This window comes from Streptomyces sp. NPDC001941 (assembly GCF_040296945.1).
Classification (GTDB): Bacteria; Actinomycetota; Actinomycetes; order Streptomycetales; family Streptomycetaceae; genus Streptomyces.
The window spans coordinates 1-57,671 of record NZ_JBEOYE010000024.1; the positions used below are offsets into that span (position 1 = coordinate 1).

Consider the following 57,671-nt stretch of genomic DNA (forward strand, 5'->3'; position numbering starts at 1 on the left):
TTCGTTTTTGAGTTAGCATTTTAAATTTATTGTTGGGTCTGCCCCCGGGGGGTGTGGGGTGGGGGGGGGGGGGGGGGGCCCCGGCCGGGGGCCCCCGGGGTGCGGGGCCCCCGCCCGCGCCGAGGGGGCGGCCACCACGGTGGCCGCCCCCTCGGGACCTCCGTACCGCCCGCTCCTGGCTACTCCTTGCCGAGCAGGTCCTCGACCTTCGCGCGGACGTCGTCCGTCGCCAGGCCGCGGATGGTCAGCGTGGTGCGGCGGCGCAGCACGTCGTCCGCCGTCTCGGCCCACTCGTGGTCGCGCGCGTACACGACCTGCGCCCAGATCTCCGGCGCGTCCGGGTGCACCCGCTCGGCCAGCTCCGGGTTCTCGTTCGCCAGCCGCGCGATGTCGAAGGAGAGCGAACCGTAGTGCGTGGCCAGGTGCCTGGCGGTGTCGGCCGCCATCCGCGGACCGGGCGCCGGGCCGTCCACGAGCAGCCGGTGGGCCACCGCGCGCGGGTTGGCGATGCCGGGCAGCGGCAGCTTCTTCGGCAGCGCGGACACCGACTCGTGGTCCTCGCCGAGCGGGTGGCCGGGCAGCTCCTGCAGCTTCTTCATGACCGTGCGGCCGATGTGGCGGAAGGTCGTCCACTTGCCGCCGGCCACCGACAGCATCCCGCCGCGGCCCTCGGTCACCACCGTCTCGCGCTTGGCCTTGGAGGTGTCGCCGGGCCCGCCGGGCAGCACCCGCAGGCCGGCGAAGGAGTACGTGATCAGGTCGCGGGACAGCTGCTGGTCGCGGATGGAGAACGCGGCCTCGTCCAGGATCTGGGTGACGTCCTTGTCGTTGACGGCCACGTCGCGCGGGTCGCCCTCGAACTCCTCGTCGGTGGTGCCGAGCAGGAGCATGTCCTCCCACGGCAGCGCGAAGGTGATGCGGTACTTGTCGATCGGCGTGGCCAGCGCGGCCTTCCAGGGGGCGGTGCGCTTGAGGACCAGGTGCGCGCCCTTGGACAGCCGGATCGACGGCGCCGCGCCGGGGTCCTCCAGCTTGCGCAGGTGGTCCACCCACGGGCCGGTCGCGTTGAGCACCAGGCGGGCGTCGACGCCGAACTCCTCGCCGGACAGCCGGTCGCGCAGCTCGGCGCCGGTGACCCGGCCGCGGGTGAAGCGCAGTCCGGTGACCTCGGCGTGGTTGAGCACGGTCGCGCCGGACTCGACCGCGGCGCGCACGGTCATCAGCGCCATGCGCGCGTCGTTCATCTGGTCGTCGCCGTACACGGCCACGGCCCTGAGGTTGTCGGTGCGCAGCTCCGGCACGTCCTGGGCGGCCTTGGCCGGGGACAGCAGGTGCCCGACGCCGTCGCCGAACGCGGAGAGCGCGCTGTACGCGAAGACGCCCGCGCCCAGCTTGGCGGCGCCGTGCGGGCCGCCCTTGTACACCGGCAGGTAGAAGGTGAGCGGGTTGGCGAGGTGCGGGGCCACCTGGCGGGAGACCGCGCGCCGCTCGAAGTGGTTCTCCGCGACCAGCTTCACCGCGCCGGTCTGCAGGTAGCGCAGACCGCCGTGGAGCAGCTTGGAGGAGGCGGAGGAGGTGGCGCCGGCGAAGTCGCCGGCGTCCACCAGGGCCACCCGCAGACCGGACTGCGCGGCGTGCCAGGCGGTGGAGATGCCCAGGATGCCGCCGCCTATGACCAGGAGGTCGTACGTCGCCTTGCCGAGTCGCTCCCGGGTTTCGGCGCGGCTCGGGTTCGAGCCGGAGGCCGGGTGCGTCCCGAGCGACGGGACGCTCTGCAGGGTGGTCATGTCGATTACTCCTCGTCCTCGATCCAGCCCATGGTCCGCTCCACGGCCTTGAGCCAGTTCTTGTACTCGCTCTCACGCTGGTCGGCGTCCATGCGAGGGGTCCATTCGGCGGCCCGGCGCCAGTTGGCGCGCAGCGCGTCGGTGTCCGGCCAGAAGCCGACGGCCAGGCCGGCGGCGTAGGCGGCGCCGAGGCAGGTCGTCTCGGCGACCATCGGGCGCACCACGGGGGCGTCCAGGAAGTCCGAGAGGGTCTGCATCAGCAGGTTGTTGGAGGTCATGCCGCCGTCGACCTTCAGGGCGGCCAGCTCGACGCCGGAGTCCTTGGTCATGGCGTCGGTGATCTCGCGGGTCTGCCAGGCGGTGGCCTCCAGCACGGCACGGGCGATGTGCGCGCGGGTCACGTACCGGGTGAGGCCGGCGATGACGCCCCGGGCGTCGGAGCGCCAGTAGGGGGCGAACAGGCCGGAGAAGGCGGGCACGAAGTAGGCGCCGCCGTTGTCCTCGACGGAGGAGGCCAGGGTCTCGATCTCCGCGGCGGTCTTGATCATGCCCATCTGGTCGCGCATCCACTGCACCAGCGAGCCGGTGACGGCGATCGAGCCCTCCAGGGCGTACACCGGCTTCTGGTCGCCGATGCGGTAGCCGACGGTGGTCAGCAGGCCGTTGTAGGAGTTGACGGGCTTGTCACCGGTGTTCATCAGCATGAAGGTGCCGGTGCCGTACGTGGACTTGGCCTCGCCCTCGGAGAAGCAGGTCTGGCCGAACAGGGCCGCCTGCTGGTCGCCGAGCGCGGAGGCGACCGGGACGCCGTCGAGGACGCCGCCCTTGGCCGCGCCGTACACCTCGGCGGAGGAGCGGATCTCGGGCAGCACGGCCGCCGGGATGCCCATCGAGTGCAGGATGCGCTCGTCCCAGGCCATCTCGTGCAGGTTCATCAGCATGGTGCGCGAGGCGTTGGTGACGTCGGTGACGTGGACGCCGCCGTCGGTGCCGCCGGTCAGGTTCCAGATGACCCAGGAGTCCATGGTGCCGAAGAGGACGTCCCCGGCCTCGGCGCGCTCGCGCAGGCCCTCGACGTTGTCCAGCAGCCAGCGGACCTTGGGGCCGGAGAAGTACGAGGCCAGCGGGAGGCCGGTCTCGCGGCGGAAGCGGTCCTGGCCGACGTTGCGGCCCAGCTCCCGGCAGAGCGCGTCGGTGCGGGTGTCCTGCCAGACGATGGCGTTGTGCACCGGCTCGCCGGTGTGGCGGTCCCACAGCAGGGTGGTCTCGCGCTGGTTGGTGATGCCGATCGCCTTGACGTCGGCGGCGGTGATGCCGGCCTTCTCGATCGCGCCGGCCACGACCTCCTGGACGTTGGTCCAGATCTCGGTGGCGTCGTGCTCGACCCAGCCCGGCTTGGGGAAGATCTGCTCGTGCTCCTTCTGGTCGACGGAGACGATGCGCCCGTCGCGGTCGAAGACGATGCAGCGGCTGGACGTGGTGCCCTGGTCGATCGCCGCGATGAAGGGGCCGGTGGTGTGTGCGTCGGTCACGGTGTGCTCCTGCTCGGGAAGTCTGCGGGGTGCGGCTCTGCGTGGTGCCGGGAGGTACGGCGCCGCGGCTCAGGCGAACGCGACGTTGTAGAGGCCGCCCGCGAGGGCGGCGCCGACGAGCGGGCCGATCACGGGGACGTACGCGTAGCCCCAGTCGGAGCCGCCCTTGTTGGGCAGGGGCAGCAGTGCGTGGACGATGCGGGGGCCGAGGTCGCGGGCCGGGTTGATGGCGTACCCGGTGGGGCCGCCCAGCGAGAGGCCGATGCCGACCACGACGAGGGAGGTGATCAGGACGCCTATCGTGCCCAGGCCCTTGCCGTCGCCGTTCAGGCCCTGCGTGAGGATCGCCAGGACCAGCACGAACGTGCCGATGACCTCGGTGGCCAGGTTCTGCACGGGGTTGCGGATCTCGGGGCCGGTGGAGAAGATCCCGAGCACCGGGCCGGCCGCCGACTCCTGGGCCTCGACCGACTTGGTGGCCTGGGAGCCCGGGCCGCCGACGATCTCGTGGTCGGTCAGGTGGGCGCGGAACTGGCCGTAGTAGGCGAGCCACACCAGCGTGGCGCCGATCAGCGCGCCGAACATCTGCGAGGCGATGTACAGCGGTACGTCGCCCCACTCACCGCTCTTGACGGCGAGGCCGACGGTGACCGCCGGGTTGAGGTGCGCGCCCGAGAGCGGGGCGGAGATGTAGGCGCCGGTGAGCACCGCGAAGCCCCACCCGAAGGTGATGGCCAGCCATCCGGCGCCGCGCGCCTTGGAGCTCTTGAGCGTGACCGCGGCGCAGACGCCACCGCCGAGCAGGATGAGTACGGCGGTACCGATGGTCTCGCCGATGAAGATGTCGGAGCTGGACACCCGCGACTCCTTTGTCCTTCGTCCAGGGGAAGGCGGACCCCGGGTTCCCTCCGGTGGTCCGCGCCCTCAGGTGAGGGCGTTCCGGCCCGTGGCGTTGTCACACTCTAGCGCGTATAGCCGGTAGGTGTTCGACAATGCCGACCGATGTACGAAAGTCTTGCCCCGGGTTACCAGTGAGTCAAGACTCCGTGTGGCTCAAACCCGATTCGTTAGAAACGCCGGGCGCCCAGATCCCTGGAGACCGCGCGGGCACAGTCCCGTACCGCCGCGACCAGCTCGGGGCGCAGCTCCGCGCCCTGGCAGACCCGCTCCACGGCCCCCGTGATGGCGACCGCGCCGACCGGCATCCGGTGCCGGTCGTGCACCGGCGCGGCCACCGAGGCCACGCCCTCCCAGGTCTCCTCGACGTCCGCGGCCCAGCCCCGCGCGCGGGCCAGGTCGAGCACCGCCTCGAAGTCCTCCGCGCCGGTCACCGTGCGCGGGGTGAACGCCTCGCGCTCCACCTCCAGCGCCTCGCTGTGCGCCACCGGGTCGAAGGCCGAGAGCACCTTGCCCAGGGCCGTGGAGTGCAGCGGCTGCATGGCCCCCACCTCCAGGACCTGGCGGCTGTCGTCCGGCCGGAAGACGTGGTGCACGATCAGTACGCCCTGCTGGTGCAGCACGCCCAGGTGGACGCTCTCGCCGCTGGAGCGGGCCAGGTCGTCGGTCCACACCAGGGCGCGGGCCCGCAGCTCGTGCACGTCCAGGTAGCTGTTGCCGAGCCGGAGCAGCTCCGCGCCCAGCTGGTAGCGGCCCGAGGCGCTGTCCTGCTCGACGAAGCCCTCCGCCTGGAGGGTGCGCAGGATGCCGTGCGCGGTGCCCTTGGCGAGGCCCAGCGAGGAGGCGATGTCGGACAGGCCGAGGCGGCGCTCGCCGCCGGCGAGCAACCGCAGCATCGCCGCCGCCCGTTCGAGCGACTGGATGTTCTTCGCCATCGGTCGGCCTCTCTCCGCTTCGTCGTCCGTCTGCACTGTCTTCATCTGTGGTTCGACAATGCTGAACACTATCGGTCCATGTCGACCTGTGTGTCATCAGCGCGGATCCGGCCCCGGCACTCCAACGGCCGAATCCGGCCGCACCGTACCGGCCGCGACGCGCGGTCCGCCGGTTGGGACACCGTGTCCACGCCGGGGCCCGCACCGTTACCCTGGCCCGGTGCGCCTTCCCCCGAAGGCGCAAAGCCGACAGCCGTCGCATCCCAGGGAGCACATCCATGGCCTCGTCGCCGACCCCTTCCGCTGACAGCAGGACCCGCGCCGACGCGCTGCGCGAAGCGCTCGCCACCCGGGTGGTGGTGGCCGACGGCGCGATGGGCACGATGCTCCAGGCGCAGGACCCCTCCCTCGACGACTTCGAGCAGCTCGAAGGCTGCAACGAGATCCTCAACGTCACCCGTCCCGACATCGTGCGCTCGGTGCACGAGGCGTACTTCGCCGTCGGCGTGGACTGCGTGGAGACCAACACCTTCGGGGCGAACCTGGCGGCGCTGGGGGAGTACGACATTCCCGAGCGGGTCTTCGAGCTGTCGGAGTCCGGTGCGCGGGTCGCTCGTGAGGTGGCGGACGAGTTCACCGCCTCGACGGGGCAGCAGCGGTGGGTGCTGGGCTCGATGGGTCCGGGCACCAAGCTGCCGACCCTGGGGCACGCCCCGTACCGGGCGCTGCGCGACGCCTACCAGCAGAACGCCGAGGGCCTGATCGCGGGCGGCGCCGACGCGCTGCTCGTCGAGACCACCCAGGACCTCCTCCAGACCAAGGCCTCCGTCCTCGGCGCCCGCCGCGCCCTGGAGACCACCGGCCTGCGGGTCCCCCTCATCGTCTCCGTCACCGTCGAGACGACCGGCACCATGCTGCTCGGCTCGGAGATCGGTGCGGCCCTGACGGCCCTGGAGCCGCTGGGCATCGACATGATCGGCCTCAACTGCGCCACCGGCCCCGCCGAGATGAGCGAGCACCTGCGCTACCTCGCCCGCCACTCGCGCGTCCCGCTGTCCTGCATGCCCAACGCCGGTCTGCCCGTGCTCGGCAAGGACGGCGCCCACTACCCGCTGTCGGCCGCCGAACTGGCCGACGCCCAGGAGACGTTCGTCCGCGAGTACGGCCTGTCGCTGGTCGGCGGCTGCTGCGGTACGACCCCGGAGCACCTGCGCCAGGTCGTGGAGCGGGTGCGCGGCGCACAGCCCACCCCCCGCACCCCGCAGCCCGAGCCGGGTGCGGCGTCGCTGTACCAGACGGTGCCGTTCCGGCAGGACACGGCGTACATGGCGATCGGTGAGCGGACGAACGCGAACGGGTCGAAGAAGTTCCGCGAGGCGATGCTGGAGGCCCGCTGGGACGACTGCGTGGAGATGGCGCGCGACCAGATCCGCGAGGGCGCGCACATGCTGGACCTGTGCGTGGACTACGTGGGCCGTGACGGCGTGGCCGACATGGCCGAGCTGGCCGGCCGGTTCGCCACCGCCTCCACCCTGCCGATCGTGCTGGACTCCACCGAGGTCGAGGTCCTGCAGGCCGGTCTGGAGAAGCTCGGCGGGCGCGCCGTCATCAACTCGGTCAACTACGAGGACGGCGACGGCCCCGAGTCCCGCTTCGCCAAGGTCACCCGCCTGGCCCAGGAGCACGGCGCCGCGCTGATCGCGCTGACCATCGACGAGGAGGGCCAGGCCCGCACCCCGGAGAAGAAGGTCGAGATCGCCGAGCGCCTGATCGACGACCTCACCGCCAACTGGGGCATCCACGAGTCCGACATCCTGATGGACACCCTGACCTTCACCATCTGCACCGGCCAGGAGGAGTCCCGCAAGGACGGCATCGCCACCATCGAGGCGATCCGCGAGCTCAAGCGCCGCCACCCGGACGTGCAGACCACGCTCGGCCTGTCGAACATCTCCTTCGGCCTCAACCCGGCCGCCCGCATCCTGCTCAACTCGGTCTTCCTGGACGAGTGCGTCAAGGCGGGCCTGGACTCGGCCATCGTGCACGCCTCCAAGATCCTGCCCATCGCGCGGTTCGAGGAGGAGCAGGTCACCACCGCCCTCGACCTGATCTACGACCGGCGCGCCGAGGGCTACGACCCGCTGCAGAAGCTCATGGCCCTGTTCGAGGGCGCCACCGCGAAGTCGCTGAAGGCGGGCAAGGCGGAGGAACTGGCCGCGCTGCCGCTCGAGGAGCGGCTGCGGCGCCGGATCATCGACGGCGAGCGCAACGGCCTGGAGGCCGACCTCGACGAGGCCCTCACCGAGCGCCCCGCCCTCGACATCGTCAACGACACCCTCCTGGAGGGCATGAAGGTCGTGGGCGAGCTGTTCGGCTCGGGCCAGATGCAGCTGCCGTTCGTGCTCCAGTCCGCCGAGGTGATGAAGAACGCCGTGGCGCACCTGGAGCCGCACATGGAGAAGTCGGACGCGGAGGGCAAGGGCACCATCGTGCTGGCCACGGTCCGCGGCGACGTGCACGACATCGGCAAGAACCTGGTGGACATCATCCTGTCCAACAACGGCTACAACGTGGTGAACCTGGGGATCAAGCAGCCCGTCTCGGCGATCCTGGAGGCCGCCGAGGAGCACAAGGCCGACGTGATCGGCATGTCCGGCCTGCTGGTGAAGTCCACGGTCATCATGAAGGAGAACCTGGAAGAGCTGAACCAGCGCAAGATGGCCGCGGACTACCCGGTCATCCTCGGTGGCGCGGCCCTGACCCGGGCCTACGTCGAGCAGGACCTGCACGAGATCTACGAGGGCGAGGTGCGCTACGCCCGCGACGCGTTCGAGGGGCTGCGCCTGATGGACGCCCTGATCGCGGTCAAGCGCGGTGTGCCCGGGGCGACCCTGCCCGAGCTCAAGCAGCGCCGGGTGCCCAAGCGCGACACCGCCGTCCTGGAGGTCGAGGAGCCCGAGGGCGCGGTGCGCTCGGACGTCGCCGTGGACAACCGGATCCCCGAGCCGCCGTTCTGGGGCACCCGCGTGGTCAAGGGCATCCCGCTCAAGGAGTACGCGTCCTGGCTGGACGAGGGCGCGCTCTTCAAGGGCCAGTGGGGGCTGAAGCAGGCCCGGGCCGGTGACGGGCCCAGCTACGAGGAGCTGGTGGAGACCGAGGGCAGGCCCCGGCTGCGCGGCTGGCTGGAGCAGCTGCACACCAGGAACCTGCTGGAGGCGGCCGTGGTGCACGGCTACTTCCCCTGCTACTCCAAGGGCGACGACCTGGTCCTGCTCAACGACGACGGCACCGAGCGCACCCGCTTCACCTTCCCGCGCCAGCGCCGCGGCCGCCGGCTCTGCCTCGCGGACTTCTTCCGCCCCGAGGAGTCCGGCGAGACCGACGTGGTGGGCCTGCAGGTCGTCACCGTCGGCTCCAAGATCGGCGAGGCCACGGCCCAGCTCTTCGAGGCCGACTCCTACCGCGACTACCTCGAACTGCACGGCCTCTCCGTGCAGTTGGCCGAGGCCCTGGCCGAGTACTGGCACGCCCGGGTCCGTTCCGAGCTCGGCTTCGGCGGCGAGGACCCGCAGGACGTCGAGGACATGTTCGCGCTGAAGTACCGCGGCGCCCGCTTCTCCCTCGGCTACGGCGCCTGCCCGGACCTGGAGGACCGGGCGAAGATCGCCGAGCTGCTGCGGCCCGAGCGGATCGGCGTGCACCTCTCCGAGGAGTTCCAGCTGCACCCGGAGCAGTCCACCGACGCCATCGTCATCCACCACCCCGACGCCAAGTACTTCAACGCGAGGTAACCGGACCGTCGCCCGGCCGCCGCCGTATCTCCAGGCGGCCACGAGGGGCGGGACGTACACTGGTCGGTCCAGTGCAGGCCGGTCGCCCTCCCGAACTGGGAGGACGGCCGGCCTTCTCGTCCCTCTTGAGCCTTGGAGGTGTGCCGGATGACCAGTACGGTCCCCGCGTCCCTTGTCCGTACCGCCGGGGGTTCGGCCCTGCAGGCCGTCTTCCTCGACATGGACGGCACCCTCGTCGACACCGAGGGGTTCTGGTGGGACGCCGAGGTCGAGGTCTTCGCCGACCTCGGCCACCGGCTCGACGAGTCCTGGCGCGACGTGGTGGTGGGCGGCCCGATGACCCGCAGCGCCGGGTTCCTCATCGAGTCCACCGGCGCCGACGTCACGCTCGACGAGCTGACCGTCCTGCTCAACGAGCGCTTCGAGCGGCGCATCGGCCGGGGCGTGCCCCTGATGCCGGGCGCCGAGCGGCTGCTGGCCGAACTGGCCCTGCACCGGGTGCCGACCGCCCTGGTCTCCGCCTCGCACCGGCGCATCATCGACCGGGTGCTGCACTCGCTGGGCCCGGACCGCTTCACCCTCACCGTGGCCGGTGACGAGGTGCCCCGCACCAAGCCGCACCCCGACCCGTACCTCTTCGCCGCCCGGGGCGTCGGCGCCGACCCGGCCCGCTGCGCGGTCGTGGAGGACACCGCGACCGGGGTGGCCGCGGCCGAGGCGGCCGGCTGCCGGGTGGTGGCCGTGCCGTCGGTGGCGCCCATCGCGCCCGCCGAGGGCCGGGTCGTCGTCTCCTCGCTGGAAGAGGTCGACCTGGGCTTCCTGAGGACGCTGGTGCCCACCGCCTGAGCCCGCCGGGGCCTCGGCCCCCACTACGGAACGTGACCGGGCGCGCCCCCGACGGGGCGCGCCCGGCCCGTTTCCGCAGCTCCGGGGCGACAGCTCCCATGCCGTACTTCACGCGTGACCTTGCTCACCCACAGTCGCGCCCACCCGGCCGGATCAACACGGCCGGAAAGCGTCATCCGGCCCTTTCGGCGCGTCCATGTGTCCTGATTGGTGATCACCTGCACGAAACGTTCCCGCGCATGGTCATCGATCCGCCCGCATGCCCGATCGCTGTCCGAACAGGGCCCAACTCCCGGCCGGTCAAGCCGACCTGGTGCGCCTACTAGGCTCTTCGCGAGAACTTCGCCGCACTCTCCGTGTGCCCCGGCGGCCCGCACGCCGCCGTGTTCACAGGTTTGATCGCATGACATCCCGGCCCGATCACCCGCCCCGACCGGGCGGCCGCGGCGGAGCGCATCGAACCACCGCTGTACCCAGTGCCGGATGAGGAGAAGGTCCCCAGGATGAACCGCAAGACATGGGTGCTGCCGGCTGCCGTCGGTCTGCTCGCCCCCGTGCTCGCCGCGTGCGGCACCACGGAAGGCACCGCGAGCGGAGGCAAGACCATTGTCGTGGGCACCACGGACCAGTTCGTCGCCACCGACGACGCCCCGGCGCCCTTCGACCCGGCGTTCGCGTACGACACCGGCACCTGGAACGTGCTCCGCCAGACCGTCCAGACCCTGATGCACACCCCGCGCGGCGAGGGCGTCCCGGTCCCCGAGGCCGCCGAGAGCTGCGCCTTCACCGACTCCGCCAGCCGCACCTACCGCTGCGAGCTGCGCGAGGGCCTGAAGTTCGCCAACGGCAAGGCCATCACCGCCGAGGACGTGAAGTACTCCGTCGAGCGCGTCCTGGACATCAAGTCCGACAACGGAACGGCCGCACTGCTCGCCAACGTCGCCGGGGTCGACACCAAGGGCGACCGGGAGGTCGTCTTCCACCTGAAGACCTCCGACGCCACGTTCCCGTACAAGCTCTCCACGCCCGTCGCCGGCATCCTCAGCCGCGACGACTACCCGGCGAAGAAGCTGCGCACCGGCTTCGACGTGAGCGGCTCCGGCCCGTACACCCTCAAGGCCGAGGTGAAGGACGGGCAGCTCACCAAGGCCGTCTTCACCAGGAACCCGAACTACCGCGGCGACATCAAGCTCCGCAACGACAAGGTCGAACTGCGCTCCTTCGCCGACGCCGGCGCCATGGGCGCGGCGCTCGAGGACGGCGGCATCGACATGATGGCCCGCACCATGTCCCCCGAGCAGGTCAAGGACATGAACGACAAGCCGGTCAAGGGCGTGCGCGTCACCGAGGTGCCCGGCCTGGAGATCCGCTACCTGGGCTTCAACACCAAGGCGCCCGAGGTCAAGGACAAGGCCGTCCGCCAGGCCATGGCCGCCGTCGTCGACCGCTCGAAGATCACCGGGAAGGTGTACGGCAACACCGCCGAGCCGCTCTACTCGCTGATCCCCTCCAGCATCGCCGCCCACTCCAACTCCTTCTTCAACAAGTACGGCGAGCCCGACCAGAAGAAGGCCCAGGGCATCCTGCGTGACGCGGGCGTGAAGACCCCCGTCAAGCTGACGCTCCACTACACGACCGACCACTACGGCTCCGGCACCGCCGAGGAGTTCGCCTCCCTGCGCGACCAGCTCAACGCGACCAAGCTGTTCGACGTGCAGGTCAAGGGCACCGAGTGGGCCGAGTTCCGGCCCGCCCAGAAGCGCGGCGACTACGCGGTCTACGGCCTCGGCTGGTTCCCCGACTACCCGGACCCGGACAACTACATCGCGCCGTTCCTGGACGTCGACAACTTCCTCAACACGCCGTACGTGAACGCCGAGGCGCGCGGCAAGCTCATCCCGCAGTCGCGCCGCCCCGCCGACCGCAACGCCGCCTCCCCGGCGTTCACCCAGCTCCAGAAGATCGTCGCCGACGACGTGCCGGTGCTGCCGCTGTGGCAGGGCAAGCAGTACGTCGCCGCCCGCGACGGGCTGACCGGGGTCGAGTTCTCCCTGAACTCCTCCTCCGACCTGCTGCTGTGGGAGCTGGCCCGCGGCAACGCCTGATCCGGCCGGCACCCGCGCCGCGGTCGGTCACCCCGCAGTTTCAGTACCCCGGCCGCGCCACCCGGCGCGGCCGGCTCACGCGATCACCGGATCCCTGAGAGCCAAAGGCAAGGTTCTGTGAAGGCACACAACAAGTGGCTGACGGCCCCGCTCGCCGCGGGCGTCGCGGCCGCACTGCTGAGCGGTTGCGGTACGGAGAAGGGCGGCTCGTCCGGCTCCGGCGACTCCGTCCGGGTCGGCATGTCCGACGAGGTCCTGGCGACCGACCCCGCCGCGGGCTACGACCCCGGCTCCTGGCTGCTGTTCAACAACGTCTTCCAGTCCCTGATGGCCTTCCCCAAGGGCGGCTCCAAGCCCCAGCCGGACGCCGCCGAGAACTGCGCCTTCGACAAGGGCGGCAGCAAGGTCTACCGCTGCACCCTGCGCGACGGCCTGAAGTTCAGCAACGGCTCCGAACTCACCAGCGAGGACGTGAAGTTCTCCTTCGAGCGCGCGCTGAAGATCGACGACGACGCCGGCCCGGCGCCGCTGCTCAGCACCATCGGGGCGATCGAGACCCCCGACGCGAAGACCGTCGTCTTCCGCCTCAAGGTCCCCGACGCCACCTTCCCGAGCAAGATAGCCTCCGGCGCCGGCTCGATCGTCGACCACCACTCGTACGACGACGGCAAGCTGCGCACCGACGGCAAGGCCGTCGGCTCGGGTCCGTACAAGCTCGACTCCTTCTCCGACGGCGAGGCCGCCTTCTCGGTCAACCCCGAGTACAAGGGCACGGCCAAGCCCAAGAACACCGGCGTCACGCTGAAGTTCTTCAAGGGCGACCGCGAGGCGCTCGCCGCCGCCCTGAAGAAGGGCGACGTCGACGTCGCCTACCGCGGCCTGGCCGCCGACGACATCGCCGCCCTGCAGGCCGACACCGGCACCGGCAGCGGCGTCAAGGTCGTCGAGGGCAGCAGCGCCGAGGTCCAGCACCTGGTCTTCAACGTCAAGGACCCCGTCGTCGGCAAGAAGGGCGTCCGCCAGGCCATCGCGTACCTCGTCGACCGCGACGCGCTGGTCCGGGACGTCCACCGGTCCACCGCGAGCCCGCTGTACTCGATCGTCCCGGCCGGCATCGCGGGCCACAACACCGCCTTCTTCGACGCCTACGGCGACCGCCCGCAGCCCGCCAAGGCCCGCAAGGCGCTCCAGGACGCGGGCGTCAAGGGCAAGGTCAAGCTCACGCTGTGGTCCACGCCGAGCCGCTACGGCCCCGCCACGGACCAGGAGTTCAAGGCGATCGCCAAGCAGCTCAACTCCAGCGGCCTGTTCGACGCCACGGTCAAGTCCGTCGAGATCGGCCAGTACGAGAAGGACGTCAAGGCCGGCAAGTACGGCGTGTACGTCAAGGGCTGGGTGCCCGACTACCCGGACCCGGACAACTTCACCGCGCCGTTCTTCGGCGAGGGCAACGTCCTGGGCAACGGCTACGACAACGCGAAGATCACCGGAAGGCTCATCCCGGCGACCGCCGCCGCCACCGACCGCTCCAAGGCCGACGCCGACTTCGCCGAGCTCCAGGACGTCGTCGCCGCCGACCTGCCGATCCTGCCGCTGTGGCAGGGCAAGCAGTACGCCGTCGCCCGCGACGACGTGACCGGCCTGGAGTGGACCCTGGACGCCTCCACGGTCTTCCGCTTCTGGGAGATCAAGAAGGGCTGACCGGCCCGCCGCGTGACGTGCGCGGGGCCCGGGACGACGTCCCGGGCCCCACACGCGTCACGTCCTCGCCGCCCCCACGGGCGCCCTCACTGGGCGCCGGGGCGCACCAGACCGCTCTCGTACGCGTACACCGCCGCCTGCACCCGGTCGCGCAGACCCAGCTTGGTCAGCACATGGCCCACGTGCGTCTTCACGGTCGTCTCGCTGACGAACAGGTCGGCGGCGATCTCCGCGTTCGACAGGCCGCGCGCCACCAGCTTCAGCACCTCGACCTCGCGCTCGGTCAGCGTGTTGAGCGCGTCCGGCACCGGCTCCTCGCCGGACGGCAGGTGCCCCGCGTACTTGTCGAGCAGCCGGCGCGTGATGCTCGGCGCGAGCATCGCCTCGCCCGCCGCGACCACCCGGATCGCCTGCACCAGCTCATTGGCCGGGGCGTCCTTCAGCAGGAAGCCGCTGGCCCCCGCGCGCAGCGCCTCCACCACGTACTCGTCGAGGTCGAAGGTGGTCAGCACCAGCACCTTCGCCGGGCCGTCCCGCCCGGGACCGGTGATCTGCCGGGTCGCCTCCACCCCGTCCATCCGCGGCATGCGGATGTCCATCAGCACCACGTCGGGCTGCAGCGCCCGCACCTGGTCCAGCGCCTGCAGGCCGTCACCGGCCTCGCCGACGACCGCGATGTCCTGCTCCGCTTCCAGGATCATCCGGAAACCGGTGCGCAGAAGCGGCTGGTCGTCGACCAGTAGGACGCGGATCGCCACGGGATCTCCTCTTGCAGCTGTACCTGGACCCGCCCCATTCTGCCCTGCGCCCGGTACGCGGACCCCGGCGCCCGCACCGCCGCGGGCACGTGGTCCGCGTCACTCCCCGGTGCGCGCCGGGACCACCGGCAGCGGATAGACCGGGGGAGTCCCGCCGAACTCCGGGCACACCGCCTGGTGGTCGCACCAGCCGCACAGCTTCGTCGGCCGCGGCCGCCAGTCGCCCGTCTCGGTGGCCAGCCTGATCGCCTCCCACAGCGCGTGCAGCTTGCGCTCCACCCGCTCCAGGTCCGCCTCCACCGGGTCGTACGTCAGCACGTCCCCGCTGCCCAGGTACACCAGCTGCAGCCGCCGGGGCACCACCTTCTTCAGCCGCCACACCACCAGGGCGTAGAACTTCATCTGGAACAGCGCGCCCTCGCTGTACTCCGGGCGCGGCGCCTTGCCCGTCTTGTAGTCGACGATCCGCACCTCGCCCGTCGGCGCCACGTCCACCCGGTCGATGACACCCCGCAGCCGCAGCCCCGATTCCAGCTCCGTCTCGACGAACAGCTCCCGCTCCGCCGGCTCGAGGCGCGTCGGGTCCTCCAGCGTGAACCACCGCTCCACCAGCTGCTCCGCCTCGCCCAGCCAGCGCGCCAGGCGCTCGTCCCCGCCCTCCTGCCCGAACAGCTCCGCCAGCTCCGGGCGCGACTCCAGGAGCCGGTCCCACTGCCCGGGCACCAGCGACTTCGCCCGCGGCGCCGTGCGGTCCGCCGCCGGCGCGTCGAAGAGCCGCTCCAGGACCGCGTGCACCAGCGTCCCGCGCGTCGCCGCCTCGCTGGGCTTCTCCGGCAGCTTGTCGATGACCCGGAACCGGTACAGCAAGGGGCACTGCATGAAGTCGCCGGCCCGCGACGGGGACAGCGACGCGGGCGGCCGGGCGCCCGCCGGCTGCTGCTGGCTCGTAGTCATGACACAGACCCTACGACCCGCCACTGACAGCGAGCGGAATACCATCGACGCACGACCCCCTCCCATTGCATGATCGGTCGAGTGACGCTTCGTAACGAAGGGAACCCGTGAACGAGGACGACAAGAGCGGCGAAGGCACGCGGCCGCGGTCCGACACGGCGGGAACACGCGCTGACGGGGCCGGCCCCACCACGGGCCACGAGCAGCACCAGGGCCCGGACGGCCCCGGCGGCGACGGCGCCGCGCCCAAGCGCGCGGACGAACCCGGCGGCGGCATCCTGATGGGCCGCATCTTCGGCGTGCCGGTCTACGTGGCCCCCAGCTGGTTCCTGGTCGCGGCCCTGATCACCTGGGTCTTCGGCGGCCAGCTCGACCGGGTGCTCCCCGAGCTCGGAGGCTTCCGCTACCTCGTCTCGCTCTTCTTCGCCGTCGCCTTCTACGCCTCCGTGCTCGTCCACGAGCTGGCCCACACCGTGGCCGCGCTGCGCTTCAAGCTGCCCGTGCGCCGCATCCAGCTCCAGTTCTTCGGCGGCGTCTCCGAGATCGAGAAGGAGACCGAGACCCCCGGCCGCGAGTTCGTCCTCGCCTTCGTCGGACCGCTGCTCTCGCTGGTCCTGTCCGGCGTCTTCTACCTCGGCATGAAGGCCGTCGACCCCGGCACCGTCCCCGGCGTGCTCCTCGCGGGCCTGATGATCTCCAACCTGATCGTCGCCGTGTTCAACTTCCTGCCCGGCCTCCCGCTGGACGGCGGCCGGATGCTGCGCGCCGTAGTGTGGAAGCTCACCGGAAGCCCGATGAGCGGCACCGTCGCCGCCGCCTGGGTCGGCCGCGCGCTCGCCGTCACCGTACTGATCGGCCTGCCCCTGCTCACCCACACCGGCGCCCTGGGCAACTCCACCGACGAGATCACCGGCGTGGACACCGTCACCGACGCGCTGCTCGCCGCGATCCTCGCCGCGATCATCTGGACCGGCGCGGGCAACAGCCTGCGCATGGCCCGGCTGCGCGAGCACCTGCCCGAGCTGCGCGCCCGCGCCCTCACCCGGCGCGCCGTCCCGGTCACCTCCGACACCCCGCTCTCCGAGGCGCTGCGCCGCGCCAACGAGGCGGGCGCCAGCGCGCTCGTCGTCGTCGACGGCCACGGCGAGCCCACCGCCCTGGTCCGCGAGACCGCCATCGCCGGCGTCCCCGTCCACCGCCGCCCCTGGGTCGCCGTCAGCGGCCTGGCCAAGGACCTCACCGACGGCATGCGGGTCCCCGCCGAGCTGGCCGGCGAGGCGCTCCTGGACCACCTGCGCGCCAGCCCCGCCAGCGAGTACCTGGTCGTCGAGGACGGCGGCGAGATCTACGGGGTGCTGTCCGCAACGGACGTGGAGCGGGCCTTCGTGAAGGCCATGGCACGACCCTCCTCCTGACCCCGGTACTCTGGTCACATGTCCGAACCGACCGGTGCCGCCCGCCGTCGCGGGCCCTTCAAGGTCGGGGACCAGGTCCAGCTCACCGACCCCAAGGGACGCCACTACACGTTCACGCTCGAAGAGGGAAAGAACTTCCACACCCACAAGGGTTCTTTCCCCCACGACGAGCTGATCGGTGCTCCCGAGGGCAGTGTTGTCCGTACCACGGGAAACGTCGCCTACCTCGCGCTGCGCCCCCTGCTCCCCGACTACGTCCTGTCCATGCCCCGCGGCGCCGCCGTGGTCTACCCCAAGGACGCGGGGCAGATCCTGGCCTTCGCCGACATCTTCCCCGGCGCGCGCGTCGTCGAGGCGGGGGTGGGCTCCGGTTCGCTGAGCTCCTTCCTGCTCCGCGCCATCGGCGACCAGGGCATGCTGCACTCCTACGAGCGCCGTGAGGACTTCGCGGAGATCGCGAAGGGGAACGTCGAGCGCTACTTCGGCGGCCCCCACCCGGCGTGGGAGCTGACCGTCGGCGACCTCCAGGACAACCTGTCCGACACCGACGTCGACCGCGTCATCCTGGACATGCTCGCCCCCTGGGAGTGCCTGGACGCCGTCTCCAAGGCGCTCGTGCCCGGCGGCATCCTCTGCTGCTACGTGGCCACGACCACCCAGCTCGCCCGGACCGTCGAGTCGATCCGCGAGATCGGCTGCTTCGCCGAGCCGCAGCCCTGGGAGTCGATGATCCGCAACTGGCACGTGGAGGGCCTCGCGGTCCGCCCGGACCACCGCATGATCGGCCACACCGGCTTCCTGGTCACCGCCCGCCGCCTCGCCGACGGCGTGGAGCCCCCGATGCGCCGCCGCCGCCCCGCCAAGGGCGCGTACGGCGAGGACTACGAGGGCCCCAACAAGGGCTGACCCGCACAACGCACCGGCGCCGCCGCCCGGTTCCCGCCTCCGCGCGGGGAACCGGACGGCGGCGCCTTCACGTTGGCGCCCGGCATTGGCGTACGCGAACGGGTCCGCACCCCGCTGCTGCGCCCCGGTGTGACGTGTGGCACCATGCTGGGCACCCCTCGCCGCACCATCCACAGGAGACACTCCGCGTGCAGCCCTCCGCCCTCCCGGACCTCGCGCACACCCACCCCGGTCCGGTGCACTGGCTGGCCACCGCCGCGGCGATGGCCGCCGTGGTGGCCGGCGCGGCCCTGCTCCAGCCCGACGCCGCCACCGCCTCCACGACGGCGAAGGCCGCGGGCGGCGCCCGGGCGGCCGTGCTGCCCGCGCCCGACCCCGCGGGCGTACGCCTCCCGCTGGAGTGCGGAGGGGCGCCCGCGGTGGTGACCAAGAGGGTGTCGGGCGACCTGGACGGCGACGGCGTCCCGGAGACGGTCGCGGCGGCCCGCTGCGACGCGGGCTCGGGCACCCCGCCCAGCGGCCTCTACGTGCTCACCCGGGGCCGCGACGGGCACGCGCGCGTGGTCGCCACGCTCCTGGAGCCCAAGGAGGGCCTGAGCGTCGGCGAGCTGACCCTGCGCGCCGGTGTGGTGGACGCCACGCTGTTCGGCTACTCGTCGGCGAGCGTGCCGCGCTCCAGCCCGGACCGCGAGGACGCGGTCAGCTGGACCTGGCGCGGCGGCGCCTTCGTGCGCGCGGCGCGGACCGCGGACCGCACGGTCTGAGCGCGCGGTCCGGCGCCCGGGCGCGCGCCCGGCCGGTCAGTCGGCGTCGGGCCCGTAGACCTCGACCCTGTCCGAAACCCGACGCACGTGGATGCAGTCGCCGGGGCACTCCTTGGCGGAGTCCACGACGTCCCGCAGCAGCGGCAGGGGCACCGGGGTGGTGGCGCCCGGGTCCTGGAGGAGTTCGTCGTCGGAACTCTTCACGTAAGCGAGTCCGTCGATGTCGAGCTCGAAGACCTCCGGCGCGTACTGCGCGCAGATCCCGTCGCCGGTGCACAGGTCCTGGTCGATCCAGACCTCGAGGGCCTCTCCGGCTTCGGTGGAGGGAGCCTCGTGCCGCACGGTCATATCCGCCTGCCGTTTCCTGCGTCGGAGTGGAGCAAAGTGATGTAAGTCGGGCCAGCCCTGACGGGTGTTGACTGGTTCGACGATACCTCCGCCCGCTTTCCGATGTTGATGGGTGGGTATTCCCCTGGCGTGAGGGAGAGCGCAAGGGTGAAGATCGGACACGCCCCGCAGTCTTTGTGATCTAGGGGTTTCAATCACCACCCGCCCAGGTAGGGTCAGGAAGCGTCCAGCTCCCCTTGGAGGAGGTGAGGACCGTGGCAGCCCACGACGACGACATCAACCGCGGCATCCGGCCCGGACGGGGGTCCGACGACCCCGCCGGTCAGGTTGCCTATCTCGAGCAGGAAATCGCCGTCCTGCGACGCAAGCTCGCCGACTCTCCGCGTCATACGAGGATTCTCGAAGAGCGGATCGTCGAGCTGCAGACCAACCTGGCCGGCGTGTCCGCGCAGAACGAGCGGCTCGCCAACACGCTCCGTGAGGCACGAGACCAGATCGTGGCCCTCAAGGAGGAAGTCGACCGGCTCGCGCAGCCGCCGGCCGGCTTCGGAGTGTTCCTGACGGCCAACGAGGACGGCACGGCGGACATCTTCACCGGGGGCCGCAAGCTCCGGGTGAACGTCAGCCCCAGCGTCGAGCTCGAAGAGCTCAGGCGCGGCCAGGAAGTCATGCTCAACGAAGCGCTGAACGTGGTCGAGGCCATGGCGTTCGAGCGCGCCGGGGACATCGTCACCCTCAAGGAGATCCTCGAGGACGGCGAGCGGGCCCTGGTGGTGGGGCACACGGACGAGGAACGGGTGGTCAGGCTCGCCGAGCCGCTGCTGGACGTCACCATCCGCCCCGGCGACGCCCTCCTGCTGGAACCCAGGTCCGGCTACGTGTACGAGGTGGTCCCGAAGAGCGAGGTCGAGGAGCTCGTCCTCGAAGAGGTCCCGGACGTCGACTACGACAAGATCGGCGGTCTGGGCAACCAGATCGAACTGATCCGCGACGCGGTCGAGCTGCCGTACCTCTACCCCGACCTCTTCAAGGAGCACGAACTGCGGCCGCCGAAGGGCATCCTGCTCTACGGCCCGCCCGGTTGCGGCAAGACGCTGATCGCGAAGGCCGTGGCCAACTCGCTCGCCAAGAAGGTCGCCGAGGTGACCGGGCAGCCCCAGGGGAAGTCCTACTTCCTCAATATCAAGGGCCCCGAGCTCCTCAACAAGTACGTCGGCGAGACCGAGCGGCACATCCGCCTGGTCTTCCAGCGGGCCAGGGAGAAGGCGAGCGAGGGCACCCCCGTCATCGTCTTCTTCGACGAGATGGAATCCCTCTTCCGCACCCGCGGATCCGGTGTCAGCTCGGACGTGGAGAACACCATCGTCCCGCAGCTGCTCGCCGAGATCGACGGCGTGGAGGGGCTGGAGAACGTCATCGTCATCGGCGCCTCCAACCGCGAGGACATGATCGACCCCGCGATCCTGCGGCCCGGCCGGCTCGACGTGAAGATCAAGATCGAGCGCCCGGACGCGGAGGCGGCGAAGGACATCTTCGCCAAGTACCTCACCGCCACCCTCCCGCTGCACGCGGACGACCTGTCCGAGCACAGCGGGTCGAAGGAGGGCGCCGCCCACGCCATGATCCAGTCGGTCGTGGAGCAGATGTACGCGGAGTCCGAGGAGAACCGCTTCCTCGAGGTCACGTACGCCAACGGCGACAAGGAAGTCCTGTACTTCAAGGACTTCAACTCCGGCGCCATGATCCAGAACATCGTGGACCGGGCGAAGAAGATGGCCATCAAGGCCTTCCTCGACCACAACCAGAAGGGCATCCGGGTCTCCCACCTCCTCCAGGCGTGCGTGGACGAGTTCAAGGAGAACGAGGACCTGCCCAACACCACCAACCCGGACGACTGGGCCCGCATCTCCGGCAAGAAGGGCGAGCGGATCGTGTTCATCCGCACGCTCGTCACCGGCAAGCAGGGCGCGGACACCGGACGCTCCATCGACACGGTGGCCAACACCGGTCAGTACCTGTAGAGCAGAGACCGGCTGCGGATGTCCGCCACTCGGGCATCCGCAGCCTGTTGCTTTCCACGGGGCTTGAACCACACCAGAGCAATGACGGAATTGATCTCCCCACCAGCGCAAAGGCGTTCTAGGCTCTTCCGTACCGCCGAGCGCGCAGTGCGGGGACGGGCACCGCACACGCACCGGAGAAACAGCGGTACTTGAGCGACGCCCCCGAACGCGGGCGCCGCCGGGCAAGGAGGGCCGCATGACCGTACGGCGAGTAATGGGCATCGAGACGGAGTACGGCATCTCCGTTCCCGGGCACCCGAACGCCAATGCCATGCTCACCTCGTCCCAGATCGTCAACGCCTACGCGGCGGCGATGCACCGGGCGCGCCGCGCCCGCTGGGACTTCGAGGAGGAGAACCCGCTGCGGGACGCCCGCGGCTTCGACCTCGCCCGCGAGGCCGCCGACTCCAGCCAGCTCACCGACGAGGACATCGGCCTGGCCAACGTCATCCTCACCAACGGCGCGCGGCTGTACGTCGACCACGCGCACCCGGAGTACAGCTCGCCGGAGATCACCAACCCGCGCGACGCCGTGCTGTGGGACAAGGCGGGCGAGCGGATCATGGCGGAGGCGGCGGAGCGCGCGGCACAGCTGCCCGGCGCGCAGCCCATCCACCTGTACAAGAACAACACCGACAACAAGGGCGCATCCTACGGCACGCACGAGAACTACCTGATGAAGCGGGAGACCCCCTTCTCGGACATCGTGCGCCACCTGACGCCGTTCTTCGTCTCGCGCCAGGTCTTCGCCGGCGCGGGCCGCGTCGGCATCGGCCAGGACGGCCACGAGCACGGCTTCCAGATCAGCCAGCGCGCCGACTACTTCGAGGTCGAGGTCGGCCTGGAGACCACGCTCAAGCGGCCCATCATCAACACCCGCGACGAGCCGCACGCGGACGCCGAGAAGTACCGCAGGCTCCACGTGATCATCGGCGACGCCAACCTCTCCGAGATCTCGACCTACCTCAAGCTGGGCACCACCTCGCTGGTGCTCTCCATGATCGAGGACTCCTTCATCAACGTCGACCTGGCCGTGGACCAGCCGGTGCGCACCCTGCACCAGGTCTCCCACGACCCGTCGCTCACCCGGCTGGTGACGCTGCGCAGCGGCCGGACGCTGACCGCCGTACAGCTCCAGATGGAGTACTACGAGCTGGCCCGCAAGTACGTCGAGGAGCGCTTCGGGGCCGATGCGGACGAGCAGACCAAGGACGTCCTGAGCCGCTGGGAGGACACCCTCAACCGGCTCGAGAACGACCCGATGAGCCTGTCCGGCGAGCTCGACTGGATCGCCAAGCGGGAGATCCTGGAGGGCTACCGGCGCCGCGACTCGCTGGACTGGGACGCCGCCCGGCTGCACCTGGTGGACCTGCAGTACGCCGACGTGCGCCCGGAGAAGGGCCTCTACAACCGTCTGGTGGCCCGCGGCAAGATGAAGCGGCTGCTGACCGAGGACGAGGTCGAGCGGGCCGAGACGGCGCCCCCCGAGGACACCCGCGCGTACTTCCGCGGCCGCTGTCTGGAGCAGTACGCGGACGACGTGGCCGCGGCCTCCTGGGACTCGGTCATCTTCGACCTGCCCGGGCGCGACTCGCTCCAGCGGGTCCCCACCCTGGAGCCGCTGCGGGGCACCCGCAACCACGTCAAGGAGCTGCTGGACCGCTGCCGCACGGCGGAGGACCTGGTACGCGTGCTGAGCGGCGGCTGAGCCGCTCCGGGGCGGCCCGGCAGGGGCCGCCCCGGCCAAACGTTCAAGCCGAGGGCGAAAGACCGGCTGAAAGTCCCGGGGGCTGGGAATCATCGGGTTGGCCCCCGGACGTTGCAGTAACTACGGGGCCGATGTCAGCACCTGCTTGTAGGGTCTGATCTTGAGACACCGAACCAAGCGGTCTAACCGAGCGGGGTGAGGGATATGGCGACCAAGGACACCGGCGGCGGACAGCAGAAGGCCACGCGTTCCACCGAGGAGGTCGAGGAGCAGGCGCAGGAGGCGCAGGCTTCGGAGGACCTCAAGGAGCGCCAGGAGAAGCTGTCGGACGACGTGGACTCCGTTCTCGACGAGATCGACGACGTGCTCGAGGAAAATGCCGAGGACTTCGTACGAAGCTTCGTGCAAAAGGGCGGACAGTAAAGCTCGTTGTCCGTCCCGGGGCCGTCGGCCGGAGCCGGCCGCACCGGGACGGATGACCGGCGAGCGCACGGGTAAGGTCCGTGCACGAGAGCAAGATCGGCCGGCCGCTCGACGCGGCGGGCCGCCGCCTATCCGGAAGGAATCGCGTGGAAGCCAACCCTCGTAGCACCGGGCGTCTGCCGGCGGCCTTCCTGACGCCCGGGTCGTCGTCCTTCATGGACTTCCTGTCCGGGCACGCGCCGGAGATGCTGCCCGGCAAGCGGTCGCTGCCGCCCGTGCAGGGCCACATCGAGGCGCCGCACGGCACCACCATCGTCGCGGTCACGTTCCCCGGGGGCGTGGTGCTCGCCGGTGACCGGCGCGCCACGATGGGCAACATGATCGCGCAGCGGGACATCGAGAAGGTGTTCCCGGCCGACGAGTACTCCGCGGTGGGCATCGCGGGCACCGCGGGCCTCGCGGTGGAGATGGTCAAGCTCTTCCAGCTGGAGCTGGAGCACTTCGAGAAGGTGGAGGGCGTCCAGCTGTCCCTCGAGGGCAAGGCGAACCGTCTCTCCACCATGATCCGCAGCAACCTCGGCATGGCGATGCAGGGCCTCGCGGTCGTCCCGCTGTTCGCGGGCTTCGACGTGGACAAGGAGAAGGGCCGCATCTTCTCGTACGACGTGACCGGCGGCCGTTCCGAGGAGACGGGGTACGCGGCGACGGGCTCCGGCTCGGTCTTCGCCCGCGGCTCCATGAAGAAGCTCTACCGCGAGGACCTCACGGAGGAGCAGGCCACCACCCTGGTCGTGCAGGCGCTGTACGACGCGGCCGACGACGACTCGGCGACCGGCGGCCCCGACATGGCCCGGCGGATCTTCCCGATCGTCACGGTCATCACGGACGAGGGCTACCGCCGCCTCACCGACGAGGAGTCCTCCGGGATCGCCCGCTCGGTCCTCGACCGGCGGATGGAACAGCCCGACGGTCCGCGCGCCGCCCTCCTCTGATGAACTCGCCACTGAAGAAAGGGACGGACAGCCGGTGACTACGCCGTTCTACGTCTCACCCGCACAGGCCATGCAGGACCGGGCGGAGTACGCCCGCAAGGGCATCGCCCGCGGCCGCAGCCTCGTCGTGCTGCAGTACACCGACGGCATCGTCTTCGTCGGTGAGAACCCGTCCCGCGCGCTGCACAAGTTCAGCGAGATCTACGACCGGATCGGCTTCGCCGCCGCCGGCAAGTACAACGAGTACGAGAACCTCCGCATCGGCGGCGTGCGCTACGCCGACCTGCGCGGGTACACCTACGACCGCGACGACGTGACCGCGCGCGGCCTGGCCAACGTGTACGCGCAGACGCTGGGCACGATCTTCTCCAGCGCCGGCGAGAAGCCCTACGAGGTGGAGCTGGTCGTCGCCGAGGTCGGGCAGTCGCCCGAGGGCGACCAGATCTACCGGCTGCCGCACGACGGCTCGATCGTGGACGAGCACGGCTCGGTCGCGGTCGGTGGCAACGCCGAGCAGATCAGCAACTACCTGGACCAGCGCCACCGCGACGGCATGTCGCTCGCCGAGGCGCTGAAGCTCGCGGTGCAGGCCCTGTCCCGGGACACCAACGGCAGCGAGCGGGAGATCCCCGCGGAGCGCCTCGAGGTGGCGGTGCTGGACCGGACCCGTCCGCAGCAGCGCAAGTTCAAGCGGATCGTGGGCCGCCAGCTGTCCCGCCTCCTGGAGGCGGACAACGCGGCCGTGACGAAGACGGACGACCCGTCCGACGACGTCGAGGAGTGACACCCCGCTCCCGCACCGGGTCCTGAGCCCGGTGCGCTGACCCCGATGCCTGACCCCGGTGCCCCGGCCCGCCTCGTGCGCGGACCGGGGCACCGGGCCGTCAGGGGGCCGGGCGGGGGCGTGCGGGGCCCGTGGAGCCCCGGACCACCAGCTCCACCGGCAGGTCCCCGTCCTCGGGCCGTTCGCCCGCCAGGACGGCGAGGAGGGCCGTCATGCCGCGCTCGCCGACCCGCTCGGCGGGCAGCCGCAGCGTGGTGAGCTCCGGCTCCACCGCGGTCGCCAGGGCGAGGTCGTCGAAGCCGGTCACCGAGACGTCCTCGGGGACCCGCAGGCCGAGCCGGCGGGCGGCCTTGCAGGCCCCGGCGGCAAGGATGTCGTCGTCGCAGACGATCGCGGTCGGGGCGGGGCCGGGGGCGGCCAGGGCGCGGACGGTGTGCTCCAGGGCGTCGTGGACGTGCAGCGGGGAGCGTTCGGTGCGCAGGTTCGCCCCGCGCAGCGCCCGCGCCAGGGCCTCGGCGCGCACGTCGAAGGTCCAGGACGGCACCGCCGAGGCCAGGTGGAGGAAGTCGCGGTGGCCCAGGGCCAGCAGATGGTCCGTCACCTGGCGCATGCCGTCGGCGATGTCGAGGTTCACCCGGGCCGCGGCGGCCCCGTCGGCCGGGTCGCTGTCGAGCATCACCAGCGGCAGGTCGCTGCCCCGGATCGCGGTGAGGGCCTCGGCGGCCATCGAGGAGGCGATGACGCCGTCGAGCGCGGCCCGGGCGGAGGCGAAGGGGTCCCTGGCGGGGCCCACGCCGTCGGGGGAGGGGTAGAGCACGACGCCGAAGCCGTGTTCGGCGGCCACGGTGGCGGCGCCGGTGTAGACCCGGGCGAAGAACTCGTTGGTGAGGGCCGGGACGACGAGGAGTGCGGTGCGGGTGCTGCCCAGGCGCAGGCTGCGGGCGGCCAGGTTGGGCCGGTAGCCCAGTTCCTGGGCGGCCCCGCGGACCAGTTCCGCGGTGCGGGCGGAGACCCGGCCGCGCCACTTGTCGCCGAGCACCAGGGAGACGGTGGCCTGGGACACCCCGGCGGCCCGGGCCACGTCGCGGCTGGTGGGCCGGGCCGCGCCGGGTTCGGCGGCGGTGGGGTGGGGCTGGGGGGTGCGCACGGGTGCCTCCGCGGTCGACGGCTGCTCGCAGCCGGGTTCCAGCACGCGGGTGGACCCGCGGAATGCGCCCATGGTACGTATAACGGAGCACGTTATACGTAACACTCCGGTCGCCGTGCCGGACGATCCGGCCCCCGGCCGGGCGAGAGGGGCAGCAGATGGCCGCAGGGGCCAGCGGTTACGCCGACATCCTGAGGGCGCCGCACGCGATGCGGCTGCTCCTCGGCACGCTCGTGGGGCGGCTGCCCAACGGCATCGCGTCCATCGCCATCGTGCTCTTCGTCCGCGCCGAGGGCGGCGGCTACGCCCTGGCGGGCGGCCTGGTCGCGGCCTACGGCGTCGCCACGGCCGTCGGCCAGCCGCTGCTCGGCCGCGCCGTGGACCTGTACGGCCAGCCGCGCGTGCAGCTGCCCGCCGCGGTCCTGTCCGCCCTCGGCACGGTGCTGCTGGCCGCCGTCGGCATCGACCCGCTCTGGGTCGCGTACCTCGCCTGCGTCGTCGCCGGTGTGTTCACGCCGCCGCTGGAGGGCGGGCTGCGGGCGCTGTGGCCCAGCGTGCTCGGCCGCGAGGACCACGTGCACCGGGCGTACGCGCTGGACGCGGTCGCCCAGGAAGTCATGTTCACCGTCGGCCCGCTGGTGGTGACCCTGCTCGCCTCCCTGTGGTCGCCGACCGCCGCGCTGCTGGTCATCAACGTCCTCGGCGTCCTGGGCGCGCTGTCCGTGGTGGTGTCCGAGCCGTCCCGCACCTGGCGCTCCGCGCCCCGCGAGGCGCACTGGCTGGGCGCCCTGCGCTCCCGGGGCCTGCTCGCCCTGCTGGGCGCGTTCTTCTTCGTGGGCCTCGCCCTCGGCTCCATCGCGGTCGCCGCCATGGCGTACTCCGACGGCAACGGCGGCGACGCCGTGTACGGCTGGCTGATGGCCGCCCTCGGCTTGGGGGCCCTGGTCGGCGGGGTGTTCTACGGCGCCCGACAGTGGGCCGGCGCGCCCGAGCGGCGGCTTCGCGCCATCGTGGCGCTGCTCGCGGTCGGCTACCTGCCGCTGATGCTCACCCCCGGCGCCGTCGCCATGACCGCGCTCGCCGCCCTCGCCGGGGTGTTCCTGGCGCCCGCGCTCGCGTGCGCGTTCATCGTGGTGGACCGGCACGCACCGCGCGGCACCGTGACGGAGGCCTTCTCCTGGCTGGTGACCACCTTCGGGGTGGGCGCGGCCGTCGGCTCGGCGGTCGCCGGACCGGTCGTCGAACTGTCCGGGGCCACCGCCAGTTTCGCCGTCGCGGGAGCCGGAGGATTCGCCGCGCTGCTGGTCCTGGTGGCCACCCGGAAGGTCCTCGCAGTTCCCGGCCGTACGACGGAACTCGCCAAAGCCGTACCGGCCGTATCGGAAAATGATCGAAACGGTGCCGTCGAACCCGGTTTCAGCACAGGCCATCGGGCGTAATGTTCAGTCATGGACCGCCGCATTTTCGGGCTGGAGAACGAGTACGGCGTCACGTGCACGTTCAGGGGACAGCGCCGACTGTCACCTGACGAAGTGGCGCGCTACCTCTTCCGCCGTGTCGTGTCATGGGGCCGCAGCAGCAACGTCTTCCTGCGGAACGGCGCCCGCCTGTACCTGGACGTGGGATCGCATCCGGAATACGCAACACCCGAATGCGACAACGTGACCGAACTGGTCACCCACGACAAGGCGGGCGAGCGCATTCTCGAAGGCCTGCTGGTCGACGCCGAACGCCGACTTCACGAGGAGGGAATCGCGGGGGACGTCTACCTGTTCAAGAACAACACCGACTCCGCCGGCAACTCCTACGGCTGCCACGAGAACTACCTGGTGGCCCGGCACGGGGAGTTCTCCCGGCTCGCGGACATCCTCATCCCGTTCCTGGTGACCCGTCAGCTCATCTGCGGGGCCGGGAAGGTGCTCCAGACGCCGCGCGGCGCGGTCTACTGCGTCAGCCAGCGCGCCGAGCACATCTGGGAGGGCGTCAGCTCCGCCACCACCCGCTCGCGCCCGATCATCAACACCCGCGACGAGCCGCACGCGGACGCCGAGCGCTACCGTCGGCTGCACGTGATCGTCGGCGACTCCAACATGTCCGAGACGACCATGCTGCTCAAGGTCGGCGCCACCGACCTGGTGCTGCGCATGATCGAGGCGGGCACCGTGATGCGCGACCTGACCCTGGAGAACCCGATCCGGGCGATCCGCGAGGTCAGCCACGACATCACCGGGCAGCGCAAGGTGCGCCTGGCCAGCGGGCGGGAGGCCTCCGCGCTGGAGGTGCAGCGCGAGTACTACGAGAAGGCCGTGGACTTCGTCGACCGGCGCGGCATCCGCACCGGCACCGTCGAGCAGGTCCTGGAGCTGTGGGGCCGCACCCTGGACGCGATCGAGGCGGAGGACCTCGACCGCATCGGCACCGAGATCGACTGGGTGATGAAGTACCAGCTCATCGAGCGGTACCGGGCCAAGCACAACATGACCATGTCGCACCCGCGCGTGGCGCAGATAGACCTCGCCTACCACGACATCCACCGTCGCCGGGGCCTGTACTACCTCCTGGAGCGCAAGGGCCAGGCCGCCCGCATCTGCAACGACCTGAAGATCTTCGAGGGCAAGTCGGTGCCCCCGCAGACCACCCGGGCGCGGCTGCGCGGCGACTTCATCCGGCGCGCCCAGGAGCAGCGCCGGGACTTCACGGTCGACTGGGTGCACCTGAAGCTGAACGACCAGGCGCAGCGCACGGTGCTGTGCAAGGACCCGTTCCGCTCGGTGGACGACCGGGTGGAGAAGCTCATCGCCGGAATGTGACAGACGGTCACCGATCGCGACGCGGGCCCCGCACGTTCCTCGTGCGGGGCCCGTGGCACGTCCTAGAGTGGGCGCCCTGACCACTGTGCCGTCTGAGATCTGAGGAACACGTGCGCCGACTTGCCGGCCTGCTCGTCGTCCCGCTGCTGCTGTTGTCGACAGCGGCGTGCGGGGACGACAAGGGCTCCGACTCCAACTCCACCTCGATGAGCAACGGACTGCCCGCCGTCACCGCGGGCAAGAAGTTCGGCGAGAAGCCCACCCTGGCCAAGGGCGAGGGCGACCCGCCGAAGGAACTCAAGATCAACGTCCTCAGCGAGGGCAAGGGCGACAAGCTCAAGAAGGGCGACCAGGCCTCGGTCAACTACCTGGGCCAGCTGTGGGCGGGCGACAAGCCGTTCGACAACAGCTTCGACCGCGGCCAGCCGTTCGACGTGAACGTCGGCGGCGGCGGTGTCATCGAGGGTTGGCAGAAGGCGCTGGACGGCCAGAAGGTCGGCAGTCGCCTGGAGGTCTCGATCCCGCCGGAGCTGGGTTACGGGGACCAGGGCCAGGGCGACATCCCGCCCAAGTCCACGCTCGTCTTCGTGATGGACATCGTGAAGGCGGCGACCATCCCGACCGCCGCCAAGGGCACCAACGTCGCGCAGGAGGACGCCGACCTGCCGAAGGTGGGCACCAACACCGACGGCAAGGCGCCCTCGCTGGAGATCCCGAAGAAGGACGCGCCCGCGAAGCTGGTCTCCACCTACGTGATCGAGGGCACCGGCCCGGCCGTGAAGGCCAGCGACACCCTCACCGTCCAGTACCAGGGCAAGGTCTGGAAGGACGGCAAGGAGTTCGACAGCAGCTACGCGCGCGGTGGCGCCCCGGTCTCCTTCCCGCTCGCCCAGGTCATCCAGGGCTGGCAGAAGGGCCTGGCGGGCAAGAAGGTCGGCAGCCGCGTGCTGCTCGTCATCCCGCCGGCCGAGGGCTACGGCGACCAGGCCAGCGAGAAGATCCCGGCCAAGTCGACGCTGGTGTTCACCGTGGACATCCTCGCGGCGAAGGCCTGACCCACCGGGCACCCGCCGGGATGGCAGACTGTCCCGGTTGACCGGTTCACGATTTTTGAGGAGCACACTGCAGTGAGCATCGAGAAGCCCGAGATCGACTTCCCGGGCGGCGAGCCGCCGAAGGACCTTGAGATCAAGGACGTCTGGGAGGGCGACGGCGAGGTCGCCGAGGCCGGCGACGTCGTCCAGGTCCACTACGTGGGCGTGGCCTTCTCCACCGGCGAGGAGTTCGACGCCTCCTGGAACCGCGGCACCCCGCTGCAGTTCCAGCTCGGTGTCGGCCAGGTCATCCAGGGCTGGGACAAGGGCGTGCAGGGCATGAAGGTCGGCGGCCGCCGCCAGCTGATCATCCCCGCGAACCTCGCGTACGGCGACCGCGGCGCCGGCGGCGCCATCGCCCCGGGCGAGACGCTGATCTTCGTCTGCGACCTGACGGGTGTCGCCAAGCGCTGACCCCGCCCGGCCGGAACCGGCTGTTCCGAGGGCCCTTGCCTCCGTTGGCAAGGGCCCTCGGCTTTTGCCACGGGAGCGCGGAGCGGTACGGTCATCGGGGAAGTCCGAACTCCACAGGAACAGGCGGGTGCGGGGCGTCGATGGCCATTGCCAAGGCCGAGCGGCTGATGAATCTGGCGCTGTGCCTGCTGGGGACCCGGCGTCCGCTCAGCAAGCGTGAACTGCGCGGCTCCATCGAGGCCTACCTGGAGGCCGCGGGGGACGACGCGTTCAACCGCATGTTCGAGCGCGACAAGGACGACCTGCGAGAGCTCGGCCTGGTCATCGAGACCGTCGAGAACCTCGACGGCGAGACCGGCTACCTGGCCCGCCGCGACTCCAACCGGCTGCCGCCCATCCACTTCGACGCCGAGGAGGCCGCCGCCCTCGGCCTGGCCGCCAAGGTCTGGCAGCAGGCCCGGCTGGCCGGCGCCGCCAGCGGCGCCCTGCAGAAGCTCCGCGCCGCCGGGATGCCCGAGGCGGAGGACGCGTACGAGATCCAGCACAGCGCCCTGGAGCCGCGCATCCCGGTGCACGAGGCGGCCTTCGAGCCCCTGATGCTGGCCTGCCGCGACCGCCGCCCGGTCGTCTTCGACTACCGCAAGTCCACCGCCGCCCGCCCCGAGCAGCGCCACGTCGAGCCGTGGACGCTGGAGTGCTGGCGCGGCCACTGGTACCTGGCCGGCTGGGACCGCGACCGGGCCGCCGAGCGCGTCTTCCGGCTCTCCCGGATCACCGGACGGGTGCGCTCGCGCGCCGGGGCGTTCACTGCGGAGGTCCCCGACGTCAGCACCGTGCGCGAGACGGTGGAGGCCTGGGCGGGGGAGACGGCGACCCGCTCCGCGTTCATCCGGCTGCGCTCCGGCTGCGGCTACCCGCTGCGCGCCCGCGCCCTGTCCGTGCGGGACCTGGGCGACGGATGGGACGAGCTGGAGATCCCGTACGGACACGGACTCGACGCCTGGCTGGTGGAGTTCGGTCCCGACGTCGTCGTACTGGAGCCCGCTGACCTGCGGGCCGACGTGGTGGACCGGCTGCGCGCCGTGGCCAAGGGCTGAGGGGGACTCGTACAACGTGGCCGCGAACGCGATCGACCAGACCCGGCGGATGCTGTCCCTGGTGACCTACCTGCGCGAGCGCCCCGGCGCGCACGTCGGTGACGTCGCCCGGGCCTTCGGCATCACCGAGGACGAGCTGATCTCCGACCTCGACGTGCTGCCCATGTGCGGGACCAGCTTCCGCGGCGGCGACCTGCTCGACATCGACACCGACGGCGACCGGATCTGGTGGCACAACCCCGACGACGTCGCCGCCCCGCTGCGGCTGGCCGCCGACGAGGCGACCGCCCTGCTGGTCGCCGCGCGCGCCGTCGCCACCCTGCCCGGGCTGCGCGAGGGCGACCGCGAGGCGCTGCTGCGCGCCACCGCGAAGCTGGAGGCCGCCGCCGGCGAGGTGGCCGGGGCCAGCGCGCGCCTGTCGGTGACCTTCGAGTCCGAGGGCGGCGTCTTCGCCGAGGTCGACCGGGCCATCTCCGAGCGGCGCAGGCTGTGGGTGAAGTACTACTCGCCCGCGCGCGACGAGCTGACCGAGCGCGAGGTCGACCCGATCCGGCTGTTCGCCGTGGGCCACACGTACATGGAGGCCTGGTGCCGCCTGTCCGAGGCCCGGCGCACCTTCCGGCTCGACCGGGTGGCCGAGATCCGGCTGCTCGACGAGGCGTCCGCGCCGCCGGAGATCGAACTGCGGGACCTGTCGGAGGGGCTCGTGCAGCCCTCGGCCGAGGACCCGGAGGTGGTGGTCGAGGTCGGCCCCGGCGGACGCTGGGTCGCCGAGTACTACCCGCACGACAGCGCCGAGGAGCTGGCCGACGGCGGACTGCGCATCACGCTGCGCACCCCCGACCCGGCCTCGCTGCGCAGGCTGGCGCTGCGGCTGGGGCAGGACGGCCGGATCACGGCGCCCACCGAGCTCGCGGAGAGTGCGCGCCGGGCGGCCACCGAGGCGCTCGCCGCCTACGACGGCGCGGCGCGCCTCGAGTAGAGGGAGTCGGTTCGCATGACGGAGGCGTCCGTGCTGCCGGGAGTGCCGGTGGCCGTGGGTCCGGTCCTCTTCAAGGCCGCGTGCCCCGACTGCCGGGCCCGCTTCGAGCTGTCCGCGGGGGCGCTGCGGCTGGCGATCGGCGGCAGCCGCCGTACGACCTTCTACTCCTTCACCTGCCCCGAGTGCGGCACCGCCGTCCGCAAGCCCGCGGGGGAGCGGATCGTCGAACTCCTCACGGGCGGCGGTGTACGGACGCTCCGGCTCCACTCGACCGTCTGAAAGCGTCTAGGCTCTGCGCATGTTCTGGCCCATGACCGCCATCGCCCTGGGGTTCCTCGGGATCGCCGTCCTCGGAGTGCTCGGAATCCGGGTGTTCATCGAGGCCCAGCGCCTGGGACGGCAGGTCGCCCGCACCACGCGGGAGATCAACTCGGCCGCCGAGGACCTGGAGAAGGCGGCGACGAACCTGGCCAGGACCGGCGAAACCCTGCCGTAGCGGACGCGCTCTCCTTGGCCTTGCGGTACGGGAGTACGCTGCTGGTCACGGCCCTGCACGCGGTGCCGTCGTTCGCAACCGGGAGTGTGCGCGGGCATTGCCCTGCGTTTACCCCTGCGGGTTACGATCGCTGGCAGCGCGGGGGTCCGGACGAGTGTCCGGTCCGCCGGGCACCACACGCAGTCCCCCTGTCGCCTCGGTGAAGAAGGTAAACAGCTATGGGTAGGCTCGGCCCCACCGAGATCATCCTCATCCTCGTCGTCGTCGTCCTGCTCTTCGGTGCGAAGAAGCTTCCGGACATGGCCCGTTCGCTGGGCAAGTCGGCCCGCATCCTCAAGAGCGAGGCCAAGGCGATGAAGTCGGACGACAAGGAGAGCGCCCCCGCGGACCCGCCGCACCCCGGGGACCAGACCGCTCCCCGCACCATCCAGGCCGCCCCGGGCGACGTGACCAGCTCGCGCCCCGTGACCGAGCCCACCGACACCACCAAGCGCTGACGCCCCAGGGCCGTCGCCGGTGCGATGACCGCGGTGACGGCCTGCCGCACGAGATGAGGACGTGGGTTGCTCAAGTCTGCCCGCAAGCAGGAGAAGGACCCCGAGGGCCGGATGCCCCTCGTGGAGCACCTGCGTGAGCTGCGCAACCGGCTCGCCAAGGGGTTGCTCGCCATCACGGCGGTCACGGTGGTGGCGCTGTACTACAGCGAACAGCTGATGACGTTCCTGACGAAGTCGGTGCCCAAGTGCCCCCCGGGCGTGACGAGCAGCGGCGGCAACTGCGCGATCATCTCCTTCAACACCCTGATGGCGCCGTTCAGCACGACCATCCAGATCTCCCTGACGACCGGTCTGGTCGTCGCGAGCCCGATCTGGCTGTACCAGCTGTGGGCGTTCGTCGCCCCCGGCCTGCACCGCAGCGAGAAGCGCTACACCTACGCCTTCGTGGGCGCGGCCGTACCGCTGTTCTTCGCCGGTGCCTACCTCGCGTACCTGATCCTGCCCGTCAGCGTGAAGGTGCTCATCAGCCTCACGCCCGAAGGGTCGGCCAACATCCTGTCGCTGGCCGACGTCCTCGACTTCACCCTGCGCATGGTGCTGGTCTTCGGCCTCGCCTTCGAGCTGCCGCTCGTGCTGGTGATGCTCAACCTGACCGGCGTGCTCAGCGGCAAGCGGATGGCCCGCTGGTGGCGCGGCGTGATCATGGGCGTGTTCATCTTCGGCGCCGTGATCACCCCGACCACGGACCCCGTCGGCATGATCGCCCTGGCCGGGCCGATCAGCGTCCTCTACTTCATGGCCGTCGGCTTCTCGCTGCTCAACGACCGGCGCAGGGTGCGCAACAACCCCGACGCGCACCTGTCCGACGACGAGGCCTCCGAGCTGGACCTGACCCCGAGTGACATCGACGACGTACGGCCGGTGAGCGCCGGGCGCACGGCCCTGCCCGAGCAGGCCACCGGTGACACCGAGGCCGGCCGCGCCCAGCGGCTCAACGGCTACGACGACGTCACCTGACGCCCCGACGGCCCCCGAAGGGCCCGGCTCCCCGTGGGGGCCGGGCCCTTCGCGCACCTCCGGTCCTTCCCGCTCGTCCCGGCCCTTCCCGCTCACCCCGGGGGGTGTGGCCGGAACCGGTCCTTGCGGTACGGTCCGGCGGGTGACCAGCGAGATCACCCTCTTCGTCAACCCCACCGCCGGGCGCGGCCGGGGCGCCCACGCCGCGCAGCCCGCCGCCCGCGCCCTGCGGGACGCCGGGTTCTCCGTGCGCACCGTGCTCGGCGAGGACGCCGACGACGCGCTGCGCCGGGCCAGGGAGGCCGTGGCCGGCGGCACCGGGGCGCTGATCGCCGTCGGCGGCGACGGGCTGGTCTCCCTCGCGCTGCAGGCCGTCGCCGGGACCCGTACCCCGCTCGGCGTGGTCGCCGTCGGCACCGGCAACGACTTCGCGCGCACCCTCGGCCTGCCCGTGCGCGCCCCCGCCGCCGCCGGAAGGCTCGCCGCCACGGCGCTCAAGGAGGGCCGGGTGCGCGACATCGACCTCGGGCGGGCCGGCGGGCGCTGGTTCGGCACCGTGCTCGCCTCCGGCTTCGACTCCCGCGTCAACGACCGGGGCAACCGGACGCGGCTGCCCGCCGGGCGCTTCAAGTACGACCTGGCGATCCTCGCCGAGCTCGCCGCCCTCGCCCCCGTCCCCTACCGGCTCGTCCTGGACGGGACGGAGGTGCGCGAGGTCGAGGCCACCCTCGTCGCCGTCGGCAACGGCACCTCCTACGGCGGCGGGATGCGCATCTGCGCCGGCGCGGAGCCGGACGACGGACTGCTCGACGTCACCGTCGTCGGTGCCGTCTCGCGCACCACGCTCCTGCGGGTCTTCCCGCGCGTCTACCGGGGCACCCACCTCGGCCACCCCGCCGTCACCACCCACCGGGTCCGCGAGATCACCGTCGAGGCCCCCGCCACCACCGCCTACGCCGACGGGGAGCCGCTCGGCCCGCTGCCGCTGACGGCGCGCTGCGTCCCGGGGGCGGCGCGCGTCCTGGCCCCGTGAGCCCGCCCGTCCCATCTGCCGTTAAAGATCGCGCCTTGTGTCAGAGGGGGCGGGTAGGCTCGACGACAAGATGACAGAGGACCTCTCACCAGCAGAGCGCTACGCCGCTGCCCGGATCCGAGCCGCCGAGCAGGCCACCGCGCTCGCCCCGTTCCGCGAGATGTACGAGTTCGGCCTGGACCCCTTCCAGATCGAGGCGTGCCAGGCGCTGGAGGCCGGCAAGGGCGTGCTCGTCGCCGCGCCCACCGGCTCCGGCAAGACGATCGTCGGCGAGTTCGCCGTGCACCTGGCGCTGGGCCAGGGCCGCAAGTGCTTCTACACCACGCCCATCAAGGCGCTGTCGAACCAGAAGTACGCCGACCTCGTCAAGCGCTACGGCGCGGAGAAGGTCGGCCTGCTCACCGGTGACAACAGCGTCAACGCCGACGCGCCCGTGGTCGTCATGACCACCGAGGTGCTGCGCAACATGCTCTACGCGGGCTCGCCGGCGCTCACCGGCCTGGGGTACGTGGTGATGGACGAGGTGCACTACCTCTCCGACCGCTTCCGCGGCGCCGTCTGGGAAGAGGTGATCATCCACCTCCCCGAGTCGGTGACCCTGGTGTCGCTGTCGGCCACCGTGTCCAACGCGGAGGAGTTCGGCGACTGGCTGGACACCGTCCGCGGCGACACCGAGGTGATCGTCTCCGAGACCCGTCCGGTACCGCTGTGGCAGCACGTGCTGGCCGGGCGCCGGATGTACGACCTGTTCGAGGAGGAGACCGACCACGGCGGCCGGGGCGCCTCCCGCCGCGAGGTCAACCCCGACCTGGTGCGCCTGGCCCGGATGGAGAACCAGCGCACGTACAACCCGCGCGACCGGCGCCGCGGCAAGATGGTCCGCGAGGCCGACCGCGAGCGCGAGCGCCGCCAGCGCTCCCGGATCTGGACGCCCGGCCGCCCCGAGGTCATCGAGCGGCTGGACGCCGAGGGCCTGCTGCCCGCCATCACCTTCATCTTCAGCCGCGCCGCCTGCGAGGCCGCCGTCCAGCAGTGCCTCTACGCGGGCCTGCGGCTCAACGACGACGAGGCGCGCGCCAGGGTCCGCGAGATCGTCGAGGAGCGCACCGCCTCCATCCCCACCGAGGACCTGCACGTCCTGGGGTACTACGAGTGGCTGGAGGGCCTGGAGCGCGGCATCGCCGCCCACCACGCGGGCATGCTGCCGACCTTCAAGGAGGTCGTCGAGGAGCTCTTCGTGCGCGGCCTGGTCAAGGCCGTGTTCGCCACCGAGACCCTGGCCCTCGGCATCAACATGCCGGCCCGCTCGGTGGTCCTGGAGAAGCTCGTCAAGTGGAACGGCGAGCAGCACGCGGACATCACCCCCGGCGAGTACACCCAGCTCACCGGCCGCGCGGGGCGCCGCGGCATCGACGTCGAGGGCCACGCGGTCGTGCTGTGGCAGCGCGGCATCGACCCCGAGCACCTGGCGGGCCTGGCCGGCACCCGCACCTACCCGCTGCGCTCCAGCTTCCGCCCGTCGTACAACATGGCGGTCAACCTGGTCGACCAGTTCGGCAGGCACCGCTCGCGCGAGCTCCTGGAGACGTCCTTCGCGCAGTTCCAGGCCGACCGCTCGGTGGTCGGCATCTCCCGGCAGGTCCAGCGCAACGAGGAGGGCCTGGAGGGCTACCAGGAGGGCATGACCTGCCACCTGGGCGACTTCCAGGAGTACGCGCGGCTGCGCCGCGAGCTCAAGGACCGCGAGACGGACCTGGCCAAGCAGGGCGCCGCCCAGCGCCGGGCCGCCGCCGCGTCCTCGCTGGAGAAGCTCAAGCCCGGCGACGTCATCCACGTGCCCACCGGCAAGTTCGCCGGACTCGCGCTGGTCCTCGACCCCGGCCTGCCCGCGGGCCGCTCCAACGGGCACCGCGGCTTCGAGCACCACGACGGGCCGCGTCCGCTGGTGCTCACCGCCGAGCGCCAGGTCAAGCGGCTCGCCTCGATCGACTTCCCGGTCCCGGTGGAGCCGCTGGAGCGGATGCGCATCCCCAAGTCGTTCAACCCGCGCTCCCCGCAGTCCCGGCGCGACCTGGCCTCGGCCCTGCGCTCCAAGGCCGGTCACATCGTCCCCGACCGGCACCGCAAGGGCCGCTCCGAGGCCGCCGACGACCGCCAGATCGCCCGGCTGCGCACCGAGATCAGGGCCCACCCCTGCCACGGCTGCGACGAGCGCGAGGACCACGCCCGCTGGGCCGAGCGCTACTTCCGCCTCCAGCGGGACACCAAGCAGCTGGAGCGCCGCATCGAGGGCCGGACGAACACCATCGCCCGCACCTTCGACCGGATCGTGGCGCTGCTGACCGAGATGGACTACCTGCGCGGCGACGAGGTCACCGAGCACGGCAAGCGGCTCGCGCGGCTCTACGGCGAGCTGGACCTGCTGGCCAGTGAGTGCCTGCGGGACGGCGTGTGGGAGGGCCTGGCCCCCGCCGAACTGGCCGCCTGCGTCTCGGCGCTGGTGTACGAGGCGCGCCAGTCGGACGACGCGGTGGCGCCCAAGGTGCCGTCGGGTCCGGCGAAGACCGCGCTGGGCGAGATGGTGCGGATCTGGGGCCGGCTCGACGCCCTGGAGGAGGAGTTCAAGATCAACCAGGCGGAGGGGGTCGGGCAGCGCGAGCCCGACCTGGGCTTCGCCTGGGCGGCCTACGAGTGGGCGTCGGGCAAGGGCCTGGACGAGGTGCTGCGCGAGGCGGAGATGCCCGCGGGCGACTTCGTGCGCTGGTGCAAGCAGGTCATCGACGTGCTGGGCCAGATCGCCGCGGCGGCCCCTTCGTCCGGTGCTCGGGCGGACTCCACGGTCGCGAAGAACGCGCGCAAGGCCGTCGACGCGCTGCTGCGCGGGGTGGTGGCGTACAGCTCGGTGGGGTAGCCGGGCGCAGCCCGGCCCGAGACGTGGGCCGGGGCCCGGCCGGTCATGCCGACCACGCCGCGAGCGCCCGTGCCGGGCGCCGCGTCCCGGGCCCGGGTGGCCGAGATGTGGAGCGGGGCGGTGCCCGGGCCCTGACCCGCGCACCGCCCCTGTGCCGTACCGGCTCCCTCGGCCCTCTCCGGCACGGCGGTCCGGTGTGGCATTCGCTAGGCGGCCGCGAAGTTCATCAGGGCCACCGGGTTGGAGGTGGGCTGCGCGGAGCCGCCGGCCGGCTCCACCGTGACGCCCATGCCCGTCGCCCCGTCCACCGCGCCGTCCATCAGGACCGCCTCGGTGCCCCGGGCCGGGTCCAGCAGGCCCGCCGGGCGCATGGTGCCCCCGTCGTCGAACCACAGCTGGTAGACCCGGCCCCCGGGCGGCGCGGCCAGGCCCGTCGCCAGGAACGCGGCCCGGTTCTGCTGCCGCGACACCACGACCGTGCCCGTCGCGCCGCCCGACAGGCGGGCCACGGTGGTACGGGCGTCGGGAGCCGCGAGGACGCGGGTCAGCGCGTCCGCCTCGCCGCGCGCCTGGGCCGCGCGGTCCTCCGCGTCGCGGGCCGCGTCGTGCTGCCAGACGGCGACGCCGCCGAGACCGGCCGCCGCGGCGAGACAGGCCGCGAGCGCGAAGCGGGTGGCGCGCCTGGTCCGGCCGGCGCGGGGGGCCGGCACCGCGGTGGTGACGGGTTCGGGGGTGACGTGCGGCGGGTCCTGCCGCACGGTCGCGATCCTGCGCAGCACCTCGTCCTTGAAGGCCGGCGCGGGGGTCTCGGTCATGGCGAGGCCGAGTCTCGCCGCGGTGGCGGAGAGCTCGTGGACCTCCTCGGTGCAGGCGGAGCACTCCGCCAGGTGCGTCTCGAACGCGGCACGCTCGTCCGCGTCGAGCGCGTGCAGGGCGTACGCCCCGGTCAGGGTGTGCAGTTCGGCGGCGCTCACGCGGTCACCCCCAGGCAGTCGCGGAGCCGGATCAGACCGTCGCGCAGACGGGTCTTGATGGTTCCGAGCGGTACGGAGAGGAGTTCGGCCACTTCCCGGTAGGTGAGGCCGCGGTAGTAGGCGAGGGTGACCGACTGGCGCTGGACCTCGGTCAGGGTGCGCAGGCAGCGGCGTACCTGCTCGCGTTCGAGCCGCGCCTCCACCTGCTCGACCACCTCGTCGTAGGCGGGGGTGCGTTCGAGCAGGGCCGCCTTCTGCTCGCGGGTGGCGGCGGCCTGCGCGGAGCGGACCCGGTCCACGGCGCGGCGGTGGGCCAGGGTGAGGGCCCAGCCGAGGGCGGAGCCCCGGGAGGGCTGGTAGCGGGCGGCGGTGCGCCACACCTCTACCAGCACCTCCTGGGCGACCTCCTCGGACTGCGCCGGGTCGCGCAGCACGTGCCGGACGAGGCCGAGCACGGGCCCGCTGAGCCCGTCGTACAGCGAGGAGAAGGCCTCCTGGTCGCCGCGGGCGACCCGGACGAGCAGCTCGTCCAGGCCGGGACCGGCCGGTGGGGCCCCGCTGATGTGCACGGCTTCCTTCACACGCACTCCTGTGACAGGGGGAGGGGGTTGCGCAGATGATTCGGTGCCGGGTGCCCTCCGGATGGGGTGCCACGAGCGGCTTTGCCGATTCGTGACCATAAGCCACGGAAGCCTACGGCACGCTCTCCGGCTCCCGTACGGCCGTGTCGGCGTCCGCGCGCCGGGCCGGCGAACGGCGCAGCACCAGGGCCGTGGCGAGGAGCGTCACGAGGGCGATCGCGCCGAGGGCGGCCACGGTGGTGCCGTCCGGGTGGACCAGCGACTGGCCGCGCAGGGCCTGCCAGGTGAGCAGGGCGAGCAGCGCCGCGTAACCGCCGGAGGCGACCAGGACCAGGCGCAGCCGCGTCCCGGCGTCCCGCAGCGCCGGGACGCGCGGCGCGAGCGCGACCGTCAGCAGCAGGAACAGCGGCAGGAGCTGGAGGGCGTGCATCCCGAAGAAGTGCGGGACGCGCAGGTCGCCGCCGGTGGTGGACCAGCCGGTCAGCGGCATCGAGGGGCCGCCGTCGGGGACGCCCACGCTGTGCGCGCCCACGATCGTGGAGGCGGTGCGCTGCTGCTCCGCCGTGGGCAGGGTCATCAGGAAGCCGAGCGCGGCCCCGGCCAGGGCCAGCAGCGAGCCGCACCGGACGGCCCAGCTCGACGCGCGGTCGGGGAGCGCGGAGCGGAACATCAGCACGGCGATGACCAGGGTGGCCGTCCAGAGCACGACGACGGTGTTGGCCATGACCTGGTACACCGTCTCGTCGAACGGGGTCGTGTTGTTGAAGTGGCTCCGGGTGCCCCGCACCACCTGGCCGGTGATGGCCACCATCTCGATCGCGCTCGCCACCGCCACGACCGTGCCCGCCCACCAGCCGGTGCGGCGGGCGCGGGGGAGCAGCGAGAGCATCCAGGCGAGCGAGAGGGAGTACGCGGCGAACGACACCGAGAACTTGAAGGGCTTGAACCAGATCGGCGAGCCGACGAGGACGCGGTCGTCGACGGCCATGCCGACCGCGCTGACCACGGCGAGGACCGCCATGGAGCCCGCGAACAGGACCAGGGGGCGGTGCCAGGTGGCGAGGGTGTGGCGGAGGGAGGGCGTGCGGGAGGGAGAGGGGGAGGGGGAGGTGGAGGGGCGTAAGGGGCGGGGCGTGCGTGACGTGCGGGAGAGAGACATGGTGACCCCCGGTCATTATGGATAGCAGCACTGTCCGCTATCCGATAGTGGGACTATCTATGATGGGTGGATCGTTGGCAAGGGTGGAGAGGTGAACGCAGGGTGCGCATCGGGGAGTTGAGTCGCCGGACCGGGGTGTCCGTTCCGACGATCAAGTACTACGTACGCGAAGGGCTGCTGCCGGCCGGGCAGTTGACGAGTCCGAACCAGGCTTCGTACGACCAGACGCACGAGCAGCGGCTCAGGTTGATCCGGGCGCTGCTCGACGTCGGAGGGCTCTCGGTGGCCGGGATCGGCGCGGTGCTCGCGGCCGTCGACGACCCGGAGCAGCCGGTGCACAAGGTGCTCGGCGAGGCGGCGCACCGGATCCTGCCGCGGTACGAGGAGGAGGGTGACGCGGCGATGGTGGCGGCCCGGGCGAAGGTGGCCGCGCTCATCGAGCGGCGCGGCTGGCTGGTGGACGCCTGCGAGCCGCAGGCCGAGGCGCTGGCGGCGTCGCTGGCGGCGATGACCCGGGTGGGCGCGGAGGAGTTCGCGGACGCGGTCATCGAGGAGTACGCGGACGCGGCGCAGGGGGTGGCCCGGGTGGACCTGGAGTACGTGGCGCGCCGGGTGGCCCGGGAGGACATGGTGCGGAGCACGGTGGTGGGGACGGTGCTCGGGGCGTCGATGCTGGACGCGCTGCGGAGGATGGCGCACGTGGACGCGTCGGCGCGGGTGTACGGGGGGTAGGGGGCGGGGCCGTGTGGGGGTGCGCCGGGGGCGGGGTGCTTTGGGGTGCGGGGTGCCGGGGCGGGCGTGGGCCCGTGGGGCGGGGTGCTTTGGGGTGCGGGGCTCCGGGGTGGGCGCCCTGGGGTCCCCGACCCGCCCCTTCCCGAAAGCCTCCGGCGGTGAGGGGCCGGTCCTGTCCTCAAGCGCCGGACGGGCTGGGGGAGTTGGGTGGGTCGGAGATGCCCGGGCGGCCGGGCCCCGCTGCGGGTCCGTCCTCAAACGCCGCCCGGGCTGGGATTCGTAGGAGCGGTGGGGGCGTCAGGAAGACGAGGTCTCCTGCTCCTGTTCCACCTGGGCGTTCCACTCGCGCTTCACCGCGCGCCACGCCTCGTCGTTCTGGCCCAGGCGCCAGTAGCCCGAGATCGACAGCCGCTCGCGCGGGACCTCGCGCTCCAGGCGCAGGTGGCGGCGGAGCTCCTTGACGACGCCCGCCTCGCCGTGGACGAAGGCGTGCAGCCGGCCCTCGGGGAACTCAAGCTCCCGTACGGACTTCACCAGCGCCTCGCCCACCGGGGCGTCGCCGCGGTGCAGCCAGGTCACCGACACGCCCTCGGGCGCGGCGATCTCCTGCTCCTCCTCGGGGCCCGAGACCTCGACGAAGGCGTGCACCAGGGCGCCCGCGGGGAGCGCCTCCAGGGCCGCGGCCACGGCGGGCAGCGCGCTCTCGTCGCCGACCAGCAGGTGCCAGTCCGCCGTCGCGTCCGGCGTGTAGTCGCCGCCGGGGCCCAGCAGGTGGACCTCCTCGCCGGGGGTGGCGCGCGCCGCCCACGGGCCCGCGAGGCCCTCGTCGCCGTGCACCACGAAGTCCACGTCGAGCTCGCGCGCGGCCGGGTCCCAGTTCCGTACCGTGTAGGTGCGGTTGAGCGGCCACTGCTCGCGCGGGAAGTCGGCCCAGATCTGCTCGATGTCGAACGGCTCGGGGTAGGTCACGCCCTCGGGCGGGAACAGCACCTTCACGTAGCTGTCGGTGTGCCCGTTGGTGGCGAACTCCGCCAGCCCCTCGCCGCCGAAGGTCACCCGCACCATGTGCGGCGTGAGGCGCTCGGTGCGCACCACCCGTGCGAGGTGGGCCTTGCGGGCCTTGCGGGCCTGCTGCTCTGCCATGGCGGTCTCCCCTGAGTGTCCCGTGAAATATCGCGCGCCCAGCGCATACTTAGGCTTGCCTAAGCTAACACCTCACCGGGCCAGCGTGGCCAGCAGCCGTTCAACTGCTCCCGTGAGGCCCCAGCGCTTCATCAGCTCGGCGAGCGCCGCCGGGTCGCGGGGGCCCGCGGGCAGCGCCGGGTCGAAGTCCGCCAGCGGCGCGTCCAGCGCCACCCGCACCACCTTCGGCGCCACGTCCAGGTACTCCGCGGCCTCGACGATGCCCCGCCGCTTGGCCGGCGTGAGCCTGGACGCCGGGTCCTGCGCCGCCGCGCGCACCCCCGCCAGGTCGCCGTACTCCGTGATCAGCTGGGCGGCCGTCTTCTCGCCGATGCCCTTGACCCCGGGCAGCCCGTCGCTGGCGTCGCCGCGCAGCGCCGCGAAGTCCGCGTACTGGTCGGCCCGCACCCCGTACTTCTCCGCGATCAGCTCCTCCACCACCAGGTCGCAGTCGCCGACGCCCTTGCGCGGGTAGAGCACGCGCACCCCGCGCGCGTCGTCCACCAGCTGGAACAGGTCGCGGTCGCCGGTCACGATGTCGACCGGGCCCTTCGCGCGCGCCGACAGCGTGCCGATCACGTCGTCCGCCTCGAAGCCGGGGGAGCCCACCCGGGCGATGCCCAGCGCCGCGAGGACCTCCTCGATCACCGGGACCTGCGGGGCCAGCGTGTCCGGGGTCTCCTCCTGGTCGGGGCCCGCCGCCACCTCCTCGGCGACCCGGTGCGCCTTGTACGAGGGGATCAGGGAGACCCGCCACTCGGGCCGCCAGTCGTCGTCCCAGCAGGCCACCAGGTCGTCCGGGCGGTGGTCCTGGACCAGTCGGCCGATGAAGTCGAGCAGGCCGCGCACGGCGTTCACCGGGGTGCCGTCGGGCGCCCGGACCGAGTCGGGGACGCCGAAGTAGGCGCGGTAGTAGAGGGAGGCGGTGTCGAGGAGCATCAGGCGTCGCGTCACACCCCGAATGATGCCGCAGCCCACTGACAGGGGCGCCGCGGGACCACCGCCCGGGTGTGACGGGAGTGGCGCTGGGTACAAGAGGGACCCGCGTGAACTGGGTCACTTTTCCGTTTGCCCCCGCCGGGCTCGGGAAGGCGCCGCCCCGGAGCGGACACCGTCCCGGTTTCAACCACCCCGGTTGCGGCCGCAGGCCGTGATCCGGGACACGTGACGCGGGCCGACCCCGCCCGCTCCACGGCCTGCTCGCGGGGGTGGCGGGCCGTCTTTCGGTACGACCCGTGAGGTGTATGTGTCCAGGCTTCAGGCCGAGCACTTGTACAAGGTGTTCGGCAGACGACCCGAGGAAGCGGTCCGCAGGCTCGAAGGCGGCGCCGGCCGCGACGAGCTGCGCGCCGACGGCACGACGGCGGCGGTGATCGACGCCTCGTTCACCGTCGAGCCGGGCCAGATCTTCGTCGTCATGGGCCTGTCCGGGTCCGGCAAGTCCACGCTCCTGCGGATGCTCAACGGGCTCCTGGAGCCCACCGCCGGGCGCGTGCTCTTCGACGGCCGCGACCTGACCGCGCTGAGCCCCGCGGACCTGCGCACCGTGCGCTCCACCAAGATCAGCATGGTGTTCCAGCACTTCGCGCTCTTCCCGCACCGCAGCGTGCTGGAGAACGCCGCCTACGGCCTGGAGGTGCAGGGCGTCGCGCGCAAGGAGCGCGAGCGCCGGGCCGCCGAGTCCCTGGAGCTGTGCGGCCTGGGCGGCTGGGAGAAGTCCTGGCCCGACGAGCTCTCCGGCGGCATGCAGCAGCGCGTGGGCCTCGCCCGCGCGCTCGCCACCGACGCCGACATCCTGCTCATGGACGAGTCCTTCAGCGCGCTCGACCCGCTGATCCGGCGCGACATGCAGGACCAGCTCCTGGAGCTGCAGAAGCGGCTGAAGAAGACCATCGTCTTCATCACCCACGACCTCAACGAGGCCATGCGCCTGGGCGACCGCATCGCGGTCATGCGCGACGGCCGGATCGTCCAGCTCGGCTCCGCCGAGGACATCCTGGTCCGCCCCGCCAACGACTACGTCGCGTCCTTCATCCAGGACGTCGACCGCGCCCGGGTGCTCACCGCCGCCGCCGTCATGGAGGAGGCCGCCCCGGACGCCGACGACTGCCGCTGCGAGACCGTCACCCCCGACACCCTGGTCGCCGAGCTGTGCGCCGTCAGCGCGCGCGTGCCGCACCCGGTGGCCGTCAAGGAGACCGGCGGGAAGGTCGTCGGAGTCGTACGCCAGTCCAGCCTGGTCGGACTGATCGGCGACGAGCACGGCGAACCCGGCTCCTGCAGCGCCCGGGAGGTGTCCGCGCATGCCTAGGCTCCACCTCGGCCAGTGGGTCGACAGCGGTGTGGACTGGCTCCAGTCCCACCTGTCCTGGCTCTTCGACGCCGTCACCAGCGTCGTCACCGGTCTGTACGACGCGATCGACGCGGTCCTCTCCGCGCCGCCCGCCCTGCTCTTCGCGGGCATCCTCGCCGTGGTCGCCTGGTGGCTGCGCGGCCTGCTCGCGGGCGTCCTCGCCTTCGCGGGCTTCGCGCTCATCGACTCCGTCGAGCTGTGGGACGACGCCATGTCGACCCTCTCGCTGGTGCTCGTCGCCACCCTCGTCACGCTGGTGATCGCGGTCCCGCTCGGCATCTGGGCGGCCCGCTCCAAGACGGTCAGCGCCGTGCTGCGCCCGGTCCTGGACTTCATGCAGACGATGCCCGCGATGGTCTACCTGATCCCCGGCATCATCTTCTTCGGCGTCGGCGTGGTCCCCGGCATCATCGCCACGATCATCTTCGCGCTGCCCCCGGGCGTGCGCATGACCGAACTCGGCATCCGCCAGGTCGACGGGGAACTCGTCGAGGCCGCCGAGGCGTTCGGCACCACCCCGCGCAACACCCTGGTGCGCGTCCAGCTCCCGCTGGCCCTGCCCACCATCATGGCGGGCGTCAACCAGGTCATCATGCTGGGCCTGTCCATGGTCGTCATCGCGGGCATGGTCGGCGGCGGCGGCCTCGGCGGCGCCGTCTACCGCGCCATCGGCAACGTCGACATCGGCCTCGGCTTCGAGGCGGGCGTCTCCATCGTCGTCCTCGCCATGTACCTGGACCGGATGACCGGCGCACTGGGCCGCCAGGTCTCGCCGCTGGGCCGCCGCGCGATGGCCAAGGCCCGCGCCGCGGCGGGCGGCCTGAAGATCTGGTCCCACCGCCCGCAGCCCGCCGTCGCCGTGGTCGGCGTGGTCGTCCTCGCGCTCGTCGCGGGCGGCATGGGCGTCTTCGGCGGCGCCAAGTCCGAGCAGGCCTCGGGCCGCGAGAACGTCGGCAAGGGCCAGAAGATCTCCATGGGCTACATCCCGTGGGACGAGGGCATCGCCTCCACCTTCCTCTGGAAGGAGCTCCTGGAGCGCCGCGGCTACAAGGTCGACGCCCGCCAGCTGGAGGCCGGAGCGCTCTACACCGGCATGGCCGGCGGCCAGATCGACTTCGAGACCGACTCCTGGCTGCCCGTCACCCACGCCCAGTACTGGGAGAAGTACAAGGACCGGCTGGAGGACAAGGGCTCCTGGTACGGCCCCACCTCGCTGGAGCTGACCGTCCCGTCCTACGTCAAGGACGTGAACTCGCTGGCCGACCTCAAGGGCAAGGCCGGGAAGTTCAAGGGCCGCATCATCGGCATCGAGCCGAGCGCCGGGATGATGGGCATCCTCAAGGACAAGGTCCTCAAGAGCTACGGCCTGGAGGGCGAGTACAAGGTCGTCGACGGCTCCACGCCCGGCATGCTCGCCGAGCTGAAGCGCGCGTACGACAAGAAGGAGCCCGTCGTGGTGACCCTGTGGTCGCCGCACTGGGCGTACTCCTCGTACGACCTGAAGAAGCTCGAGGACCCGCAGGGCACCTGGGGCAAGGGCGACGGGGTGCACACCCTGGCGCGCAAGGGCTTCTCCGCCGACCACCCCGAGGTCGGCAAGTGGCTCTCGGACTTCAAGATGACCGAGAAGCAGCTCACCGACCTGGAGGCGAAGATCCAGGAGACCGGCAAGGGCAAGGAGCAGGAGGCCGTCCGCGCCTGGCTGGACGCCAACCCCGAGCTCGCCGATGCCTGGACCCCGGTGGGCAAGGGCGAGAGCAAGGAACAGGCCAAGAACGTGCCCGCCGACGCCCGGTAGGCGCACGCACGACGAACGGTCCTGAGGGCCGGTCCCCGCGGTGGCGGGGACCGGCCCTCCGCGCGTGCCCGCCCGGCGCCCGGTCGAGGACCGCCACAGGAACGGGGCCGGTTCGAGCCGTACTCCAGTACGCACCTGGTGTCCTGGAGGAACGTGCGTGGCTGATCCGGCGGGACGGCGCGCCGAAGCTGCGTAAGGTGAACGCACCAAGGAACGCGCGGTGCGGCCACGGGACCGAGCACCAGAGGGAGGGAGCCGCACAGATGGACGACAAGGAGTCACTCCGGGTGGGCGTGGCCGTCCGCAGGCGGCGCCGGGCACTGGAGCTCACCCTGGCCCAGGTCGCCGCGCGCAGCGGCCTGTCCGTCCCGTTCCTCAGCCAGGTCGAGAACGAGCGCGCCCGTCCCTCGGGCCGCTCCCTGCAGCGCGTCGCCGACGCCCTGGGCACCACCGACGCCCAGCTGCTCGCCGACGCCGAGAGCGCGCGCGTCGTCGACGTCGTGCGGGCCGCCGAGTCGGCCCGGGACACCGGCGCCGCGGGGGTGCGCCCGCTGGTGCGGGGCCGCCACCAGCTGCACGCCGTGGAGTACACCGGCGAACAGGACGCGGGCCGCGAGTTCCTGCACCGCAACGACGAGATCCTGTACGTCGCCGACGGCGCGGCCGAGGTCGAGGCCGAGGGCCGCGCCCACCGCCTGGAGCGCGGCGACAGCCTGTACCTGTCCGGCGGGGTGCGGCACCGCTGGCGCGCCACCGAGCCGGGCACCCGGCTGCTCGTGGTCGCCGTCTCCGACCACGTCGAGGTCACGGACGCCTGATGCGGGTGGTGTCGCTGGTCCCCTCGCTCACCGAGGCGGTCGCCGAGAGCGCCCCGGGGGTGCTGGTCGGCGCGACCGACTGGTGCGAGCGCCCGGCGGGCCTGGCGGTCACCCGGATCGGCGGCACCAAGAACCCCGACCCGGCGGCCGTCGTCGCCCTGCGGCCCGACCTGGTGCTGGCCAACGAGGAGGAGAACCGGGAGCCGGACCTGGCCGCGCTGCGGGCCGCCGGCCTCGACGTCCTGGTGACGCACGTACGGGACCTCCCCGGGGCCTTCCGCGAGCTGGAGCGGGTCCTGCGCGCCTGCGGGCGGACCCGGCCGCGCTGGCTCGACGAGGCGGAGGCGGCCTGGGCGGCGGTGACCCCGGCCGCGTACCGCACGGCCGTCGTGCCCGTCTGGCGGCGGCCCTGGATGGTCCTGGGGCGCGACACCTTCGCCGGGGACCTGCTGGCCCGCCTCGGTGTGCGCAACGCCTACGAGGACCACGCCGAGCGCTATCCGCGGGTGCCGGTCGAGGAGCTGCGGGACGCGGGCGCGGACCTGGTGGTGCTGCCGGACGAGCCGTACCGCTTCAGCGCGCAGGACGGGCCCGAGGCGTTCCCCGGGCTGCCCGCCGCGCTCGTCAGCGGGCGCCACCTCACCTGGTACGGGCCGTCACTGGCCGAGGCGCCCCGGGTGCTGCGAGCAGCTCTCGGCTGAGCAGGCCCCGCAGGGTGTTCAGCGCGGCGGCCAGCCAGGCGGCGGCCAGCAGGACGTACAGGGCGACCGCCAGCCAGCGCAGCGCGGTCACACCGGTGTGCCGGGCCAGGCCCTCGGCACCGGTCACGCAGGTGCCGACCGGGAAGGTGAAGGCCCACCAGGTCATCGCGAAGCCCATGCCCTGGCGGCGGGCCCGCAGCACCAGCACCCCGGCCAGCGCCAGCCACAGCAGGGCGAAGCCCATGACGGGGACGCCGTAGAGGACGGCGAAGCCGGTGAAGGCGCGCCCGTAGGCGGGCAGGACGTCGCCCGCGGTGTCGGCGAACTTGTCGGCGGCGGTGGTGGACTGGCCCAGCGGGCCGAGCACCAGGAACAGGGTGGGGGTCAGGGCCAGCGGCAGCGTCGGCCCGGTGACCAGCCTTCCGAAGACCAGGGGCACCATCACCAGGGTGGCGAGCAGGCTGATCCCGAACATCGCGTAGCAGGCGAGCAGCAGCGTCTGGCGGGGCTGCCCGGCGGCCAGGTGGGGCAGCAGCAGCGGACCGAGCGCCGCGGAGACCATCGGGGCGACCACCGGGAGCAGCCAGGACGGGGCGGCGTGCTCGATCCGGTGGTGGGCGATCATCAGGTACGGGACGGCGACCGCGGCCGCGAGCCCCACGGCGGTCCCGGCCGTGAACAGGACGGAGTCCACGGCGACGGCAGCCGGGGTGCCGATCCAGTCGCGCCCGACGATCATCGTGCCGCCGCCGACCGCCAGCAGCGCCATCGACAGGCAGCCGTAGAAGGGCGCCATCGCGGGGTCGAGCAGATGGGCGCGGGCCTGGTCGCGGTGGTGCGCCCAGTGCAGGGCGCGGGCGGTGAGCAGGGCCAGCAGCATCGCCAGCGAGAGCGCCCAGAAGGCGGTGCAGACGATGCGCAGGCCGGGCAGGTCCACCGGCAGGGAGGCGCCCGCGTTGGCGATGACGGCGGTGCCCATGACGGCGGCGTACCAGTTCGGACCGAGGTGGCGGACGCCGGGGAAGGGGCGCGGGGCGGCGGCCGGGGTCCGGGGGCCGGTGTGACCGGTGGCTCGGCTGGTTCGGGGCTGGGCGACGGTGACCATGGGTCCACGGTCCCGCGCGGCGGGGGATGGCGGTAGCCACCACGTATCTATGAGGGCATAACCTGGGCTTATGAGTGATCCCCCGCTTCCGCCCTCCCCGCCGTCGCCCCTGTCCCACCGGGTGCCCGACCTCGGCGCGCTGGAGCTGCTGGTCGCGGTGGCGCGGCTGGGGAGCCTGGGGCGGGCCGCCCGGGAGGTCGGGATCACCCAGCCGGCCGCGAGCAGCCGCATCCGCTCCATGGAGCGGCAGCTCGGCGTCGCCCTGGTGGAGCGCTCGCCGCGCGGCTCGCGGCTGACCGGCGAGGGGGCGCTCGTCACGGACTGGGCGGTACGGGTCCTGGAGGCGGCGGAGGCGTTCGACGCGGGCGCGCAGGCGCTGCGCGACCGCCGGGACTCGCGGCTGCGGGTCGCCGCGTCGATGACCATCGCCGAGTACCTGCTGCCCGGCTGGCTGGTCGCGCTGCGCGAACGCCTCCCGGGGACGGCGGTGTCGCTGCACGCCGGGAACTCCGCGACGGTGGCCGGGCGGGTGCTCGCGGGGGAGGCGGACCTCGGCTTCGTGGAGGGGCTCGACGTGCCGCCGGGGCTCGACGCGGCGACGGTGGCGCACGACCGCCTGGCCGTGGTGACCGCGCCGACGCACCCCTGGGCCCGCCGCCGGGCGCCCGTGCCCGCCGCGGAACTGGCCGCCACGCCGCTGATCCTGCGCGAACGCGGCTCCGGGACGCGCCAGGTCCTGGAGGCGGAGCTGGGCGGGCTCGCGGACCCTCTGCTCGAACTCGCCTCCACCACGGCGGTGAAGTCGGCGGCGGTGAGCGGGGCGGGGGTGGCGGTGCTGAGCGAGCTGGCGGTGACGGAGGAGCTGGCGGGGAGGCGCCTGGTACGGGTCGAGGTGGCGGGCGTGACGCTGCGCAGGAGCCTGCGGGCGGTGTGGCCGCGCGGGCAGCGACCCGGGGGACCGGCGAGGGAGCTGCTGGGGCTGACGCGGGGGTAGGCCGCGGGGGCGCGGGCCTTGGCCTCGGGGCCCGCGCCCCAGGGGCCCCCGGCCTGGGAGGGTGTGGGGTCAGGGGGCGTACACCGTGTCCCGTTGGTCCGGGATCGGTGTCCCGTCGGTGCGGAGGACCGGCGACCCGGTGCCGTCCGGGGACGTGTAGCCCGTCGTGGCGCACGGGTAGGGGGCGGCCTTCCGCTTCTTCGGCTCGATGAACATCGGGTTCACCACCCAGCGCCCGTCCGCGTTGTCGTACGCCCGGCACATCAGCTCGTTCTTGTTCCGGTTCAGCACCAGCCGCAGCCCCGTCGCGTCGCGCAGGAACGACACGTCGGTGTCGGAGTCGCCCGCGGCGAACACCTGGCGGCGCGCCGCCGGCTGGACCCGCTCGGCCGCGGGGCCGCGCACCCCGAAGACCTCCTGGTTGATCCAGCAGCGCTTGCCGTCGATGTACGTGATCATCGAGTCCTGGCCGTCGCGGACGCTGCCGCACCCCTTCAAGTGGCTGGTCAGACGGCCGTGTTCGGTGGTGTTGCGGATGCCCACGGCGTGCGCCCGGTCGATGCCGACGCCCCGCGCCCACACGTCCACGACGGGCTCCGGCGAGGCGGAGGTGATCCACACGTCGAAGCCGGACCTCTGGAGCGTACGTATCAGGTCGCGCTGCTGGTCGTAGTAGCGGGCCCAGCCGGTGACCGACGCGCTGCCGACCTTCTGTTCGGCGCCGACCGGCGCGGCGAGGTTCTCGGCGCGGGCCGCCGCGGCGAAGGACTCGACCTGGCGGGTGGTCCAGCCGTGCAGCAGCTGCGCGAGCCAGGCGTACTGGGGCTCCATGCGGCGGCGGTCGTAGCCGGAGAACGCGGTCCCCCCGGTGCTCGTGCGCCCGTCCGCGTACACCGAACGCACCTCGTCGGCGCAGCGCGTGTCGGTGGCCGTGGGCAGCAGGGCGGTGCGGGTGGGGCAGGCGGCGGAGAGCGCGGCGGAGGCGTCGGCGGTCAGGTAGCGGCTGGTGGTGCGCCAGTCGCCGTGCTGCGGGGCGCGCAGCCGGCCGTTGCGCAGCAGCCAGAACATGGTGGCGTCACCGACGTCGTTCTTGATGACGGTGTTGTCCCAGTCGAAGACGGCGACCGGCTTGGCGCCGCGGTCGCGTTCGCGGCCCCCGCAGCGGCCGTAGGTGTCGATGAGCTGCTGGAGCCGGGCCTTGTTCTCCCCGTACCAGCCCTGGGAGACCTCCAGTTCGGCGCACGCGGCGGGGCGCGGGCGGTGGTGGGCCTGGGCGGGCGGGGCGGTGACGAGTCCGGCGGCGGCGAGGGTCAGGGCCGCGGCCGCGGTCCGGCGGTGGGTCGTGTTCATGTGCACGCTCCTGATCTACGCGCGACAGCCGGGCGTCGTGCGACGCCCGGCTGTCGGGGTGGTGATCTCGAGGTGAACGGCCGTGGCCGCTCGAAGGGTCGAAGGGGCGAAGGGTCGCGGAACGGGGTGCCTAGAGCGGGGTGACGTACGCGCCCGAGATGCCGCCGTCGACCAGGAAGTCGGTCGCGTTGACGAACGAGGAGTCGTCGCTGGCCAGGAACGCCACGGCGGCCGCGATCTCGTCGGCCTCGGCGAACCGGCCCACCGGGATGTGCACCAGGCGGCGCGCGGCGCGCTCCGGGTCCTTGGCGAACAGCTCCTGGAGCAGCGGGGTGTTGACCGGCCCCGGGCAGAGCGCGTTGACCCGGATGCCCTCGCGGGCGAACTGCACGCCCAGCTCGCGGGACATGGCGAGCACGCCGCCCTTGGAGGCGGTGTACGAGATCTGCGAGGTGGCCGCGCCCATGATCGCCACGAACGAGGCGGTGTTGATGATGGAGCCCCGGCCCTGCCGCTGCATGTAGGGCAGCGCGGCCTTGCAGCACAGGTACACGGAGGTCAGGTTGACCTCCTGGACCCGCCGCCAGGCGTCCAGGCCCGTGGTGAGGATGGAGTCGTCGTCGGGCGGCGAGATGCCGGCGTTGTTGAAGGCGACGTCGACGCTGCCGTAGGTGTCGAAGGCGGTCTTGAACAGGGCCTCGACCTGCTCGGCGTCGGTGACGTCGACCTTGACGAAGGTCCCGCCGACGGCCTCGGCGGCGGCCTTGCCCGCGGTCTCGTCGATGTCGCCGCAGACGACGTTGGCGCCCTCGGAGGCCAGGCGCCTGGCGGTGGCGAGGCCGATGCCGCTGCCCGCCCCGGTGATGACGGCGGTGCGGCCGACCAGGCGGCGGCAGATGATCTCTTCGGTCACTGTGCGGGTTCCTCCGTGCTGATGAAGACGTTCTTGGTCTCGGTGAAGGCGGTGAGGGCGTCGGGTCCGAGCTCCCGGCCGAGGCCGGACTGCTTGAAGCCGCCGAAGGGGGTCCAGTAGCGCACGCTGGAGTGGGAGTTGACCGACAGGTTGCCCGCCCGGACGGCGCGCGAGACGCGCAGCGCGCGGCCCACGTCGCGGGTCCACAGCGAGCCGGCCAGGCCGTAGTCGGTGGCGTTGGCCAGGCGCACCGCGTCGGCCTCGTCCTCGAAGGGCAGCACCACGGCGACCGGTCCGAAGACCTCCTCCACGGCGACGCGCGCGTCCGGCGCGACGTCGGTGACCAGGGTGGGCGGGTACCAGAAGCCGGGGCCCTCGGGCGCGGTGCCGCGGGCCACGGTGAGGTCACCGGTGACGTACGACCGCACACGCTCGCGCTGCACGGCTGAGATCAGCGGGCCCATCTGGGTCTTCTCGTCGGCCGGGTCGCCGACCACCACGGAGCGCACCGCGGGCACGAGCAGGTCGAGGAACCTGTCGTACACCGCCCGCTGCACCAGGATCCGGGTGCGGGCGCAGCAGTCCTGGCCGCTGTTGTCGAGGAAGGACATCGGGGCGGCCGCGGCGGCGGCCTCGACGTCCGCGTCGGCGAAGACGATGTTGGGGCTCTTGCCGCCCAGCTCCAGGGTGACGCGCTTGAGCCGCTCGGCGCCCCTGGCCATGATCTGCTTGCCGATCCTGGTGGAGCCGGTGAACACGATCTTGGCGACGCCGGGGTGCTCGACCAGGGCGTTGCCCGCGACGGCGCCCTCGCCGGGCAGCACCTGGAAGAGGTGCTCGGGCAGCCCCGCCTCCAGGGCCAGTTCGGCCAGCCGCAGCGCGGTCAGCGGGGTGGTCTCGGCGGGCTTGAGGATCACCGCGTTGCCCGCGGCGAGCGCCGGGGCGGTGCCCCAGGCGGCGATCGGCATCGGGAAGTTCCACGGGGCGATCACGCCGATGACGCCGAGCGGTTCGAGGATCGTGACGTCGAGGCCGCCGGCGACCGGGATCTGACGGCCGCTCAGCCGCTCGACGCCACCCGCGCTGAAGTCGAGCAGGTCGCGGACGTTGCCCGCCTCCCAGCGGGCGTTGCCGATGGTGTGCCCGGCCTCGCGCACTTCGAGCAGGGCCAGTTCCTCGCGGTGCGCGTCGACGACGGCGGCGAAGCGGCGCAGCAGCCGGGCCCGGTCGGCGGGGGCGGCCGCGGCCCAGCCGCGCTGGGCGCGCGCGGCCCGGGCGACGGCCGTGTCCACGTCGGCGGCGGTGGCCGCCGGGACGGTCGCGACGACCTCCTCGGTCGCCGGGTTCAGAACCTGGAGTTCCTGGAGCAAGGGGGTGTTCCTCACATGCGTTCGAAGGAGCGGCGCAGCTCCCAGTCGGTCACCGCGGCGTCGAACGCGTCGAGTTCGACCCGCGCCATGTTGCGGTAGTGGGCGACGACCTCGTCCCCGAAGGCGTCCCTGGCCACCGTGCTCTCCTCCCAGAGGCGGGCGGCCTCGCGCAGGGTGGTGGGCACGTGCGCGTAGTCGGCGGCGTAGGCGTTGCCCGGGCAGGCGTCGGGCAGCTCCAGCTTCTGCTCGATGCCGTGGATGCCGGCCGCGACCAGTCCCGCGACGGCCAGGTAGGGGTTGACGTCGCCGCCGGGCAGCCGGTTCTCGAAGCGCATCGAGCGGCCGTGGCCGACCACGCGCAGGGCGCAGGTGCGGTTGTCGTGGCCCCAGGCGACGGCGGTGGGGGCGAACGAGCCGGGCTGGAAGCGCTTGTACGAGTTGATGTTCGGGGCGTAGAGCAGGGAGAACTCGCGGAGCGCGGCGAGCTGTCCGGCCAGGAAGTGGCGCATGACCGGGGACATCCCGTCGGGTCCCTCGCCCGCCATGGCGTTGCGGCCCTCGGCGTCCTGGAGCGAGAGGTGGATGTGGCAGGAGTTGCCCTCGCGCTCGTTGTACTTGGCCATGAAGGTCAGCGAGACGCCCTCCTGCGAGGCGATCTCCTTGGCGCCGGTCTTGTAGACGGAGTGCTGGTCGCAGGTGGTCAGCGCCTCGTCGTAGCGGAAGGCGATCTCGTGCTGGCCGGGGTTGCACTCGCCCTTGGCGGACTCCACGGTCAGGCCCGCGCCCGCCATCTCGTTGCGGATGCGGCGCAGCAGGGGCTCGATGCGGCCGGTGCCGAGGACGGAGTAGTCGATGTTGTACTGGTTGGCGGGGGTCAGGCCCCGGTAACCGGAGTCCCAGGCCTGCTCGTAGGTGTCCTTGAAGACGATGAACTCCAGCTCGGTGCCGACGTGCGCGGTGTACCCGTGCTCCGCGAGGCGCTCCAGCTGGCGGCGCAGGATCTGGCGGGGGGCGGCGACGACGGGGGAGCCGTCGTTCCAGCCGAGGTCGGCGATGAGCATCGCGGTGCCGTCGTTCCACGGGACGCGGCGCAGGGTGGTGAGGTCGGGGCGCATGGCGAAGTCGCCGTAGCCCCGGTCCCAGCTGGACATCGCGTAGCCGTCGACGGTGTTCATCTCGGTGTCGACGGCGAGCAGGTAGTTGCAGCCCTCGGTGCCGTGCTCCAGCACCTCGTCCAGGAAGAACGGAGCGGCGAACCGCTTGCCCTGGAGCCGCCCCTGCATGTCGGGGAAGGCCAGGACGACTGTGTCGATCTCACCACCGGCGACGAGGGCGCGCAGCTCCTCGACGGCCAGCGGGGCTTTGCGGTCTGCCACGGGGTTGTGCCTCCTTGGATCAGCCGGAAGCCATAAGGTATTGCCGAAGACCTTTGCTTGGGAAGGGGAAACCGCGACGTGGCGAAAGACGGCACGAAGATCGACGGGACGGAGGACAGGCTCGCCCCCGTCCTGCGCCCGGTGCGGGCGGGCAACGGCTTCGAGGAGGCGCTGGAGCAGATCCTCCAGGTCGTCCGGCTCGGCCTGGTGCCGGGCGGCGAACGGCTGCCCGCCGAACGGGACCTGGCCGACCGGATGGGCATCAGCCGGGTCACCCTGCGCGAGGTCCTGAAGGTGCTCCAGGACCAGGGCCTGGTGGAGAGCCGGCGCGGCCGCTACGGCGGCACGTTCGTACTGCCCCGCGACGAGCGGCTGGCCGGCGAGGACGAACTGCGCCGCCGCACCGCCTCGGTGGACGTCGAGGACACCCTGCGCTTCCGCGAGGTCCTGGAGGTGGGGGCGGCGGGCCTGTGCGCCGCGCACGGCCTGTCGGACGAGGGCGCCGCCCGGCTGCGCACGGCCCTGGCGGCCACCCAGGACGCCCCGCTGGGCGACTACCGCCGCCAGGACACCCTGCTGCACCTCACGCTCGCCGAGCTCTCCGGCTCGCCCACCCTGACGGCCCAGTACGCGGCCGTCCGGGCGACCGTGAACGACCTGCTCGACTGCATCCCGCTGCTCGTGCGCAACCTGGAGCACTCGCAGCACCAGCACGCCGTCCTGGTGGAGGCGGTGCTCGACGGGGACGCGGACGCGGCCCGCGAGGTGATGCGGGAGCACTGCGCGGGCACGGCGGCGCTGCTGCGCGGCTTCCTGGCGTGAGGGCGCGGAGGGTTTCGCGGACGGCGGCGCGGGATACGGGTGACGTACCGCCCGCGCCGCCGGCGACGGCGTCCGGGGCGCCCCGGCGCGTAACCCGAAAGTAACGCAGGGGACTTGCGCTCCCCCGACCCGCACCGCAAAGGTATGCATCCATTCCATTGGGTCGGATGCGGGAGCTGTGCTGGTATGACGCTCGAAGACACGACCGGGGGCGCCGGAAGCGCCGGAACACCACCGACGGACGACTACCTGCGGCGCAGGACGCTGCGGCGCGGCAGCGCGGGCTGGCTGCTGCTGACCGGACTCGGCGTCGCGTACGTCGTCTCGGGCGACTTCTCCGGCTGGAACATCGGCCTGGCCAAGGGCGGCTTCGCCGGACTCGCCATCGCCACCGTGCTGATGGGCACGATGTACGCCTGCCTGGTCTTCGCGCTCGCCGAGCTGTCCGCGATCCTGCCGACCGCGGGCGGCGGCTACGGCTTCGCCCGCCGGGCGCTCGGCACCTGGGGCGGCTTCCTGACCGGCACGGCGATCCTCATCGAGTACATCCTGGCGCCCGCCGCGATCTCCATCTTCATCGGCGACTACGTCGAGTCGCTCGGACTGTTCGGCCTGGAGTCCGGCTGGCCCGTCTACCTGGCCTGCTTCGCGGTCTTCATCGGCATCCACCTGTGGGGCGTCGGCGAGGCGCTGCGCTTCAGCCTGGTCGTGACGGCCATCGCCGTCGCGGCGCTGCTGGTCTTCGCCGTCGGCGCGTTCACCGACTTCCAGGCCTCCGGCCTGAACGACATCCCGGTCGACCACGACGCCTTCGGCTCCAGCTCCTGGCTGCCGTTCGGGCTCCTCGGCATCTGGGCCGCCTTCCCGTTCGGCATGTGGTTCTTCCTCGGCGTGGAGGGCGTGCCGCTGGCCGCCGAGGAGGCCAAGGACCCGGTGCGCTCGATGCCGCGCGCCCTGGCGATCTCCATGTCGATCCTGGTGCTGCTCGCCGTGCTCACCTTCTTCGCCTCGACCGGGGCGCGCGGCTCGGCCGCCCTCCAGGAGGCGGGCAACCCGCTGGTGGTGGCGCTCCAGGGCGACGGCGACCCGACCGCGCTGAGCCGGTTCGTCAACTACGCGGGCCTGGCGGGCCTGGTGGCGTCCTTCTTCTCCCTCATCTACGCGGGCTCGCGCCAGCTCTTCGCGCTGTCCCGCGCGGGCTACCTGCCCCGCTTCCTGTCCCTCACCAGCCGCCGC

At 72.1% G+C, this 57,671-nt stretch carries 50 protein-coding genes (1 of these 50 running past the window's edge); 32 read left to right on the forward strand and 18 right to left on the reverse strand.

What is annotated here, in order from left to right; translation table 11 throughout:
- Positions 1-179: 179 nt before the first annotated feature.
- The 4 genes from ABT160_RS18135 to ABT160_RS18150 all read right to left on the reverse strand — a co-directional run bounded on the left by ABT160_RS18135 (position 180) and on the right by ABT160_RS18150 (position 5,151).
- Positions 180-1,787 carry a glycerol-3-phosphate dehydrogenase/oxidase gene (locus tag ABT160_RS18135; protein WP_351648613.1) on the reverse strand — a complete coding sequence of 536 codons (1,608 nt, stop codon included), beginning with the start codon at positions 1,785-1,787 and terminating at the stop codon, positions 180-182.
- A 5-nt stretch (positions 1,788-1,792) separates the two neighbouring features.
- Positions 1,793-3,319 carry a glycerol kinase GlpK gene (glpK, locus tag ABT160_RS18140; RefSeq protein ID WP_351648614.1) on the reverse strand — a complete coding sequence of 509 codons (1,527 nt, stop codon included), beginning with the start codon at positions 3,317-3,319 and terminating at the stop codon, positions 1,793-1,795.
- 69 nt (positions 3,320-3,388) lie between these two features.
- Positions 3,389-4,177, reverse strand: a complete 789-nt coding sequence (locus ABT160_RS18145) for an MIP/aquaporin family protein (RefSeq protein ID WP_351648616.1) — start codon at positions 4,175-4,177, stop codon at positions 3,389-3,391.
- 209 nt (positions 4,178-4,386) lie between these two features.
- A complete protein-coding gene (locus ABT160_RS18150) occupies positions 4,387-5,151 on the reverse strand; it encodes an IclR family transcriptional regulator (RefSeq protein ID WP_351648617.1) in 765 nt (254 codons plus the stop codon).
- Positions 5,152-5,429: 278 nt separating this feature from the next.
- On the opposite strand from ABT160_RS18150, the gene metH reads away from it, so the two are divergent.
- The 4 genes from metH (at position 5,430) to ABT160_RS18170 (ending at position 13,594) form a co-directional block, all read left to right on the forward strand.
- On the forward strand, positions 5,430-8,942 hold the full coding sequence (gene metH / locus ABT160_RS18155) for a methionine synthase (RefSeq protein ID WP_351648618.1): 3,513 nt from the start codon (positions 5,430-5,432) through the stop codon (positions 8,940-8,942).
- Positions 8,943-9,089: 147 nt separating this feature from the next.
- Complete coding sequence (locus ABT160_RS18160) at positions 9,090-9,788, forward strand: HAD family hydrolase (protein WP_351648620.1); 699 nt, start codon at positions 9,090-9,092, stop codon at positions 9,786-9,788.
- A gap of 503 nt (positions 9,789-10,291) precedes the next feature.
- Positions 10,292-11,893: an ABC transporter substrate-binding protein gene (locus ABT160_RS18165; RefSeq protein ID WP_351648621.1), complete on the forward strand. Its 1,602-nt coding sequence runs from the start codon at positions 10,292-10,294 to the stop codon at positions 11,891-11,893.
- Between the two features lie 117 nt (positions 11,894-12,010).
- Positions 12,011-13,594: an ABC transporter substrate-binding protein gene (locus tag ABT160_RS18170; RefSeq protein WP_351648622.1), complete on the forward strand. Its 1,584-nt coding sequence runs from the start codon at positions 12,011-12,013 to the stop codon at positions 13,592-13,594.
- An 86-nt stretch (positions 13,595-13,680) separates the two neighbouring features.
- On the opposite strand, the gene ABT160_RS18175 is transcribed toward ABT160_RS18170, so the two are convergent.
- Together ABT160_RS18175 and ABT160_RS18180 are read right to left on the reverse strand one after the other, a co-directional pair.
- A complete protein-coding gene (locus ABT160_RS18175; protein ID WP_175411589.1) occupies positions 13,681-14,352 on the reverse strand; it encodes a response regulator in 672 nt (223 codons plus the stop codon).
- A gap of 99 nt (positions 14,353-14,451) precedes the next feature.
- Complete coding sequence (locus ABT160_RS18180) at positions 14,452-15,306, reverse strand: RecB family exonuclease (protein WP_351648623.1); 855 nt, start codon at positions 15,304-15,306, stop codon at positions 14,452-14,454.
- Positions 15,307-15,413: 107 nt separating this feature from the next.
- Between ABT160_RS18180 and ABT160_RS18185 the strand changes: the two genes are divergently transcribed.
- The 3 genes from ABT160_RS18185 to ABT160_RS18195 all read left to right on the forward strand — a co-directional run bounded on the left by ABT160_RS18185 (position 15,414) and on the right by ABT160_RS18195 (position 18,391).
- Complete coding sequence (locus ABT160_RS18185) at positions 15,414-16,721, forward strand: site-2 protease family protein (RefSeq protein WP_502984256.1); 1,308 nt, start codon at positions 15,414-15,416, stop codon at positions 16,719-16,721.
- Between the two features lie 18 nt (positions 16,722-16,739).
- Positions 16,740-17,627, forward strand: coding sequence for a tRNA (adenine-N1)-methyltransferase (locus ABT160_RS18190; RefSeq protein WP_351648624.1), 888 nt, complete (start codon positions 16,740-16,742; stop codon positions 17,625-17,627).
- A 188-nt stretch (positions 17,628-17,815) separates the two neighbouring features.
- Positions 17,816-18,391, forward strand: a complete 576-nt coding sequence (locus ABT160_RS18195) for a hypothetical protein (protein ID WP_351648626.1) — start codon at positions 17,816-17,818, stop codon at positions 18,389-18,391.
- Positions 18,392-18,427: 36 nt separating this feature from the next.
- Here ABT160_RS18195 and ABT160_RS18200 read toward each other — a convergent pair whose 3' ends face one another.
- Positions 18,428-18,739 (reverse strand): ferredoxin, encoded by a 312-nt coding sequence (locus ABT160_RS18200; protein ID WP_351648627.1) that lies wholly within the window; start codon positions 18,737-18,739, stop codon positions 18,428-18,430.
- A gap of 254 nt (positions 18,740-18,993) precedes the next feature.
- On the opposite strand from ABT160_RS18200, the gene arc reads away from it, so the two are divergent.
- The 5 genes from arc (at position 18,994) to prcA (ending at position 24,709) form a co-directional block, all read left to right on the forward strand.
- Positions 18,994-20,760, forward strand: a complete 1,767-nt coding sequence (gene arc, locus ABT160_RS18205) for a proteasome ATPase (RefSeq protein ID WP_351648628.1) — start codon at positions 18,994-18,996, stop codon at positions 20,758-20,760.
- Between the two features lie 238 nt (positions 20,761-20,998).
- Positions 20,999-22,510 (forward strand): depupylase/deamidase Dop, encoded by a 1,512-nt coding sequence (gene dop / locus ABT160_RS18210; RefSeq protein ID WP_351648630.1) that lies wholly within the window; start codon positions 20,999-21,001, stop codon positions 22,508-22,510.
- Between the two features lie 204 nt (positions 22,511-22,714).
- Positions 22,715-22,933: a ubiquitin-like protein Pup gene (locus ABT160_RS18215; RefSeq protein ID WP_030918434.1), complete on the forward strand. Its 219-nt coding sequence runs from the start codon at positions 22,715-22,717 to the stop codon at positions 22,931-22,933.
- 146 nt (positions 22,934-23,079) lie between these two features.
- The gene (gene prcB, locus ABT160_RS18220; protein WP_351648631.1) at positions 23,080-23,925 is read left to right on the forward strand and encodes a proteasome subunit beta; all 846 of its coding nucleotides are present in this window, start codon (positions 23,080-23,082) and stop codon (positions 23,923-23,925) included.
- A 34-nt stretch (positions 23,926-23,959) separates the two neighbouring features.
- Positions 23,960-24,709 (forward strand): proteasome subunit alpha, encoded by a 750-nt coding sequence (gene prcA, locus ABT160_RS18225; protein WP_351648632.1) that lies wholly within the window; start codon positions 23,960-23,962, stop codon positions 24,707-24,709.
- A 100-nt stretch (positions 24,710-24,809) separates the two neighbouring features.
- Here the strand turns inward: prcA and ABT160_RS18230 are convergent, their stop codons facing one another.
- Positions 24,810-25,928, reverse strand: coding sequence for a LacI family DNA-binding transcriptional regulator (locus ABT160_RS18230; protein WP_351648634.1), 1,119 nt, complete (start codon positions 25,926-25,928; stop codon positions 24,810-24,812).
- Between the two features lie 86 nt (positions 25,929-26,014).
- Between ABT160_RS18230 and ABT160_RS18235 the strand changes: the two genes are divergently transcribed.
- The 12 genes from ABT160_RS18235 to ABT160_RS18290 all read left to right on the forward strand — a co-directional run bounded on the left by ABT160_RS18235 (position 26,015) and on the right by ABT160_RS18290 (position 38,207).
- Positions 26,015-27,295 carry an MFS transporter gene (locus ABT160_RS18235; protein WP_351648635.1) on the forward strand — a complete coding sequence of 427 codons (1,281 nt, stop codon included), beginning with the start codon at positions 26,015-26,017 and terminating at the stop codon, positions 27,293-27,295.
- Between the two features lie 9 nt (positions 27,296-27,304).
- Positions 27,305-28,666, forward strand: coding sequence for a Pup--protein ligase (gene pafA / locus ABT160_RS18240; protein WP_351648636.1), 1,362 nt, complete (start codon positions 27,305-27,307; stop codon positions 28,664-28,666).
- A 110-nt stretch (positions 28,667-28,776) separates the two neighbouring features.
- Positions 28,777-29,721: an FKBP-type peptidyl-prolyl cis-trans isomerase gene (locus ABT160_RS18245; RefSeq protein WP_351648638.1), complete on the forward strand. Its 945-nt coding sequence runs from the start codon at positions 28,777-28,779 to the stop codon at positions 29,719-29,721.
- A gap of 72 nt (positions 29,722-29,793) precedes the next feature.
- The gene (locus ABT160_RS18250) at positions 29,794-30,174 is read left to right on the forward strand and encodes an FKBP-type peptidyl-prolyl cis-trans isomerase (protein WP_351648639.1); all 381 of its coding nucleotides are present in this window, start codon (positions 29,794-29,796) and stop codon (positions 30,172-30,174) included.
- A 140-nt stretch (positions 30,175-30,314) separates the two neighbouring features.
- On the forward strand, positions 30,315-31,271 hold the full coding sequence (locus tag ABT160_RS18255) for a helix-turn-helix transcriptional regulator (RefSeq protein WP_351648640.1): 957 nt from the start codon (positions 30,315-30,317) through the stop codon (positions 31,269-31,271).
- 16 nt (positions 31,272-31,287) lie between these two features.
- Positions 31,288-32,253 (forward strand): helix-turn-helix transcriptional regulator, encoded by a 966-nt coding sequence (locus ABT160_RS18260; protein WP_351648642.1) that lies wholly within the window; start codon positions 31,288-31,290, stop codon positions 32,251-32,253.
- A 15-nt stretch (positions 32,254-32,268) separates the two neighbouring features.
- Entirely contained in the window at positions 32,269-32,532 is a 264-nt protein-coding gene (locus tag ABT160_RS18265) for a hypothetical protein (protein WP_351648643.1), read from the forward strand.
- Between the two features lie 19 nt (positions 32,533-32,551).
- The gene (locus ABT160_RS18270; RefSeq protein ID WP_351648644.1) at positions 32,552-32,749 is read left to right on the forward strand and encodes a hypothetical protein; all 198 of its coding nucleotides are present in this window, start codon (positions 32,552-32,554) and stop codon (positions 32,747-32,749) included.
- Positions 32,750-32,967: 218 nt separating this feature from the next.
- On the forward strand, positions 32,968-33,246 hold the full coding sequence (tatA, locus tag ABT160_RS18275) for a Sec-independent protein translocase subunit TatA (RefSeq protein ID WP_351648646.1): 279 nt from the start codon (positions 32,968-32,970) through the stop codon (positions 33,244-33,246).
- 66 nt (positions 33,247-33,312) lie between these two features.
- Positions 33,313-34,263, forward strand: a complete 951-nt coding sequence (gene tatC, locus ABT160_RS18280) for a twin-arginine translocase subunit TatC (RefSeq protein ID WP_502984257.1) — start codon at positions 33,313-33,315, stop codon at positions 34,261-34,263.
- Positions 34,264-34,405: 142 nt separating this feature from the next.
- A complete protein-coding gene (locus ABT160_RS18285) occupies positions 34,406-35,296 on the forward strand; it encodes a diacylglycerol kinase (RefSeq protein WP_351648647.1) in 891 nt (296 codons plus the stop codon).
- Between the two features lie 70 nt (positions 35,297-35,366).
- Positions 35,367-38,207, forward strand: a complete 2,841-nt coding sequence (locus ABT160_RS18290; protein ID WP_351648648.1) for a DEAD/DEAH box helicase — start codon at positions 35,367-35,369, stop codon at positions 38,205-38,207.
- Between the two features lie 206 nt (positions 38,208-38,413).
- On the opposite strand, the gene ABT160_RS18295 is transcribed toward ABT160_RS18290, so the two are convergent.
- The 3 genes from ABT160_RS18295 to ABT160_RS18305 all read right to left on the reverse strand — a co-directional run bounded on the left by ABT160_RS18295 (position 38,414) and on the right by ABT160_RS18305 (position 40,783).
- Positions 38,414-39,181 (reverse strand): anti-sigma factor, encoded by a 768-nt coding sequence (locus ABT160_RS18295; protein WP_351648650.1) that lies wholly within the window; start codon positions 39,179-39,181, stop codon positions 38,414-38,416.
- A complete protein-coding gene (locus ABT160_RS18300; RefSeq protein ID WP_351648651.1) occupies positions 39,178-39,762 on the reverse strand; it encodes a sigma-70 family RNA polymerase sigma factor in 585 nt (194 codons plus the stop codon). The genes ABT160_RS18295 and ABT160_RS18300 overlap by 4 nt, the downstream gene beginning before the upstream one ends.
- 112 nt (positions 39,763-39,874) lie before the next feature.
- Positions 39,875-40,783, reverse strand: a complete 909-nt coding sequence (locus tag ABT160_RS18305) for a hypothetical protein (RefSeq protein ID WP_351648735.1) — start codon at positions 40,781-40,783, stop codon at positions 39,875-39,877.
- Positions 40,784-41,023: 240 nt separating this feature from the next.
- Between ABT160_RS18305 and ABT160_RS18310 the strand changes: the two genes are divergently transcribed.
- Positions 41,024-41,653 (forward strand): MerR family transcriptional regulator, encoded by a 630-nt coding sequence (locus tag ABT160_RS18310; protein ID WP_351648652.1) that lies wholly within the window; start codon positions 41,024-41,026, stop codon positions 41,651-41,653.
- 297 nt (positions 41,654-41,950) lie between these two features.
- Here the strand turns inward: ABT160_RS18310 and ABT160_RS18315 are convergent, their stop codons facing one another.
- Both ABT160_RS18315 and ABT160_RS18320 read right to left on the reverse strand, forming a co-directional pair.
- The gene (locus tag ABT160_RS18315) at positions 41,951-42,796 is read right to left on the reverse strand and encodes a siderophore-interacting protein (RefSeq protein WP_351648653.1); all 846 of its coding nucleotides are present in this window, start codon (positions 42,794-42,796) and stop codon (positions 41,951-41,953) included.
- Between the two features lie 72 nt (positions 42,797-42,868).
- The gene (locus tag ABT160_RS18320) at positions 42,869-43,774 is read right to left on the reverse strand and encodes a 5'-3' exonuclease (RefSeq protein WP_351648736.1); all 906 of its coding nucleotides are present in this window, start codon (positions 43,772-43,774) and stop codon (positions 42,869-42,871) included.
- A gap of 307 nt (positions 43,775-44,081) precedes the next feature.
- Here ABT160_RS18320 and ABT160_RS18325 point away from each other — a divergent pair, with 307 nt between their 5' ends.
- The 4 genes from ABT160_RS18325 to ABT160_RS18340 all read left to right on the forward strand — a co-directional run bounded on the left by ABT160_RS18325 (position 44,082) and on the right by ABT160_RS18340 (position 48,505).
- Complete coding sequence (locus ABT160_RS18325) at positions 44,082-45,146, forward strand: quaternary amine ABC transporter ATP-binding protein (RefSeq protein ID WP_351648654.1); 1,065 nt, start codon at positions 44,082-44,084, stop codon at positions 45,144-45,146.
- The gene (locus ABT160_RS18330; RefSeq protein ID WP_351648655.1) at positions 45,139-46,986 is read left to right on the forward strand and encodes an ABC transporter permease/substrate binding protein; all 1,848 of its coding nucleotides are present in this window, start codon (positions 45,139-45,141) and stop codon (positions 46,984-46,986) included. The genes ABT160_RS18325 and ABT160_RS18330 overlap by 8 nt, the downstream gene beginning before the upstream one ends.
- Positions 46,987-47,249: 263 nt before the next feature.
- Positions 47,250-47,804 (forward strand): helix-turn-helix domain-containing protein, encoded by a 555-nt coding sequence (locus ABT160_RS18335; RefSeq protein WP_351648657.1) that lies wholly within the window; start codon positions 47,250-47,252, stop codon positions 47,802-47,804.
- Positions 47,804-48,505: a helical backbone metal receptor gene (locus ABT160_RS18340; RefSeq protein ID WP_351648658.1), complete on the forward strand. Its 702-nt coding sequence runs from the start codon at positions 47,804-47,806 to the stop codon at positions 48,503-48,505. The genes ABT160_RS18335 and ABT160_RS18340 overlap by 1 nt, the downstream gene beginning before the upstream one ends.
- Here the strand turns inward: ABT160_RS18340 and ABT160_RS18345 are convergent.
- On the reverse strand, positions 48,444-49,610 hold the full coding sequence (locus ABT160_RS18345; RefSeq protein ID WP_351648659.1) for a TDT family transporter: 1,167 nt from the start codon (positions 49,608-49,610) through the stop codon (positions 48,444-48,446). The two genes, ABT160_RS18340 and ABT160_RS18345, sit on opposite strands and share 62 nt — an antisense overlap.
- A gap of 70 nt (positions 49,611-49,680) precedes the next feature.
- Here ABT160_RS18345 and ABT160_RS18350 point away from each other — a divergent pair, with 70 nt between their 5' ends.
- Positions 49,681-50,604 (forward strand): LysR family transcriptional regulator, encoded by a 924-nt coding sequence (locus tag ABT160_RS18350; RefSeq protein WP_351648660.1) that lies wholly within the window; start codon positions 49,681-49,683, stop codon positions 50,602-50,604.
- Between the two features lie 69 nt (positions 50,605-50,673).
- On the opposite strand, the gene ABT160_RS18355 is transcribed toward ABT160_RS18350, so the two are convergent.
- From ABT160_RS18355 to ABT160_RS18370, 4 genes are all read right to left on the reverse strand, one after another.
- The gene (locus tag ABT160_RS18355) at positions 50,674-51,954 is read right to left on the reverse strand and encodes a haloacid dehalogenase-like hydrolase (protein WP_351648661.1); all 1,281 of its coding nucleotides are present in this window, start codon (positions 51,952-51,954) and stop codon (positions 50,674-50,676) included.
- Positions 51,955-52,084: 130 nt separating this feature from the next.
- The gene (locus tag ABT160_RS18360) at positions 52,085-52,867 is read right to left on the reverse strand and encodes a 3-oxoacyl-ACP reductase (protein ID WP_351648662.1); all 783 of its coding nucleotides are present in this window, start codon (positions 52,865-52,867) and stop codon (positions 52,085-52,087) included.
- Positions 52,864-54,237: an aldehyde dehydrogenase family protein gene (locus tag ABT160_RS18365; RefSeq protein WP_351648664.1), complete on the reverse strand. Its 1,374-nt coding sequence runs from the start codon at positions 54,235-54,237 to the stop codon at positions 52,864-52,866. Before ABT160_RS18365 ends, ABT160_RS18360 begins: the two co-directional genes overlap by 4 nt.
- A gap of 11 nt (positions 54,238-54,248) precedes the next feature.
- The gene (locus ABT160_RS18370; protein ID WP_351648665.1) at positions 54,249-55,613 is read right to left on the reverse strand and encodes a glutamine synthetase family protein; all 1,365 of its coding nucleotides are present in this window, start codon (positions 55,611-55,613) and stop codon (positions 54,249-54,251) included.
- Positions 55,614-55,691: 78 nt separating this feature from the next.
- Here ABT160_RS18370 and ABT160_RS18375 point away from each other — a divergent pair, with 78 nt between their 5' ends.
- Both ABT160_RS18375 and eat read left to right on the forward strand, forming a co-directional pair.
- The gene (locus tag ABT160_RS18375) at positions 55,692-56,435 is read left to right on the forward strand and encodes a FadR/GntR family transcriptional regulator (protein WP_351648666.1); all 744 of its coding nucleotides are present in this window, start codon (positions 55,692-55,694) and stop codon (positions 56,433-56,435) included.
- A gap of 186 nt (positions 56,436-56,621) precedes the next feature.
- Positions 56,622-57,671, forward strand: the 5' portion of a protein-coding gene (eat, locus tag ABT160_RS18380; protein ID WP_351648668.1) for an ethanolamine permease. Its footprint extends 405 nt past the window's final position; 1,050 of the gene's 1,455 nt are visible here — the first part of the coding sequence; its start codon is at positions 56,622-56,624; its stop codon lies off the right edge, out of view.

Bases quoted from the DNA above. Each gene is read 5' to 3' on its own strand.
- ABT160_RS18135 (WP_351648613.1), bottom strand. From the start codon at position 1,787: ATGACCACCCTGCAGAGCGTCCCGTCGCTCGGGACGCACCCGGCCTCC.
- ABT160_RS18150 (WP_351648617.1), bottom strand. From the start codon at position 5,151: ATGGCGAAGAACATCCAGTCGCTCGAACGGGCGGCGGCGATGCTGCGG.
- metH (WP_351648618.1), top strand. From the start codon at position 5,430: ATGGCCTCGTCGCCGACCCCTTCCGCTGACAGCAGGACCCGCGCCGAC.
- ABT160_RS18160 (WP_351648620.1), top strand. From the start codon at position 9,090: ATGACCAGTACGGTCCCCGCGTCCCTTGTCCGTACCGCCGGGGGTTCG.
- ABT160_RS18165 (WP_351648621.1), top strand. From the start codon at position 10,292: ATGAACCGCAAGACATGGGTGCTGCCGGCTGCCGTCGGTCTGCTCGCC.
- ABT160_RS18180 (WP_351648623.1), bottom strand. From the start codon at position 15,306: ATGACTACGAGCCAGCAGCAGCCGGCGGGCGCCCGGCCGCCCGCGTCG.
- ABT160_RS18190 (WP_351648624.1), top strand. From the start codon at position 16,740: ATGTCCGAACCGACCGGTGCCGCCCGCCGTCGCGGGCCCTTCAAGGTC.
- ABT160_RS18200 (WP_351648627.1), bottom strand. From the start codon at position 18,739: ATGACCGTGCGGCACGAGGCTCCCTCCACCGAAGCCGGAGAGGCCCTC.
- dop (WP_351648630.1), top strand. From the start codon at position 20,999: ATGACCGTACGGCGAGTAATGGGCATCGAGACGGAGTACGGCATCTCC.
- ABT160_RS18215 (WP_030918434.1), top strand. From the start codon at position 22,715: ATGGCGACCAAGGACACCGGCGGCGGACAGCAGAAGGCCACGCGTTCC.
- ABT160_RS18230 (WP_351648634.1), bottom strand. From the start codon at position 25,928: ATGGGCGCATTCCGCGGGTCCACCCGCGTGCTGGAACCCGGCTGCGAG.
- ABT160_RS18235 (WP_351648635.1), top strand. From the start codon at position 26,015: ATGGCCGCAGGGGCCAGCGGTTACGCCGACATCCTGAGGGCGCCGCAC.
- pafA (WP_351648636.1), top strand. From the start codon at position 27,305: ATGGACCGCCGCATTTTCGGGCTGGAGAACGAGTACGGCGTCACGTGC.
- ABT160_RS18255 (WP_351648640.1), top strand. From the start codon at position 30,315: ATGGCCATTGCCAAGGCCGAGCGGCTGATGAATCTGGCGCTGTGCCTG.
- ABT160_RS18265 (WP_351648643.1), top strand. From the start codon at position 32,269: ATGACGGAGGCGTCCGTGCTGCCGGGAGTGCCGGTGGCCGTGGGTCCG.
- ABT160_RS18270 (WP_351648644.1), top strand. From the start codon at position 32,552: ATGTTCTGGCCCATGACCGCCATCGCCCTGGGGTTCCTCGGGATCGCC.
- tatA (WP_351648646.1), top strand. From the start codon at position 32,968: ATGGGTAGGCTCGGCCCCACCGAGATCATCCTCATCCTCGTCGTCGTC.
- ABT160_RS18290 (WP_351648648.1), top strand. From the start codon at position 35,367: ATGACAGAGGACCTCTCACCAGCAGAGCGCTACGCCGCTGCCCGGATC.
- ABT160_RS18305 (WP_351648735.1), bottom strand. From the start codon at position 40,783: ATGGCGGTCCTCGCCGTGGTCAGCGCGGTCGGCATGGCCGTCGACGAC.
- ABT160_RS18315 (WP_351648653.1), bottom strand. From the start codon at position 42,796: ATGGCAGAGCAGCAGGCCCGCAAGGCCCGCAAGGCCCACCTCGCACGG.
- ABT160_RS18320 (WP_351648736.1), bottom strand. From the start codon at position 43,774: ATGCTCCTCGACACCGCCTCCCTCTACTACCGCGCCTACTTCGGCGTC.
- ABT160_RS18330 (WP_351648655.1), top strand. From the start codon at position 45,139: ATGCCTAGGCTCCACCTCGGCCAGTGGGTCGACAGCGGTGTGGACTGG.
- ABT160_RS18335 (WP_351648657.1), top strand. From the start codon at position 47,250: ATGGACGACAAGGAGTCACTCCGGGTGGGCGTGGCCGTCCGCAGGCGG.
- ABT160_RS18340 (WP_351648658.1), top strand. From the start codon at position 47,804: ATGCGGGTGGTGTCGCTGGTCCCCTCGCTCACCGAGGCGGTCGCCGAG.
- ABT160_RS18345 (WP_351648659.1), bottom strand. From the start codon at position 49,610: ATGGTCACCGTCGCCCAGCCCCGAACCAGCCGAGCCACCGGTCACACC.
- ABT160_RS18350 (WP_351648660.1), top strand. From the start codon at position 49,681: ATGAGTGATCCCCCGCTTCCGCCCTCCCCGCCGTCGCCCCTGTCCCAC.
- ABT160_RS18355 (WP_351648661.1), bottom strand. From the start codon at position 51,954: ATGAACACGACCCACCGCCGGACCGCGGCCGCGGCCCTGACCCTCGCC.